The following is a 57,671-nucleotide window of genomic DNA, read 5'->3' as shown; positions in this document are numbered from 1 at the left end:
AACACGGCCAAAAAAAATGAGAGAGCACTTTCCCATGTCATAACTGCACCCGAAATATCTATATCCATGGACAATATTGCGTGCTAGGTCTCACACTGGCAATGCAGCTCTGTGCGTTACCCGACCAATCTGGTGTATTGCGCGCTCACTGGCAGCTTTATAACAACATTAAATAAAGCTGGCCGGCACCGGCCAGCATGCCCAGAATGGCGCCAACTACAATCAGCTTCCATTCATCCTGTTTATAGGCGGGGCGAAGCACCCCTTCAAATTCCTCAGGGCTGAGCACTTCCATTTTTACCCGCAAATCATCGCCGATATTTAACGCGCTATTGGCATATTCATGGGCGTAATGCAGAAACTTATCTGAGTCCTCGAAAATGCGCTTCACCGCCAGTTCCTTCATGCGGAAGTAGTCTTCGCTGCCCACCGCCAGGGCAAAATAAGGCTGTGCCACCGCCACATAACGCTCGATGGCATCATTAACATGCAATTCGATAAGCTCCAGCAACTGCCCTGAGCCTGAACCTTTAAGCACTGCATGGGTAATATTCTGCGAGTTAAGCAGCTTCTTCTCGATGATCTCGGCATATACCCTGGAGACCTCTTTCTGACGTTTTAAGAACATGCCCTGCAGGGTGAAAAAGCCCACTTTGCGTGGCCGCTTGGGCTCAAAGATGATTTTGATGGCAATCCAGTTGGTGGCATAGCCCACCAGCAGACCACCTAAAGGCAAGATCCACCACAGTTGGTAATAAGACCAGATAAACATCGTGGGCAGGCCAAACAGAAAACCGAAATACAAACCGGAGCGTTCAATAAAAGGAAACTCTTTGGCCCCGGCTTTTAGAAAAATCTCATTGATCAGCTCAGGATCTTTAGCCAGTTGCTCCACCACCATTTCACGGATATCAAAGATTTCCGTTACATTCTGCTGAAAATCCCGCACCATCTTGCTGACCACATTGGGAATATCCAGCTCAACCCGGGCATAAACCAGATTCTTACCTTGTACCGGCAAGGCTGCCCATAAGGTCGGCGCAGACTCCTGCATCACATCATTAACGATGCGCCTGAGCACCTGCTTTAGCCGCCTTTCTATGGCTTGAGTCATCTGCTGGGCATCCAGCCGATTGACTATCTCTTCCACACTTAACAGCTTACCCAGCACCAACTCTACTTCAATCTCGGCCATTTTACGCCGCTTAGCCGGGATCAGTCCCTGCCAGCCAAAGATGGGCCGGATACCGACAAATTCCACCGGGTAAAACATCATTTTGACCGCCAGGTAGTTAGTAAACCACCCCACCAGTGCACTGGTAAGCGGGATCAGCAACAGCAGCAGGGTATCGACAGTCCATTCCATAAGCGAAAACGTAGCGCCTGTTGTTATAGGTAGCAGCTGCAAATCAGGCTAACCATTGAAATTAGAATGGTCAATCTAAAAGCAAGTTAGCCATGACATAGCTAGCCAGAGGCTGCTGCGCGGATTCACGCTTTAAAGACAAAAACGGCAGCAAAAACGCGCCACAACTGCACCAAGTGCGCTCCAATAGCAGGTTCAAACAACTGTCGCCTCCCTGCCCTTGCCTACGGCACTTGCTAAAGGCTCGCTGATAGCAATCACACGGGGGTATATAAACCGCCAGATGAGTCGCCATTTCACACCTTTACAGGCCATCAGAGCAAATTCAGCCAGAAGTCATAACAACGTCAGGCCTTTGCTCACGGCTTTGATTAGATTAATCCCCTGCTTATTCAAAACCTAAATAGCCAATTGATTTTAAAGGGGAAGTTATAGTGCGCACTAATTCATATTTGATGCTGTCGTTAGCTATTCTGCTGATGCAAAAGAGCCTGAGTCGCTTGAGTTTAACCAGGTGGGTAATCGTTGGTATAAAACCCTGATGCCAAGCGGCACGCGTAAGCCCGCTTTCTCACCGGATGGTAAAACCCGCTATTTCAGAGGCAACTATCAGGAGCACACGGCTGATGGCTGGTCAGAGCTGAAAAGTCTTGGCCCTGCCTTCGAGGCCATTCGTATTATGGGGCTCACTGCCTCAGCCAAGGGAACCTTGGTACTTGATGAAAATGCCAGAAGCAAAGGCGGAGACGGCATTCTACGTTACTCCCGTCTTATCGAAGGCAAACGCGAAGAGCCCAGGCCACTACCTAAAACAATCAACACTGGCAAATGGAACGCCCATCCGTTTATAGCACCAGACGAGTCTTACATTATGTGGGATGGGGTAAGAGAGAGCGGATATGGTGCCTCTGACATCTATATCAGTTTCCGGCAAAAAGATGGCGCCTGGGGTGAAGCTATTAATCTGGGCGAGCGCGTCAACACCCAAGCCGAAGAAGGTGGCCCGCAAGTTACCCCTGACGGCAAGTACCTGCTGTTCAACAGAATGGTGCCAAATGGCGATGGCAAGTCCGGCTCCCAGTCCGACCTATATTGGATCGATGCACAAATTATTGAGGACCTAAGACCCAAAGAATAACGGCTATGCTTATTGGCGAAGCGTGCCGCTCCGGGGCGGCGCACTTCTTACTGATGCCGCTACCGGCAGTCGCGAGCCACTCATAGCAGTAAATAAGGTCGCTGCCCCTTCGCCAAATAGGCTTTACTCGCCGAGTTCGTTTACCCTTGTTATCTACCAGACAGCAAACAAAGGCCATTTTCCCTTCTCAAGGGACTGTATATCTACATAGAAGCCACCACGCATCCGTATAACAGCAATAGTACGGAACAGTTCCGCCTTTCTCCGGCACCAGCCTGGTGCAACCTAAAAAAACTCATGCTAGGCAAAGACTTATAAGCATGCTAAAAAATAAACATGTAAAAGTAAGGAGCGCATCCGTGCTTAAGCATGAGTCTTTTCTGTCTAATAACATTGTTAAGTGCCAATTCGTAAAGTTCAGATAAGCTAGTTGATTCAGGAGTGAAACATAGTGAAAGTAAACAAAAGCCATGAGCGTTTTCTGGCGTTCCTTCAAGAAAATGAAAGGACTTCAAAAACTTTTACAAAGGCCGAGCTTATTGATGCTACTGGTTGGAAAGAATCGACTTTCAAGACTTACTTAAATAAAGGCCAATTGTCGGATTTTCTAAGCGAAATTTCTTCTGGTATATACGAAGCATCAAATTCATTAAGTCTTTCTTTAATTGAATTTTCCAAAAAATTATCTCAAAGCAAACACAGACGTGGATTAGGGCATAATTGTAAATCGAAGCTGGCAAAAGCTTTGTTGAGGAAGTCGCGTGATAATATGCTACTTGCTTTAGAGTTGTACAACAGGCCGTCACTGGAAAACAGAATGGATGGCTTCGTGATGTGTTTCTGTACAGCTTGGGAGCAACTGCTGAAAGCTATGATTATTGAGCTAAATGGTGAACAAGCAATATTCAGAAAGGAAAAGAAAAATGGCTTGAAAGAGACCATTTCACTTCGTGATTCCATAAACATAATCTTTAATACGGGTAATAAGGTGAGAGCTAACCTAGAAAGAATAGTTTTCTTTAGGGATCAAGCTGTACATTTGTTGATGCCTGAAATCCAAGGAATTGCTTCTCGTTTGTTTCAATCTGGCGTACTTAATTACTCATCTAAATTTGAAGACTTTTCCGAACAGCCATTCTTAAGTACATCACACACTGGCATGATTTCTTTAGTTGGAGATTTTAAATATCCACCTGTGTCAGTTTTACAGACAAACTATGGGGATGTGGCAAATGAAATATTAAATTTAGCTGAAAGTCTGACGGAAGAAGTACAAAACATAGATGATATAGAATTTGCAATACCCTTAAATGTAAAGTTAGTGTTTGCAAAAGATGGTGAAGACGGTCAAGCAATTACATTAGCCAAAGCGGAAGATGGTATGGCGGGACTAAGAAAAGCTCTGATATTACATAAGCCTATAGACAGAGAAAAATCACATCCCTACTTAGAGGGGGCCGCTATAAAAAGAGTAAATCAAAGGCTTGCGGAACAATATTCACCTGAATCACTAGATAAGATTTTAGTTGCTCGTTGCAAAAAAACAAGAAAACCAACCCTAAACCAACACTGTTTTAGAGCCATTATTGATAAGATTAAAGTTAAAAATTCAAACAATGAACATCATCATAAAAACAATAATCCTGAGTTGCATTATTATTCAGAAAACCTTATCGAACTACTGGTTGAAAAGATTGGAAACATTCAAAATTTCGTAGCCAACGCAAAAATTTCTTATAAGCCAAGAAAAAACACAAAACAAGAATAAAACTCAACAAGCAACCTCAGAAAATTAATTTGCACTGCGCCCAAATTCCCCGCCAAAACGGGCATTGTAACCACAAGGAAGCATATTGGAAGTCTCACACAACAAATCATTAATATACAAGGAAATAATCAATCTACTGTTTTGGTTTAGTTTCGGTTTAGTTACTCTTATCATCAACTGGACAAAGGTAGATTTCGCTCTCGATATGAGACCTAAATTCCCAGAACTAGAAAACTTGATACAGACGAAGCAATTCATATTAATGATTATTTCAGGTTTCACATTATACGGTTTTCTTTGTTTTAGTTTTCGTAAGGTCAGGTCAGAAAAAGAAGTTGGCAGAAGCCAGTATTTTCAAAGTTTGGCTCTTCAAGAGTGGTCATCAGTTTTTATAAACTTCGGTTCATTGGTTTTTGTCACGGGCTTCTTAACAGAGAGCTACTGGTACTGGGTAGGTAGCGTTTTGTGTTACGGCTTAGCATATTGGGTTGCGCATGAGTAGCTCTAGCAAACCTATGTAGTCACTCCCTGGAACAATACTCGTGGGCTCAGTCGCATCCTCCAAATTTTAACCCACGTGTTATTGCCCCTAAGCGGGCGCTAGCCTTCCGGAGGTTTTTTGAAATTAGCCATTCTACTTATATTTGTGATTATTGGCGTTTTGGTCTATTTAAAAATGCGATCAAGTCGGATTAACAGCAAAGAGAAGAAGGTCTCGCTTGACGCCAATAAAGAGTATGAATTTGCATGGCTAGCCTCATTTGATACAAAAGCCTCTTCTGAGGCTTGTGCAAATGAAGTTAAAAAGCACGTTGACCTATTTACACAAATTAGCCATTCTCCACTTGAACAGAAATGGATGCTCCAGTGTTCTATTGTATGTAAAGCAAATACGGACTTGGTATCTCAATACGAATCGACCATTAAGTCCTGCTTTACTGCAAAAGGTGGAGAATTTGTACATGCAACAGTTACTACCCCCATTTCACCAGGCATTACTATTGGTTAGTGTATTAGTTAAACACGTGGATTAACTATGCCGAAGGCCAACAGGCAGTTTTGCCATTTCCTTCAACAACTTTAAGTGGCTAAGTGTTTTATGGACCAGTGGCTTGCCACGGCGGTCTTCGCCATGGATACTGAAACTCAGCTTGGCCAAATAAATGCCATAAAAATAGTTGAAATGAGACATGGACAGTTCTCCCCAATACTTGCCTTATAAGCGTCGCATAATCCCGGAAAAGGGTGAGTCCATATCATTCGTTAGGATTAAGGAGAAAGAATGAGGTTTGGCATACTTTTATCGCTACTAATTTCCATATCTGCCTGTACAAGCGTTGAAACCCTAAACATTAAACGGTCGGATATCGGATTGCTGAGCAACTATGATGTATCTACATTTAGTGACTATGGAAATAATGTTTTCTACGACCCAGAAGCGAAGCTACATAGATACGATGTCTATATTGGTGGATATGGGGGATGTGGAGGACACTTATTAATTTATGCAAAACCTAAAATGGATCGTTATTTAGAAGCCAATGATTACTCTGATTACACCGTAACAGATGTTCATCATCAATTGACGCCTCCTTCTAAATGCAAAATTTACATAAAATACAATAAGTAAATAAAAAATATTGAGTAATACAATTGCATTGTCTATTCAACCTACTGACAGCTAGGTGGCCAAAGCGGCGGTGGCTTTTTACACTGATGCACTAACCTAGTGCTGCAGAACAACTGAATTAAAAGGAATTGATAGTATGAAAATGATCTGGGCCTTACTGATATTAGTCACCTCACTCTCTGCCACCGCCGATCCCCGCCAAGACTTTGAAAAGCTCAAGTCGCTGGTTGGGGAGTGGAAAAGAGCAGAAAGTGACAACAATGATTTCTATATCTCATTTGATACCAGCGCTAAGGGCAGTGTGCTGATAGAAAACTGGATTTATAAGGGCGCTTCGCATTCCCTCACTCTGTATCACTTAGATGGCGAAAACTTGCTTGCGACGCACTATTGCCCGCAAGGCAATCAGCCGAGATTGAAGCTAAATAAATCGGCTAATTCGAATAGCGTTTCCTTTGTATTTCAAGACGCCACAAACCTTAAAAGCCTGGCGGATAGTCACCAGCACTCGCTGTCTTTTGAGTTTGTAGATAAGGATAAAATATTAAGAAATGAGAGCTACAGTAAAGATGGCCAGCTAACCCCAACAAGCATGAGTCTAGTAAGAAAGTAATATCAACCAGATAGAGGTATCAAAACTGCGATGGCTAGGCATAAACCTCTTACTATCGTTTTTGCCTTTAGCGTGAGGGCCCGGTTTGTCGTCACTTATTCTGTCAGAATAAGGATCTTGCCTTTCAATACTTGCACCCGGTACTAACCTCCCGTTAGTTACAGCCCATCAGAACTTACAGCACCAGCAAAAGTAGCTTAAATAAAGTTATAACGATAACCTGCTCATGCAGTTACTCAAATACGGAAAAGTGCCCATGGAGCCGGATTACACACAGTATTCACTCGAAGAACTTCACGATGCGCTGCGCAGTGTTGACCAGGAAAACTATCCTGAACGAGCTCAACGCATTGTCGAAGCTATTTCGAATAAAGAGAAAAGCCTGGGTGTGCCTCCTACACCCCAGATTCATGCTGATATAGCAGAACCACCAGCTGACGAAAAATTGCACCCAAACTGGTTTATTCGGTATTGGAAAGGCCAGGTTTCTCTGCCGGTTAGTTACTGGGTGGTGGGTATTGCAACGACATTGTTTGTATTTGGCCTAAGCGCCTTCGTGCAAATGTTAATAGGTGACGCCGATGGGCAATGGCAACTGGGTGTTTATCTATTGCTGCTTTTTACTACCCTAATTCTTCTTGTTGTCTGGCAAAGTGTTGGCGTTTACCGCTCAGCAAGCAAACATCCGCAACGAGGTGGCTCAGAGGTATGGGCAGCCATTGCCAAAATCATGGTTGTTGTGGGCCTCATCAGGTTCGGCGTTGAAATGTATCAACTGGGTATTCCTGCCATAAAGGAAGGTGTATCGCTGATTGTTAGCCAACAAAAATACCCGCCAACCAAGCTGAGATTAAGGAATGCCGGTACCGAACTGGAGCTTTATGGTGGCATTGAAGTTGGCTCGGAAATACTTCTACAAGAGGCATTAACAGCAAATCCAGAGGTTAAACTCTTACATTTACATAGCCAGGGCGGCAGATTGCTTGGTGCTTACCGGTTAGCCGAGTTGGTTAAGGAATATCAGCTTGATACATACGTTAAAGAGTCCTGTAGCTCGGCCTGCACTATCGTGTACCTGGCGGGCACAAGAAGGTTGCTGGCAGAGGATGGAAAACTGAACTTTCACGCTGCCTCGATGGGAGGTGCCTCATTGCACGAGCATGAGGATGTTACTGCTGAAATGGCGGCAGCTTACCGAGAATCAGGTGTCCCCGATTGGTTTATCAAGAAGATTATGTCTACGCCGAGTGAGGAGTTTTGGACGCCATCACCAGATGAGTTACTTCGCGGCAAGGTTGTAGACGAAGTAGTTGACAGTATTTTCTATGGTTTCAGTGGATACGGTGATGATTCAGAGGTAACGGCAGAAGCTGTCGAGTCAGGCCTGTTAACTCATGATTACCTGGTGGCCATGAAGGAATTTGATAACGAGGTTTATCAAGATGTTGTCAGGATCAATGTTGAAGGAATGCGAAGTGGGCTGCCGGTAAAAGACATATCGCAAGAGTTTATGGCCCTGCGAGATAGCCGACTGTATCACTATATCTCTCATGCAGACGATGAAGCCATAATCGGCTACTGGAAAAACATGATAGCGCAGATGGAAGAGCTTAAAATTGACTATCCTCTGACTTGCTCATCCTATACCTATGTCGATGAAGTGCCTCAGGAATACCATATTGGAAACGCCGGAAAATTGTCTGAGGCCGTTCAGCAACAAGAATTCGCTGCACTTGCTGCACTGATCAGAAGTCAGGCTCCTAACAGGGTCGTCTACTCGAGTGACGAAAATACCAGGCTTGTGACATCTATCGTCGAGCAACTGAAAGCTGAGAACGAAGCGTATTTTGACGTAATCAGAGCACCAGAGAACTATATTTCGCAGCCAGACCTGCTGTGCAGGGTGTCTATTGAACTTCAAAAAGGTTTTATCAGCTTTGATGCGAAAACATCTGGCACCTTGTTGAGAACAACCTATTTATCATTGGAGCCCTGAGGGAAATGGGCAATGTCACCATTGCCCATCCTCTAGCCTTTACTGAGAACTCTTTTTATATCGTTCAATCGCCGCGCTTAGCAATCTCGCTTTGGCGGATTGAGGCGGTAGCTCCGCCAGCGTTGATTCATAACGAGCCAGGTTATCTTGATTAAGATAAGGCGTGATACCTTCAGCAATGGTTCTGGACACATAGAAACTGCCAGTTCTGAGGTTCTTTACGAACAGATCGTCAATAGACTCGTTAAGCTCGGGATAACGTGCCAATTCATCCAGAGCGAGCTCCATCACTTTAGTGTCGTAGCTGTCATCCAGTTTACGCAGCAAGGTTTCAGCATTTTGCCTGTTAGGCGCCTGCTGCTGCATCATTTCAACAGCCTGATATTGCGCTCGGCCTAATGGACTGGCTAGATACTCCCCGGTGATAGCGGCAAGTTCATCATCCTCAAACTGCTCGGACGCATACAAGTTTTGTATTGATTGCAGCGCCTCAACTAAACGCTTCTCTTGCTCAAACATACCAGCTCTGGGGTCGTCCTCGGTGGAAACACAATCACCGCTAGTCTGACAATTCTTTGCCGCATCAAGACGTACCAGAAGTTGCTCACGCTTGGCGTAAAATTCGCTACCTGGCTTGGCTACTGGCTTGCCCTTATCGGCCCGACCTTCTGCCTGAACACCGGCGTCTACATCGTTTGGCGCTGATTTTCCGCTATCAGCGCTTTTAGTTACCTCGCCATCAGATCCCGTTGGCACCGATTTATCTGATGACCATGGCTTCCAGAGCAATAGTCCCACAACAACAATAAGCGCTCCCGCTTGTACTAAGCCTTTCATAGATGCCTCTTTCTGACCACATATAACAACAGGAGCAATGCATAGCTCAGCGAACCGCCGCCTGAATCTTGCTGTGCAGGAGGCTCAGTAACAGGTGGCTCGGGTGTTGGGGGTGTTTCGGGTTCTGGCGCTTCAAATGACGTCCAACTGGCCAGGTCTGAACTGGGAAGAAGACTGCCGCTGTAAATAAAGCCTCTTAGTGCAGCGGTACTGACTTCATAATAGATTTCATTATGTTCCCCAATGCTTTGGGTGCTATGTACCTCAAGCGCATCGCCTTTTTCGAACTTGCCTATCTGTACTCCCTGCTCTCCAGCCGCATCCTTAACCGGGATCCCTTGGGCATTAACAACGTAAAGGGTATCGCCCGTCATGGCTATCAGCTTGTCGCTATCCGGCAGGCTTTCATGGCTTGCGGCTGTTGCCCAACTGCTAAAGTCTCGCACTCCACCGGCATAGATATAGCCTTCGGCATCGGTAGCATAGCGAATTCGGTAGTAACGAGATTGATCCGCCGGCGTGCCTGCCACCACATCCAGAATTTGATAAACCTTACCCACAACCGCATCATGCTGCGTGTCTGTACCCGCTGCGGTGTGACGGATATTGGTCGCCTTCTCGGCAACCACGCTTTGCCCAACAGCAAAACTGTTTTCCAGATTCGCAAGACATTGGTGTTTTTCATACACCGTTTTGGGGTAGGCATCACTTTGTGTTTGATCCAGTTTTATGGCTTGGGCTATAGATACCCGGTCGAACATGGCATTCAGGCAAGGCGCGTTTTGTTGCTGCAACACACAATGGAAGCCACCATTTTCAAGCAAGCAGATTTCGCCACTGGTTAGCTCCACGTAATTGTATTGCCAGGGCGTTTCGGGGTTATCAATAGAATGGGCTGGCGGCACATATTCAGGGACACAAAACTCAACGCCTTCCAACATACAAGCAACGTCAACTGGCGCAGTCGCATCAAGATTGGCGATGTAGTTTAGCCAGCTTTTAGCCTGGAACTTGCCCAAAAAACCTTCGTCTTGCCACACTGGATTGTCATGCCAACGACAAATCCGGCTGGGGCCGCCATTATAGGCGGCATAGGCAGCACGCGTGCGCTCAGACCAGTTATCTGGCGCCGATAAACAGCTGGCTTGCGCGGCGTTTTGCCATTCGCTGTAGAAAATTTCCATGGCGTACAGCATGTTTTCAAAGATCTGCCAGCCCTTACCTTCGTTTATGCGTGCAAAGTGCCAGCGGTCGTCCACTTGCATCATGCCATGGCCATGACCCGAGTCGCCTCGCATCATTTTCATTCTGCCATCAACCACGGCGTCACGGTAATGACTCCAAAAGGTTTCCTGATTGGCGACGGCTTTGATGGCTTCCACCCAGGCCTCTCCTTCGGCAGCAGAGGCATCGGGTTTTCTCACCGACAGATAATAGGCCGCCCCATCCCGAATGGTGGCGTTAAGCGTATTCATGTAGCGCGCTCGTTCTTCGGCGGTAGGCTGAGCGGTATTAAAGGCAATCTCGGCTAAATAGGTTCGTACAAACTCGGGATCGCCAAAAGGCTCAATATCACAGTAGGCAGGCGCGGTACCAAAGTTCCAACTGGTGTTGTCTGTTATCTTGTGCGCACACAAATAATAAGCTTCGGTATCATTAGCCGCAGCAATGGCTTCGTTGCCCGCCATAGCGAGGGAAACGAGTATTAACGATTGAGCAATCCTTGACATATTTATTCCTTTTCACACTCACATCCAGGAATAACTTATTTCAGACCAGATACAAAGTCAACCATATGAATTAACAACGCATTTACAGTTTATCTCGCGGCAAAATGCCGTTTGGGGACGAAACATTGTCCTTTTCCCTTGCTATCCTTGTTCCCCGTATACAAAAATTAGGTTGCCGTTTCCAATTTTTTTGCATTTGATCAGAGTATATATGTTGATGTTGGTCGGGGTGGTATATGGCAAACAAAACAGCGCTGAGCAAAGTACAACTGGCTATCGACAATGCAGCCAGTTATGACGAGTTCCTGCAAGCCAGCCTGGAGCACGACCGGCTATCCGGTGCCGATGACTGGAAGCAACAGGATAAATCCAACGATTATGACTTTCGCCTGATCCGCAAACGGGTGGAACGCATGCAAGCGGCCAAAGCCAATAACGACGCGGCCGGTTTGATGTTTATCCTGCACGAAGGGATCCACGGTAATCTGGCTAACATTGCCAACCCTGAACTGAGTAACTATGCCAAGGTAGGCACAAAAGTACTTATCCAGACCTTTCTGGATGAAGTGTGCTCGGCACTGGAATTTATCTTTAATGCCGATGAGCGCGACATCGACTTTCATGAAAAACTGTCGTTTTTTGAAGAAACCACCCACGCCTACGGGCAAAGCTGTTTAATGCTAAGTGGCGGTGCGGGCCTGGGATTTTTCCACTGTGGTGTGGTGCGGTCCTTATTGGAACATGATCTCTTGCCGCCGGTGATTTCCGGTGCCAGCGCTGGCTCTATTGTGGCAGCGCTGCTGGCTACCCGACGCGATGCAGAGTTGATGGACCTACTCAGCCCCGAGGCCATTTATGCCCGTTTTCACAAATGGAGTATCTGGCAAGGGCCAGGCAAAGGCAGTTGGCTGGACAGCACCAATCTGGAAAATGCCCTTATTGAGCTGTTTGATTTAGTGACCTTCGAAGATGCCTACAAGCTCACTGGCAGGCAGGTGACTATTACGGTATCCCCAGCCGACCTGCACCAGTATTCACGTTTACTTAATGCCAAAACCAGCCCTAATGCCATTATCACCCAGGCGGTACGGGCCTCCTGCGCCATTCCCCTGGTGTTTGACCCCGTGCAACTTAAAGCGCGTAATCAGGCTGGTGAGATTGTGCCTTATATCCCCAGCCGCCGTTTTGCCGACGGCTCGCTGATGGCTGATCTGCCCTTTAACCGACTGGCCCGTTTGTACGGGGTTAACCACAGTATTGTCAGCCAGACCAACCCTTTGGCCGTGCCGTTTTTATCCAGGCGTAAACAACATAGCCGCGGTGTACTGGCGCTGACCAAGCGCCATTTGGTCGGCCTTGCCAAAAGCAACAGCATCTATGCCTTTGATATTATGGAAAACCTGGTACCAGGCAAGGCCGCTAAGCTTGGCATTCATAAGCTGCGTTCCATCATTGATCAGCAATATGTAGGGGATATCAACATATTACCGCAGCAAGGGCTTGGCAGCTTAAAGTACCTGTTGGCCAATCCCACCGAGCAGAGCATTACCGAGCTGATAAAAAGTGGCGAGCGGGCCACCTGGCCGCAAATGGATTTGATTCGCCGCAGCACCCAGATCAGCAAGCAGTTCCGCTACTATCTGCAACAACTTAAACAGCGTGAAGCGCAGATCCTGACCAATCTGCCAGGCCCTGCCAGCGAGCCCAAGCAAGCCTTGGGCTAATACTGCATTAAGGTATGGGAATCATTCTAAAATGCTTTTAGAAGGCGGTTTTACAGGTCATCTTCCGACAACATTTGACGACAGTTACGAACTGTTAGCACACGGATCTCATGGCTTAAACTGTAAATAATACGATAGTGTCCAAAGAGGATTTCGCGATAGTTCGTATGCGGCATTTCAGGAACAAAGCGCCCCATCTCAGGCATACCTCTGAGCAATGCCGTTTTATCGAAAACGTCATTTACCCACTTTTTTGCAGCAGTTGGATTATCTAAAGAAATAAACTCAGCTATGTCTCCTAGCTTTTGAAGCGCTAATGGAGACCAAACTACTTTCACTTGCTAATACGCCCCAGAACTTGGGCACGCGCATCTTCATTAGAAACACCAAGTCCTGAAGCCAGCTGAGCTTCTGCTGTGCGCATTTCTTCCAGTAATTCGATTTTCTCTTGCATTGCTTCGTACTCTGCAACATCAAGAACAACTGCAACCCCTTTGCCACGTTGCGTAATGACCAATGGACGACGAGTCTCATTGATTTGTTTGATGTAAGAAGCGACACCTGCGCGAAACTCAGACAATGGTTGAATATCTTGATCAAGACGAATACGACTCATAATGAACCTCTAAGAGTACAAAATAGTGTACAAATAGTAGGACAACTAATCATTATGAGCAAGAAGTTGATATTGCAATACTGCCCGCAGTACGGGCAAATTGTATCGCAGCGGAAATTTTGTCCCAGTGCTTGCGATTGTTATGCATTTTTATGATACATGTGCTCGACCTCGCCACTGCCAAAGTCCTGAAGCACAGCCTCAACGAGATTCATAGCGTCAATTTCGAGGTCTTGATCGAATTGGGTGGATATATACGTGACGACAACCCTTCCAAGTTTTAGCTCTCGATTATCAGGTGTTACGAAATACGATTTTTCAGGAATCAAAGTTTTCTGGTTCTCTACACCGAACCCATCTGACTCTGCTGATATATGGCGATCAAGCCATAAATTAAAAGCACAGGGCTCGTACCCCTCGTCTCTGACAATGATTTCTGTTGAATTGGCGGACATTACCGATGGATCTCTCTGAGCGCTCTCTCTTGTTGCCTGATCATTTCCATCAAACTCTAGCTTGAAATCAAGATAATGGTTTCTGAGAAACTTCATCTGAATATTGACTATTTGGATGCAGCCATCCCAGTCCTCACCGCGTGGTTTTCTTATCAGCTTTAGCCCCATTTCGTAAAAATCCGCATACTCTTTCGCACCGGATTGAAAGCCAACGGTTGTAACTATTATTCCTGTACTATTAGGAATATCCGTTGTAAGCCCATGTATATTTCTAACGTGTAATAAGCTAACTGCATGGCTATAGTGTTTGCACTCTATGAGAACTCTGTGAACTACCCCCGCGTATTTATACTCCCAAAAAACATCTATTTGGTGCTCAACGCCAGACTTACCCTTGATCTTTACATTATGTCTTACATCAATATTCTCAACCCCCTCAAGAGCAAGGATTTCTCCGTAAATTTTCTGAGCCAACTTCTCATAGTCAGTGGATGTTTCAGAGACTTTCACACCTTCCTCCTTGATACATCACGCTTTCTTTACGACACCAGTCCGATTAAGGCCAATAAGTAGCCAATGTCCGTATAACAGCTATACGGCGGGAAAAAGGACAGATGCCGCCTAATATGCCATTGACTAAAGCCGATAACCCGGTCCAATTTATTGATTTATAGACTTTATTTCAGTATCCAATGGTTTGCCAGAAAAATCAGCGAAAGGGTCTTAGTGGCGACAACGTTACTGCCCATCTATGCATACGCGATATGTAATGCACTTATATATTCTGCGGGGAGAAGTTGTTATATAGAAAGACGCTAAGGCGGAAGTTTTACCAGGCATTTTCAGCACGGCGAAGTGCTGATACCCTGCTTTACTCTATATCAGGCAGGGAATGATAAATGTGGCAGGCAGAATCTGATTCAGGGGCGCTTATCGCTGCGCAGATCCAGCGGATTTATCAGCATGAGTCGCGCCGGGTACTGGCCACCCTGATCCGCTTGCTGGGAGATTTTGAGCTGGCAGAAGAAACCTTGCAGGAAGCCTTCAGCGCCGCGTTAAAGCAGTGGCCAAATGACGGCATTCCCGACAATCCCCGTGCCTGGCTGGTGTCGGCCGGACGCTTTAAAGCCATAGATCAGATTCGCCGCGATAAGCGGTTTAGCCATTTGATGGACGAGCTTGGCCATAGCAGTGAGCCCGGCTATGAAGAAGACCATAGCGAGCAGCCGGATATTGAAGATGACCGCTTACGTCTTATCTTCACATGCTGTCACCCTGCCCTGTCCATTGAAGCTCAGTTGGCCCTGACCTTAAGGGAAATCTGCGATCTAAGCACAGATGAAATTGCCCGTGCGTTTCTAACCTCACCTGTGACCCTGGCGCAGCGTATTGTGCGGGCCAAAAATAAGATTCGCGATGCCAAAATTCCCTATGTGGTGCCTGGCGAGCAGGATCTTCCGGAGCGACTGGAGTCCGTGCTGCATGTGATTTACCTGGTGTTCAATGAGGGATATTCAGCAACAGCGGGAGACGACCTGATTCGTCAGGATCTTTGCAGCGAAGCCATCCGTCTCGGCCATCTGCTCAGGCAACTTTTGCCCGATGCCGAAGTCAGCGGCTTGCTGGCACTGATGCTGTTGCAAGATGCCAGACGCATGACCCGACACAACGCTGAGGGCGATCTGATCCAACTGGAATTTCAAGACAGGCGCCAGTGGGATCATGGGCAAATCCGCCAGGGCTTAATGCTGGTTCAGGAAGCCATGCTGGCCGGAGAAATCGGCAGTTTTGCCCTGCAGGCTGCCATAGCCGCTCAACATGCTTTGGCCGTGCGCTTTGCCGATACGGACTGGCAGCGCATTGTGCAGTTGTATGATTTGCTCAGACAGGCTTCCCCCACCGCCGTGGTGGAGCTTAACCGCGCCGCCGCCATTGCCATGCGGGATGGCCCACAAGCAGGTTTACGGGAAATGCAGGGACTGGAAAACAAGCTCGCACAGTATCATCTGTTTCATGCCGCACGGGCCGATATGTACCGACGCTTAGGGCAACAGAGCGAAGCACGACAAGCGTATGCGCAGGCGCTGAGCTTAACCAAACAGGGCCCGGAAATGCGTTTTCTGCAAAAATGCCTGGCCGAACTGGAAAAATAACTCGGCTTTTGTCAAAGAGCGGTTAAGGACGCTTGTCGAAATGGGCTAAGGCGAAACGACAAGCTGGTGAATAAACAAAAAATACAGGAGCCTTACCTATGTCAGACAACACCAAACGAAATACTAAAAAGCCAACGCCTAAGGAAAACAACCCATCACAGCCACGCCCGTTTCGGCGTTTTCTGATGCTGTAAGCATGACCAACAAGGAGCAACAGATGAAATATGTATGCCTGGTTTACTACGATGAGCAGATCATTAAAGACATGACAGAGCAGCAGTGGCTGGATCTGAATAAAGAGTGTAAGAGCTTTGGTGATGGCGTGCGCAGCTCAGGGCATTGTATCGGTGGCAACGCCCTGCAAATGACGGATACCGCCAGCACGGTCAGAATACGTGAAGGCAAGCTGCAGCTAACCGACGGCCCTTTTGCCGAAACCAAAGAGCAGTTGGCCGGCTTTTACCTGATGGAAGCCGCCGATCTGGACGAAGCCATTAAGCTGGCCAGCGGTATTCCGCCGGCCCGTCTTGGCAGCATAGAAATTCGCCCTATCCGCGAACTGCCAGTTTAAGCTGACAGTGGCTGGAATCTCAATTCAGTAGCGCTGAGGATAAGGAAACTGCCCCGCCCTCAGCTTTCTGTGCCTTTAGCGGCCCTTGGTGCACTTTTAGTGGCGCGGCTTGGGCGCGCAGCCGCTGCAGCTTTACTTGCCGTTGGCTTGTTGGCTGCCATGGATTTTTCCGTACTTTTTTCCGCTATGGTTGAATCAGCAGAGGATGTCACAGCCGCTTGGGTTTGTTGTGCTGCCTGACTGGTTTTAGCAGCGTCAGCGGATGACTGTTTTGCCTGACTGGCATCTTGCGCAGTATTGCGAGTTTTCGCTTCTGCCACCTTTTCAGGCTGAGACTCAACTTGCGCCAATTCGCTATCCAGCACGCTCTGCAACTGAGTCATCACCTGATCCAGCCGCTCGATGCTGTCAGCCAAACGCTGCTGTCCGGGGGCCAAATGCGCTTTAATCTGCTGTGCTGGTTTTCTGAACCAGCGCGCTACCAGGTTGTTTTCACCCAATTTGGCCTGCTCTGCTTCACCGCGCTCTACCAGTTGTGCAAATTGTGCTTTGCCACTGGCCTGCAATTTATCCAACTGCGCATCGGCCATCTGGCGACCTTGCTCAAATGCACCAAGCCCGGCTAACCACAGGTTACGATAGCTGTCTTTACCATTGGTTTGCTGTTTCATTTGCCTGTCCTTTTAACGTCTAGTTCCCAAAACAGTATTCCGTCATTTAAATTCGGAATAGCTCTGGGGCTAAACGATGTTGAAACCTGCCCATTAATCCCACATAAAAAAACCGCGCTGCTGCACGGTTTTCATAGTCAGGATTTAGCTTGCTTCTCAGCTAATTTGGCTACCGCTGCCGCCAGTGCGTCAATCTTGGCAGAAAGCTCATCCACTTTTTGCTCCATATCCGGCTTGTCCAAGCCTAACTTCTTACGCACTTCAGCCACCCTGGCTTCAACATTGGTTTTTTCTTTGAGCTTGTCTTTGGTGTCGGCTTCAATCTTGCTGCCTTTTTCCACCAGCTCATCAAACACCTTGGCCGCATCGGCATTTAATTTCTCGTAGCGACCTTGTACTTCATCCAGGCTCTTGCCGTATGCGCCCAACCCGGCCAACCAGATCTTGCGGGCAAAATCTTCGGCGTCATTTACCTTAGTTTTCAGACTGTCTAGTTTGCTCATGATCAGACTCCTTCGCTTGTCTTCAGAATAATGGGAGTTACCTCCTCACCTATGCTCTAGACTAGAGAAAGTTTTTAGAAACCGCATACTAATCACTCGGACCGCCCAAATTAATCGCAAAAATTCTGCTAACCATCTGAAAATAAAAAATTTATTCCGCACAGCATGAGGGTAATAAAGCCTGTAAAATGCCTCTGCATGCCTCCATTTATGCCGCTTTAAACGCTTTTAAACGCGGCAACAAAAGGAATCTAATTCTGTAACATTGTATTTCTGGTTTGGAACCCTATATAGACTTGAGCCTCAAAGACCAGCATCCTGTTGCGTTTTCGCCTTCAGGCAATAGATGCGGCCGCAATGCGGCAGGCACAAGTGAATAGAATCTGACAATTTGAATCCGATGCCCGACAGGGGCAGGAAAAACTACGGAAGTACCATGGCAGCCGAACAATTCAAACAACTGCAAGCCTACCTCGACTCCCAGGTTATCGGGCAGTCCACCTTAACCCGAAATATTCTGATTGCCCTGTTGGCAGATGGTCACTTATTGGTGGAAGGCCCTCCCGGGCTTGCCAAAACCCGCGCAGTCAATGCCCTGGCTAAGGGCATTGAAGGGGATTTTCACCGCGTGCAGTTTACCCCGGACCTACTCCCCGCCGATTTAACCGGCACGGATATTTACCGTCCGGAAGACGGCAGTTTTGTCTTCCAGCGAGGTCCGCTGTTCCATAATTTGGTACTGGCCGATGAAATCAACCGGGCCCCGGCTAAAGTGCAGTCGGCTTTGCTGGAAGCCATGGCGGAGCGGCAGATTACCGTGGGTAATAAAACCTACCAGTTGCCCGAGCTGTTTTTAGTTATGGCGACCCAAAACCCCATTGAGCAGGAAGGCACATATCCCCTGCCGGAAGCCCAGTTAGACCGCTTCCTGATGCATCTGGAAATCGATTATCCCGGCGCCGACACTGAGCTGGAGATTTTGCGTCTGACCCGTAACGAGGCCCTGCACCAGGCTAAGGTTAATGCGCCAAACTTAACCCAGCAGGATATTTTTACCGCACGCGAGGCGGTGCTGAAAATCCACCTGGCCGAGTCACTGGAAAAATACCTGGTGCAACTGATTATGGCCACCCGCACCCCAGACGCTCTGGATTCGGCCCTGGCTGGCTGGATTGAATTTGGCGCCAGCCCCCGTGCCACTATTGCCCTGGATCGCTGCGCCCGTGCCCATGCCTGGTTGCAAGGCCGGGACTTTGTTGGCCCGGACGATATTCAGGCGGTGTTCCACAATGTATTACGTCACCGTTTATTGCTGTCCTATGATGCCGAAGCCGAAGGCATCACCACCAATCAGGTGCTGGACAGAATTCTGGAACTGGTTCCGGTACCCTGATGGTGATGAGGGAGCAGCACGTGGTCGACACCTCGTCCCCGCAAGACGCACAACATTGGTTACAGCAACATCACAGCGACGGTATTAATTTGTCGATTCGTGAGTTGTTGTATTACCAAAGTAAAACCAGCTTGCTGGACTTAACCCCCAGAAAGACCATTCAGGCCAAGCTGGCCGGGACTTACCTGGCCAAAACCAAAGGCCGGGGGATGGAATTTGATGAAGCCAGGCATTATCAGCCCGGTGATGATATTCGTGCCATTGACTGGCGAGTCACGGCCCGCACTGGGAAAACCCATACCAAGCTGTATCGGGAAGAAAAAGAGCGGCCGATTTTTATCCTCACCGATCTGTCTGCCAGCATGCATTTTGGTACCCGCTTTTTGTTTAAGTCGGTGCAGGCCGCTCACCTGACGGCGCTGATCGCCTGGTCGGCGCGCAAACGGGGCGACCGTATCGGTGGCTTGCTGTACAACCAGGACCAGCATCTGGAGTACAAGCCACTGACCCGGCAAAAAGCCGTAATGTCGCTGATGAGTGGCCTAATGCAGTTGCATCAGCCGCATCAGAATAAGCCGCAACAACTGAGCTTCAGTGATGCCTGCGCAAGACTACGCCGCCTGGCCCGCCCCGGCAGTTTGATCTTTTTGATCAGCGATTTTAGCCAGTTAAATGATACGGCCAAGCAGCATTTGCATCGTTTGGGCCGTCACTGCGAACTGGTGGCCTACCCCATCAGCGATCCATTTGAACATGCCTTGCCGTCGGTCAAAGTGCCACAGCTAGTCAGCGTCACTGACGGCAGCGAGCAGCGTACATTGCTGCTTGGGGAAAAACAGGCTGCCGAGCAGTATTTTCAAACTCATCAGCAACAAACCGATGCCATGATTCGTTTGCTTAAACAATGCCGTTGTCAGGTACTGCCGGTATCCTGCGCATTGCCGTTGGAGCTGCAATTGGGGACCAAAGCATGAACGCCAATCCCCTCGCAGAACTGAAAGACATTCATCTACCCGACCCGGTCAGTGCCTGGCCACCTGCTTATGGGTGGTGGCTACTGGCAGCGGTGATTTTAGCGCTGCTGATTTTCACCGTCAGAACCCTTGTGGCTGCCCGGCGCAAAAAGCTGGCAATTAGACAGGCGCAGGCCGAATTGGCCAGCTTGGATCTGACTCAGCCTCACTGGCCGGATAGCCTTAACAGCCTGCTTAAACGTTTAACCTTGACCTATTTACCCCGCGAAGCCAGTGCCAGTTTGCACCAGCAAGCCTGGTTAAACCTACTGGCCGGTTTGCTGCCACAAAAACGTCGGGAGGCATTTGTCCGCGACTATCAGCCGCTGCTGGATAATCTCTATCGGGCCGATGCCAAGCTGGAGAATGCCGAGCACTACCGGGGTCTCGCCAAGCAGTGGATAAACCAAGCATTGCCACCGTCGAAAAAACGCTTACGGGAGGCAGGCCATGTTTGAGTTTGCCTGGCTGTGGGCCCTGTTGGCACTGCCACTGCCGTTTTTATTTCGTTTATTGCCAGAGCGGCATAAGGGCCAAAGCGCCGCGCTACGGGTACCGCATCTGGACGCCAGCTTTGTCGGCACCTCACGCAAAACCGGCAGTAGCCGTAGTCGTTTGGTGATGGCGACGCTTGCCTGGTTATGTCTGGTGCTGGCGGCCGCCCGTCCGCAGTGGCTGGGCGAGCCGGTTAATGTACCTGCCGAGGGACGGGATCTGATGATTGCCGTAGACTTGTCCGGCTCCATGAAAGTGGAAGATATGCAGGTCAATGGCCGCACCGTTGACCGTCTGGTAATGATCAAACATGTATTGGGTGAATTTATTCAGCGCCGGGTGGGTGACCGTTTGGGCCTGATTCTGTTTGCCGATACCGCCTATTTGCAAGCGCCTTTGACCTATGACCGGGAAACCGTGCATCAACTGCTGGATGAAGCCGTAATTGGCCTGGTGGGTGAACAAACCGCCATTGGCGATGCGGTGGGCCTGGCGGTAAAACGTTTTGAGGCGCGCAAAGAGTCTAACCGGGTATTGATTCTGCTAACCGACGGCCAGAATACCGCCGGTAATATTACCCCAAGGCAAGCAAATGACCTGGCCATTCAGCACAATATCACTGTGTATACCATTGGCGTGGGCGCTGACAGCATGCTGGTACAAAGCTTCTTTGGCACCCGTCAGGTTAATCCTTCGCAGGAATTGGACGAGAAGATGCTGACCGAACTGGCGCAAAGCACCGGCGGACAGTATTTCCGCGCCCGCGATACCCAAGGTTTGGAAGCCATTTATGCCAGACTGGATGAGCTGGAACCCGTGGCCCGGGAAAGCCGGCAAATGCGGCCGCAAACCGCGCTGTTCCATTATCCTCTGGCCCTGGGGCTGGTGCTCACTGTATTACTCAGCCTCAGCCCAGTTGGTCGCTGGTTGATGAATCTGCCCAGGAGGAGCGCATGATAGACGTCAGTCAGTTTCATTTTCTGCGCCCAGGCTGGTTACTGGCACTGCTGCCGCTGCTGGCACTACTGTTGTCGCTGCGCTATCTGGGGCGTCACCAGTCAGGATGGCAAGGCGTTCTGGCCGGGCATTTATACCGGCATCTGGTTACCGATGCGGCGACCAACAAAAAGCGCCCACCGCTCAGTCTGTTAGCGCTGGGCTGGCTTTTGGCCACCATTGCTCTGGCAGGCCCCACTTGGGAAAGATTGCCGCAGCCGGTATTTCAGTTGCACACAGGTAAAGTGGTGGTGATGGATATGTCATTGTCTATGCGCGCCACCGACGTCAGCCCTGACCGATTGACCCGCGCCCGTTACAAGGCCATGGATTTAGTCAATGCCATTGGCGAGGGCGAAACCGGTTTGGTGGCCTATGCCGGAGAGGCCTTTACCATCAGTCCGTTAAGCTCGGATGCGCAAACGCTTAATACGCTAATTCCCAGCCTGGCACCGGAGATTATGCCGGTGCCAGGTAGCGAACCAACCGAAGGGCTGCGTCAGGCCATTGAACTGTTGAGTAATGCCGGATACCAGCAAGGCGAAATATTTTGGATAACCGATGGTGTCGAGCCCAGCCAGGTAGCGCCTATTACCCATTTAATTGGTGATACACCATTCAGATTGTCGATTCTGGCGGTAGGCAGCGATGAAGGCGCACCGATTAAACTCACCAATGGTGAACTGCTTAAGCAAAGTGATGGCAGTATCGTCATTCCGCGCCTGGATGAGAGTAATCTGAAGCTGCTGGCCGACAAAGGTAACGGCCGCTATGCCCGTCTGCAAGCCAATGACAGAGATATCGAATACCTTACCAGTCAGGAACTGCTATCGCGTGAAACCAGTGAAGACCAGCAACAGCAAGCCGGTGACCAATGGCAGGAAGCCGGGCCTTACCTGTTATTGCTGTTATTGCCCATTGCCGCGTATGGCTTTCGCCGTGGGATCTTAAGCATTTTTGCGCTAAGCCTGCTGATTAGCCCGCTGTTGAGCAAGCCCGTATATGCGAGCGTGTGGGACGATTTATGGCAACGTGGCGATCAGCAAGGCGCAGCGGCTTTTGCCAACAAAGACTACGAGCAAGCCGCCAAGCAATTCAGTGACCCCATGTGGCAGGGTAGCAGCTTGTATAAAAGCGGCGACTTCCAGGGCGCCCTTGATGCCTTTGCCAAAGTTGACAGCCCACAAGCCTGGTACAACCAAGGCAACGCTTTGGCCCACCTGGGCGAGTTCGACCAAGCCATTGCCGCTTATGACAAAGTATTGGCAAACGAGCCGGATAACGAAGATGCCAAAGCCAATAAAGCCTTGCTGGAGCAGATGAAAAAGCAGCAGGAGCAGCAACAACAGCAGTCTTCTAACAGTCAGCCACAGCAGGATCAGCAAGGCGATAAACAGGAACAACAACAAGACCAGCAGCAACAGCAGGGCCAGCAAGATGGTCAGCAGCAGTCTGAGCAGGACCAGCAACAGGACGGCCAGCAGCAACAGTCCGAGCAGGACCAGCAAGATCAAAAGGCCCAAGAGCAGGAAAAGCAGCAACCTTCCGAACAACAACAGGATGGTGAGGAACAGCAGCAGGCTCAGGCGCAAGCCGAGGAGGCCCAGTCCGATGAGGAAGCACGCGAAGAGCAGCAGCGCCTGCAAAATCTATTGCGTAAGGTGCCGGATGATCCCGCTTACCTGTTAAAAAGAAAGATGTTGCTGGAAAACCAGCAGCGCCGTCGTCATAGCCTGCCTAACCGAATTCAAAGGAATTGGTGATGCAATCAGTGTTCGTTAAAACCACGTTTTCCGTTTTCTTAGTTGTATTGGTCAGCCTGATGCTGAGCCAAACGGCCCGTGCCGATGTCACCGAAGTACATGCCTCGGTAGACAAAAATCCGGCTATGGTAGATGAAGGTATCGTCCTTGAAGTGACCGCCAACGATTCGGTGGACAGCAATAAGTTTGATCCCTCTCCTTTGCTTAAAGACTTTGTGGTGGGCAGAACCTCGGTCAGCAGCCAAACCCAGATCGTTAACTTTGATATGACCCGCACCACCAAGTGGACCACTCATTTGATTCCGCGAGAGGCAGGACGTTTCCAGATCCCGGCCTTTGAAATTGATGGCGTGCGCAGCCAGCCGATTAATCTGATGGTATTGCCCGCCAGCTCAGCGACACGGGGCCAGGCACGGGATATTTTTATTGATACTAAGGCCGACCTCAGCCAGGTGTATCTGCAGCAACAAATTCACTACACAGTAAAACTCTATCTGGCCAGAGATCTTCAAAGAGGCAGTTTGTCCGCCCCCAAACTGCAAGGGGCAGACATACGTCAGATTGGCAAGGACAAGGAATACAGTGAAATCGAAAACGGCCAGCGCTACCGGGTGATTGAGCGTCGTTTTGCGATTATTCCGCAAACCAGCGGCAAATTTACTATTGAGGGCCCGCTGTTTGACGGTGAAGTGGTTGAACGGAACAGTCAGTCATTTGGCTTTTTCAATCAGACTAAAACCATCACCAGAGTCGGCCCCTCCATCGAGGTGGAAGTTCTGCCCATCCCGGCAGCTTACCCTTATCACTGGCTGCCCAGTGAATATGTAGAATTACATGAAGAATGGCAAGGTAGTAGTCAGGAATACCGGGTTGGCGAGCCTATCACCCGCACTGTCACCTTAACGGCGTTAGGCGTGGTGGAAGAACAATTACCTGCAGTAGAAAGCCAATACCCTGATTCGGTTAAAACCTACCCCGACCAGGCCAACAGCGCAACGGTGGAAAAAGACGACACCCTGGTTGCTCAGCGTACCGAGACAGTGGCCATTATTCCGTCCAAAGCAGGTGAGCTGCTGTTACCAGAAATTCGTATCCCCTGGTTTAACATTGTCACGCGCCAGACTGAGTTCGCCACCTTGCCAGCCAAGACCATCCAAATTGAGCCGGCCGCACCAGGCAGTACCAATGCCATTCCTCAGCAGCCAGAAATGAATCAGGCGCCCGCACCTGATCAGCAAGCCGAGCCGATGGATATCCATCCGCCGGTCAGCTTCCAAACCCATGATGGTTGGTGGTCTGTCAGCAGTACGGTGCTACTGGTCTTATGGTTATTGACCTTACTGCTATGGTGGTGGCAGAGTCAAAAACAGCCTAAACGCCCTGTTGCAACGGTTAAAAATGAGGCCGAAGATCAGGCTTGGCAAAACTTAATGTTAGCCCTGAAAAACCGAGACAGTCAGCAAACCGTTCAGGCGCTGACCCACTGGTTAAACCTGCATTTTGGCATAAAGGGTAGCCTGGCTCAGTGTCGCCAACGTATTACCGACACAGGGCTAAACACCGCCATAGAACAATTACTTGCCAGTCGCTATGCACCCACAGGTGCCGATTGGGATGCCAATGGATTGAAGGCATCGTTGATAACCCTGCGCAAGGAGCAAAAAAGGCGTAAGCAGCGGCCTGGTGAAGGCTTGGTCAGCTTGAATATCGCCTGATTATAACTAAAACGACAATCTGGAGACGCTCATGCAACCTCAACGATTATTCCAGGCCAGCCTGATTGCGCTGGCTATTAGTGCCTGTAGCCCAGCCGAGCCACCAAAGCAAAACACCACGGCAACGGCCAGCACCGAGGTTAGCCAACAGAGCGAATCCGAGCGCCTATCGGCTTTCTTCGCCCAGAGCTATAAAGAGGATCTGCAACGTTCTCCCATGACACAAAGCTATCGTGGACTGAAATGGGATTACGATAAATGGGACGATGTTTCCGAGCAGGCTGCGGAGCGTGAAGCCGCTTTATATAACCAGCGTCTCAGTCAGGCAGCCCAGTTCGACATGGGCAAGCTGGATGCACAGGAACAGCTCAGTCTGACGCTGTATCGCCTGGATTTGGAGCGCAAACTGGCCAATGACAAATTCCGTCATCATAGCTATATCATGGACCAGTTCAGTGCCTGGCATACCCAGGTACCCAGCTTCCTGATCAATATCCACCGAATTACCGACAGCAGTGATGCCAATGCCTATGTTGCCCGCTTAAATGGCGTTAAAAACTTGTTTGATCAGGTGATTGAGCAATTAAAGATCAGAGAAAAACTCGGCGTTTTCCCGCCTAAATGGTCTTATGATCAGATGGTTGCTGCATCACAAAACGTGATCAGTGGCGCGCCGTTTGACGATACGGGTAAAGATTCCACCATTTGGCATGACTTTACAACCAAGCTGGCGGCGCTAAACCTGCCAGAGGCAGAACAGCAAAGTTTGCGTGAGGCCGCCCAGCAAGCACTGCTGTCTAGCGTTAAGCCAGCCTACGAGCAGATGATTGCCGAACTAAAACATCAGCGCGAGCTATCACCTGAAGGTGATGGTGTATGGCGTTTACCAGACGGCGAAAGCTGGTATAGCAACCGTCTGAGCTGGTTCACCACCACTGACCTCAATGCTGAAGAAGTACACCAACTTGGTTTGGATAACGTCGCACGCATCCACCAGCAAATGCGTCAGATCATGGCTAAAGTCGGATTTGAGGGTGACTTGCCGGCATTCTTTGAATTTATGCGTACCGACGCACAATTCTATTACCCCAATACCGATGAAGGCCGTGCTCAATACCTGAGTGAAGCCAAGGAGCTGATCGACATTATGCGCGAGCAGTTGCCCGCGTACTTCGGTCTGATTCCGCAAGCCGACATGGTAGTTAAACGGGTAGAAGCATTCAGGGAAAAATCCGCTGGCAAAGCCTTCTATCAAAGCCCGGCACTAGATGGCAGTCGTCCCGGAACCTATTACGCCAACTTGTATGACATGAACAATATGCCCATCTACCAGATGGAAGCACTGGCTTACCATGAAGGTATTCCGGGTCACCATATGCAACGTGCCATTACCCAGGAACTTAAGGGTATTCCCGACTTTCAGAAATATGCCTCGTTCACGGCTTACACCGAAGGTTGGGGACTGTATACCGAAGAACTGGCCAAAGACATGGGCTTCTATGCCGACCCCTACTCAGATTTTGGTCGTTTAGCCATGGAGCTGTGGCGCGCTTGTCGACTGGTGGTCGATACCGGCATGCACAGCAAAAAATGGAGCCGTGAACAGGCCATACAATATCTGCTGGACAATACCCCCAACCCACAAGGGGATGTGGTCAAGGCCATTGAGCGTTATATCGCTATGCCCGGACAAGCCACCGCCTATATGGTGGGTAAGCTGAAAATTATGCAACTGCGTCAATATGCCATGGACGAACTGGGTGAAGATTTTGACTTTCGTGGTTTCCATGACGAAGTGCTCAAGTACGGGCCCTTGCCGCTGAATCTGCTGGAAAGCAAAATCAAGGCCTGGGTAGCTGCGCAGAAAGCCTGATAAACCAAGAAAAGTCCGGCCACACCGGACTTTTCTATTTCTGCCTCTCCTATACACTTAGCCTTAGCCCGGCCTGGAAAACAGATAATTATGTTTTTTCGAAAGCAAAGTCCGCCTGCCTCGGTCAATGCAGACATGATAACGAAACAGCAACGTTATGAAGCGCTGGTGCAGGCGCTGCATGCCGATATATACAGATATGCATACTGGTTGGTGGGGGATAAAGCCGTCGCCGAGGACATAGTGCAGGAAACGTTCCTGCGCGCCTGGAAGTCATTGGATTCCTTATTGGATGAAAAGGCCGCCAAGTCCTGGTTGATCACGATCCTTCGTCGTGAAAACGCCCGTCGTTTTGAGCGTAAACAGTTTGATTTGGTTGATATGGATGACTATAGCCTGGCGGATGACGGCCCGGATCATGATACGCAACTGCAACAACGGGAAATTCATCAACTTATCGGGTCACTGGCAGAGGAATATCGTGAGCCTCTTATGTTGCAGGTCATCTTCGGCTACAGCGGAGATGAAATAGCCGAACAACTGGATCTCAACAAGAATACCGTAATGACCCGCTTATTCCGGGCCAGAAACCAGATAAAAGATGCCCTTGAACAGGCATCAGAACGCCGAGGACGTAAAAATGGATGATTTAGAATTTCGCCGCACCATTTATGCTGATCCTCACAGTCGTGACGAGCGGCTTAAACAAGCCATTGCGCAGGATCCAGCTAAAGCACAGGCTTGGCAGGAAGCCCGTCAGCTTGATGACAAGCTGAAACAAGCCGCTAAAGTACCGGTGCCGGATGGATTAGCCCAGCGACTGCTGCTGCGCCAGTCCATGCAGGCGCATCGCAAACAACAACAGCAGCGCAACTGGTTTTTAGGGCTGGCCGCGTCCACCGTGTTGGTGGTAGGACTGACTTTTACGCTATGGCAGCCTGGTCAGGTTGACTTGGCAGAAAATGCCCTGGCCCATGTTTACCACGAACATAAAGCCCTGGTGGTGGATGAAAACCTGAGCTTAGAGCAAGTTAACGCCAAGCTGGCCAGTTTCGGTGGCGAATTTGTTGATGATATTGGCAAGATTTATTACGCCAATTTTTGTGACTTCCAGCGAATCAAAAGCCTGCATATGGTGGTTGGCAGCCCGCAAGGTAAGATCACCGTGTTTATTGTGCCCAGTAGTGAAAGCATGAAGTTCTCTGAATACTTCAGTGATCAGGAATACCAAGGCAAAGCGCTGAATATGCAACAAGCCAGCCTGATTCTGGTAGGCAGTAAACAACAAATACTGACACCTCTGGAAGAAAAGCTGAAAGCCAAGCTGCGTTTCTCAGCATAAAAGACATAAAATTGGGGGCAACTGAGCCCCCAATTTCTTGTCATTACATTTATTCACAAAGATTTCATATCTGCCGGTTGACAGTATCTATGGCTGTTGGCAAAGTAACCCCTTGACCCTCAGATCGGAGAAGGCCCATGAACAAGTCAGCGTCCTCTAAGCAGATGATCCTCTGCGTTGCTGATATTGCATGTAGGCTCCCGGTCTTGTTCCTCACAGGTCGAATTCGTCGAATTATTCGATAGCGAATTTGATCGGGAGCCACCCCGCCACATTGCTTGGCATTGATTAACTAAAACCGGGCTTATGCCCACCAGAATTTGCTCGCTTAGGCATTGATCCGCCTGCGACAACTGCGCTTGTGTTCTTGCAGGCCGGTGGTCGCTTGGCGTTTATTGTCGCTTTTTATTTGGAACAGTTATGACGGAACAAACTCAACGTCCATCACTTTATCAGCTGTTTAAACAGGCCCTGAGGGGGGATGTGCAGCATGATTTTACTAAAGGCTCTATCGGTATCGCAGCGTTCCTGCTAGCCGTACCAATGGTGCTGGAAATGGCCATGGAATCCATCTTTGCCATTGTCGATATCTTTTTCGTTGCCTCACTCGGTTTTGAGGCCGTTGCAGTAGTTGGTCTCACCGAAGCGGTGCTGACTATTCTGTACGCCGTGGCCATTGGCCTGAGTATGGGTATCACCGCCTTGATTGCCCGGCGCATCGGCGAAGGAAATCCGAAAAAAGCCAATCAGGTGGCTGGGCAAGCCCTGTGGGTCGGCATGCTGGTGTCCATGCTGGTTGCCTTTGTCGGCCTGATCTATTCCCAGGATATCCTGAGATTAATGGGCGCTGACGAAAAGGTACTGGCTGTGGGGGCAGACTACACCCTGGTTATGCTGTGTGGCTCAATCACGATTTTGTACTTGTTTTTGATCAACGCCATATTCAGGGGAGCCGGTGACGCTTCCGTGGCCATGCGCTCATTATGGCTGGCCAACGGTTTAAACATCGTGCTCGATCCATTGCTCATCTACGGTATTGGTCCTTTTCCAGAAATGGGTGTAACCGGCGCTGCGGTGGCCACCACTATAGGTCGTGGTGTAGGGGTGCTGTATCAGCTTTATCACCTGCGTGGCCACGCCAGTCGTATCAAAGTGGGACTGGCTGAACTCAAGCCGCAACTAGAGGTGATGCTAGGCCTGATAAAAGTCAGTATAGGCGGGATCCTCCAGTTCTTGATTGCTACCGCCAGTTGGGTTGCTCTGGTACGTATCGTCTCCACCTACGGCAGTGCGGCGGTGGCGGGCTATACCATCGCTATCCGTGTGGTGATCTTTACCATACTGCCAGCCTGGGGAATGAGTAACGCAGTGGCCACTCTGGTGGGACAAAACCTGGGAGCGGGAAAGCCCGACCGTGCCGAGCAATCCGTTTGGCGAATCGCCAGATACAACCTGTACTTTATGCTGAGTGTGGCGGTGGTATTTATTCTGTTTGCTGAATTTATCATCGGCTTGTTTAGCACCGACCCAGCGGTTATTCGTGACGGCGTAAATTGCTTACGCTTTGTGGCCTATGGCTACGGGTTCTACGGCATAGGTATGATAGTGGTGCAGGCATTCAATGGTGCAGGAGATACTATGACGCCAACCCGTATTAACTTTCTGTGCTACTGGATGCTGCAGATACCACTGGCTTACAGCCTGGCTAAATATGCGGGACTAGGCACCAATGGGGTCTTTATGGCGATTACCATTGCGGAGTCTTTGCTGGCGGTTGTCGGCATCTGGTATTTCCGCCGAGGCCATTGGAAAACCAAAACCGTATAAACCTATAAGCCCTGAATTTCAGGGCTTTTTTATTGATGATAGAGGAATACGCCATCTGCCGTTTATCGCCGATTATTGCCAACTAACCTGATCAGTACATTTTAGTAGTTCGAATTATCGGCGCCGGGGTGTATGGTCGACAAGGCAACACCCTTCGTTATCCAATGGAACAAAAAAATGAAAAAAATCTCACTCCTCTGGCTGGTAGGCCTGGTGGTATGGACGAGTATTAGCAGTAACGTCTATGCCGATGACAAAAAGGCCGAACAAGCACGGGCGGATTATATTCGCTCACACTACGCCAAATATGAATATCAGATCCCTATGCGTGACGGCACGAAGTTGTTCACTTCTGTGTATGTGCCTTACGACAAATCACAAAAGTACCCCATTTTGATGCAGCGCACCCCATACCGGGTCGCACCTTATGGTGCCAGCGACTACAAAAAAGCCCTGGGGCCCAGTGAAATATTTGAGAAGGAAGGCTTTATTTTCGTCTTCCAGGATGTCCGCGGTAAATTTATGTCAGAAGGCGAGTACGTCAATATGCGCCCGCAGGATGCCTACAAGCGGGGTAATAAAGCCACCGATGATGCAACCGACACATACGACACCGTTGATTGGCTGGTGAAAAACCTGCCAAACAACAACGGTAATGTGGGCATGTGGGGGGTATCTTATCCCGGTTACTATACCTCTGTAAGTGCCATTAACAGCCACAAAGCCTTAAAGGCCATCTCTCCGCAAGCGCCGATTGCAGACTGGTTTTTTGATGATTTTCATCGCAATGGTGCCTTTGTGACGCCCATGGCCTTTTTGTTCTTCGATAGCTTTGACAAGCCTCGTGATGGCCTGCACTACGCCTGGCCAGAGAAAATGAAGGAACAAACGCCGGATGGTTATGACTTTTTCCTGAAACTGGGCCCACTGAGTAACGTCAACAAGCACTATTTTAAAGGCGAGCGTCCATTCTGGAATGAAGTGATTCAGCACCCCAACTACGATGAGTATTGGCAAGCCCGCGACGTGCTGCAGCATTTGAATAAAGTGAAACCGGCAACCTTAGTGGTCGGCGGTTGGTATGATACCGAAGATCTGTATGGGCCCTTGGCCACCTATCAAACCATGTCGAAGGCCAATTCTCAGGATAACGTTAAGCTGATTATGGGCCCCTGGTTCCATGGCCAGTGGAACCGTGGCAAAGGCGATAGCATGGGCGAAGCTCAGTTTGGTTTTGATACCAGTGAATGGTTCCAGCAACAAGTGCTGCTGCCGTTTTTCAAACAGCATCTAAAAGAGGGAAAATCAGCAGGCTTAGCCCGCGCCACTATGTTTGAAACCGGTGCCAACCGCTGGCGTGAATTTGCCCAGTGGCCACCTAAAGAGGGTAAGGATACCACCTTGTACTTCGGTGCCGACCAGCGCCTGCTGACACAGCCAGAGAGCAAAGGCGGCTATGCAGACTACATCAGTGATCCTAAGAAGCCTGTACCACACTCGGCTAAAGTTAGCCGCGGCTGGGATCGCCCATATATGGCGGAAGATCAGCGCTTCGCCGCCCGCCGCACCGATGTGCTGGTATTTGAAACCGAGGTGGCTGAGCAGGATATGACCCTGGCCGGGCCCATTGATCTGAATTTATGGGTATCCACCTCACAGGGCGATGCCGATTTTGTAGTTAAGCTGGTTGATGTCTTCCCTGGTAAACTTGCCGATGACGATAAGGTTGACAGTGCCACAGGTAACCGTCATGAGCTAGTGCGTTGGGGGGTAATGCGAGGCCGTTTTCGTGACAGCATGAGCACCCCTAAGCCGTTTGAAGCAAATAAACCCACTCAGGTAGCCTTTAAATTAGAGGACGTACTGCACACCATCAAACGTGGCCACAAGCTGCAAATTCAGGTGCAAAGCAGCATGTTCCCCTTTATTGATATGAACCCACAAAAGTATGTGGAAAATATCTTTGAAGCCAAGGAAAGCGATTTTGTTAAAGCCGAGCATAAGCTTTATCACAGTGCGGAATATCCCAGTTCCATCCGCTTTAAGGTGCTGAACTAAATATATTAACGCCACCTTAGGGTGGCGTTTTTGTTGGTTTAGGGTAACGTCAACGGCCTGTGCATATCCCGATGCAGTATGCCACCGTCGTCGTATTCCTGCCCTACCCCAATAAATCCCCATTTCCCATAAAAGCCCTGCAGATGACTTTGGGCACTGAGTTTAAGCGTTGAAAACTCAGCACCTTGGGTAGCTTTATCCAGTAACTGCTGCATCAACATATCACCTAATCCACAGCCCCTGGCTTCTGGAGCAAGAACGATTCGCTCAAATTTGTAACAGCCTGACGGCCTATCCCCTCTTAATCTCGCATAGGCAAGCAACTGTCCTCCCGAGTCTTCGCCGAGCAGATGCCAGCTATCGGCATCCAAACCATCAATGTCAGTGTAAATACTTTGCTGCTCAATAATAAAAACCTGCTGTCGTAAGGCAAACACAGCCTGTAACTCCAACAACTGTAATTGCTTGAATTTACACCAGCGAAATTTGACTTTCATAAGCCCTCTGGAGAAAAGATTAACGACTTGTTAGCATGATAATGCAATTGACTGAATTATATTATTTTCCTGTCCGACCCTGGTCGGACAATTTTTTGTTTGCTCCTCGAAAACAAGGAGCCTCAGCGGGCCGTCAGGGTAAAACCGACGTCAGGAATAGCAGTTGGCCATTCCCTGCCCTTCGGTGAGAATAACAACACAGGAGACCTTAGTGGAAACCGGCACCTTAATATCACTCGCCCTTTATTTTATCGCCATGCTCGGCATTGGCCTTTATGCCTATCGCACCTCTACCGACGACGTTTCCGGTTACATGCTGGGAGGCAGACGTTTAGGCCCCGGCATAACGGCACTTTCTGCCGGGGCCTCTGATATGAGTGGCTGGATGCTGATGGGCTTACCCGGTGCCATGTATGTGGCGGGTATTTCGCAAATCTGGATTGCGGTCGGTCTGGTAATAGGTGCGTTTTTAAACTATCTGATCCTGGCACCACGCCTGCGGGTTTACACCGAGGTGGCCAATGACTCTATTACTATTCCGGATTACTTTGCCAACCGCTTTGAAGACAAATCCAAGGTGTTAAGGATCCTGTCTTCGTTGGTGATTATCGTGTTTTTCACCCTGTATACCTCGGCCAGTCTGGTGGCTGGCGGCAAGTTATTCGACAGCTCCTTTGGTATGGATTACAGCACCGGTTTGTTTGTAACTGCCGGGGTAGTCGCAGCCTACACCCTGTTTGGTGGTTTTCTGGCGGTCAGCATGACCGACTTCGTTCAGGGCTGCATTATGTTCTTGTCGCTGGTGTTAGTGCCTGTGGTTGCCTTTAACCATCTTGGCGGTATCGGGCAGGTTACCACCGATGTTAGTCATATCAACAGCGCAATGCTGGATCTCTTTACCAATGCGCAAACCGGTCAGGCATTAAGTGCCCTGGGGATTATTTCGTTGTTGGCCTGGGGACTGGGTTACTTCGGTCAGCCCCATATCATTGTGCGTTTTATGGCAATTAATTCGGTTAAGGCGATTCCAACCGCCCGCCGCATTGGCATGAGCTGGATGATTGTCTCCATTATTGGTGCCCTGGCCACGGGCTTTGTCGGTGTGGCATATGTAGTCCAAACCAAAATGACGCTGGATGACCCCGAAACCATCTTTGTGGTGTTTTCACAATTCCTGTTTCACCCGTTAATTGGCGGTTTTCTGCTGGCAGCCATTCTGGCTGCTATTATGAGTACCATTTCCTCACAGCTGCTGGTTACGTCCAGCTCGCTGACCGGTGATTTCTATCAGGCTTTCCTGCGCAAAGACGCCAGCCAAAGCGAACTGGTGTTGGTTGGTCGTATCTCCGTGCTATTGGTCTCTATTGTGGCCATCGCCCTGGCCTGGGATCCACAAAACACCATCCTGAATCTGGTCAGTAATGCCTGGGCCGGTTTTGGCGCAGCTTTTGGACCTGTGATCATTATTAGTCTGTTCTGGAAGCGCATGACACGAGCCGCCGCCTTGGCCGGTATGTTAGTCGGTGCAGGAACCGTGTTGTTCTGGATCTATGCCCCAGTCACCATCAACGGCCAGTCATTAAGCAGTTGGATGTATGAAATCGTGCCCGGCTTTATCTTGTGTACACTGACCATACTGGTTGTCAGTTTATTTACCCGTCCGCCCAGCCAGGCGATGCAAGACACATTCACTAAGATGGAAAATAAACTCCAGGCAGATCAAGCCTGACAATTGACCCGGCCTCTGCCGGGTTAATTTTTTATTACTCACAATAAACATCTTATGTGATAAGTTAATACGGATCGATTCAACAGGATAGTAGAACCAAGATGGCGTTTTTTGCGGCAAGGCAACCCATTCTCGATAAAGATAAAAAACTGGTTGCCTATGAGTTGTTGTTCAGGGAAAGCCTGAAAAATGTGTTTCCGGATATCGGTGAGGATATCGCCACCTCAAAAATCATTGAAGGCCTGCAATTTAACCTCGGCCTGGATACCCTGACGGAAAACAAATTAGCCTTTATCAACTTTACCCAGGAAACCCTGCTGCAGCGTTACCCGCTGATGCTGCCCAAAGAACAATTGGTGGTTGAGATACTGGAGTCTGTGCCACCAACACGTCAGTTGCTGGAAGTCTGTAAGGAATTTAAGGAAAAAGGCTACCAAATCGCCCTGGACGATTATGTGCATAAGAATGTCTGGCTGCACTTTTTCCCATACGTAGACATTATTAAAGTTGACCTGCGAGACAGTACCCCCGAACAAGTTGAAGAAATAAGAAAGGCAGCCGCCCCCTTCCCCTCCATCAAATTACTGGCCGAGAAGGTAGAAACCCACGAAGAGTTTCACCAGGCCATTGAAATGGGCTTTAGCTATTTCCAGGGATACTTTTTCAGCAAACCTGAAGTGATGCGCAGCCGCACATTGGATCCATCACAGCTGACCATCGCGCAGTTGATGACCGAACTGGCCAGTGATGAACCTGATACTCAAGCCATCAGCAAAGTGTTTGAAACCGATGTTAACCTATCGTTTAAATTGCTGCGTTATGCTCAGTCACCACTGTTCAAACGCCGTAACGACATCGTTAACATCAAGCAAGCCATTATTGCCCTTGGCCTGCAGGAACTGAGGCGTTTTGTCTCCTTACTTTTCACCGCACAATTTTCTGACCGAAAACCAGCCGCACTGACCGTCATGTCGTTGGTACGCGCCAGATTCTGCGAACATTTGTCCGCCCAGCCAGGACAACATAGCAGTGAAGCAGGTGCCTTTCTTACCGGCATGCTGTCGTTACTGGACGGTTTGCTGGACGCCTCTTTACCTGAATTACTGGATAAGCTTCCCCTTAGCCCGCCAATCAAGGCTGCCCTTATTGAAGGGGAAGGTAGATTAGCGGATTATCTGTTGATGGCTAAAGCCTTCGAGGCCGCAGATTGGCCAAGCGCACAGCAGTTATGTAAACAGCTCGAGCTCAGTATCGATAAGGTTACCCGCTTGTATGTAGACTCAGTTCGCTGGGCAACCGTCAGAGAAAATATGGGTTGATCGCAAGGCAAATTTGACAGGTAAGTCTCAGTTAACGAACATACCCGCATTGAGTTGCTAGTATTAGCGCAATATCTAAGCAATTAACTCTGTACAATCAGTATTACTTATAGCTATCTCGCATAGGCTGCAGTTATTTCTTTATGATAATGTTCTAAGCAGATACTTAATTTAAGATTGCCACTTAGCTACTGGACACGACATGGTCGCCATTCCCAATGTTACTCATTTAAAACAGCTGGAAGCCGAAAGCATCCATATTTTCCGCGAAGTTGCCGCCGAGTTTGAAAACCCGGTGATGCTATACAGCGTAGGTAAGGATTCTTCCGTGCTGTTGCACCTGGCTCGCAAGGCTTTTGCTCCCGGGCGTATCCCCTTCCCTTTATTGCATGTGGATACCACCTGGAAGTTCCGTGAAATGATTGAGTTTCGCGATCGTATGGCTGCCGAGCATCAACTGGACCTCATCGTCTACAAGAATCAGGAAGGGCTGGATATGAATATCAGTCCTTTTGTGCACGGCAGCGCCAAGCACACTGACATAATGAAAACCCAGGCATTAAAAAAGGCCCTGGACAAATATCAGTTTGATGCCGCCTTTGGTGGTGCCCGTCGCGATGAAGAGAAGTCACGCGCCAAAGAGCGGGTGTATTCGTTCCGCGATCAGAACCACCGCTGGGATCCAAAAAACCAGCGCCCTGAGCTATGGAATATCTATAACTCTAAGGTCAATAAAGGCGAAAGTATCCGGGTATTCCCGCTGTCCAACTGGACCGAACTGGATATCTGGCAATACATCTACCTGGAAAATATTCAGATCCCAGAGCTGTATCTGGCTAAACCGCGTCCTGTGGTTGAGCGTGACGGTGTATTGATCATGGTTGACGATGAGCGTATGCCACTTAAAGACGGCGAAGTTCCCCAGCAAGAATGGGTACGTTTTCGCACCTTGGGCTGCTACCCCCTGACCGGTGCTGTGCGTTCAAACGCTGCCAACTTGCCGGATGTGATCCAGGAAATGCTGTTGACCAAAACCTCTGAGCGCCAAGGTCGGGTTATTGACCATGACAGCGCTGGCTCCATGGAAAAGAAAAAGATGGAGGGTTACTTCTGATGGCAAGCAATATCGTCTGGCACCAACATAAAGTCGGCAAAGCAGAGCGCAGTGCGCAGAAACAGCAAAAGCCGCTGGTAATCTGGCTGACCGGTCTGTCCGGCTCTGGCAAATCCACTATTGCCAATTTACTTGAGCAGAAATTGGGTGCGGCGGATAAACATACTTACTTGCTTGATGGCGATAATATCCGTCATGGCCTCTGTGGTGATTTGGGCTTTTCCGATAAGGATAGGGTGGAAAATATCCGTCGCATCAGCGAAGTAGCAAAATTGTTTGTGGATGCCGGGTTGATTGTGATCACCGCCTTTATTTCCCCTTTCCGTGCAGACCGAGATTTTTGCCGCCACTTGTTGGATGACCAGGAGTTTGTTGAAGTCTATGTCGACACACCACTAAGTGTCTGCGAAGAGCGCGACCCCAAAGGTCTGTATCAAAAGGCCAGGGCAGGTGACATTAAAGATTTTACCGGTATAGATTCAGTCTACGAGGCGCCGCAAGCGCCGGAGATCCATCTTGAATATCAGGACGGACAAACTGCCGAGCAATCCGCTGAACAATTGATTGTCGCCCTTAAAGCGAAAGGATACCTGGCATGAGTGACACATTAGCGCTGGCTGAACAGGTTAGCCGTATTGCCCGCGCCGCAGGTAGTGCCATTCTGACTATCTATCAGCAGGATTTCGCTATTTACGACAAAGCAGATAAAAGTCCGTTGACCGAAGCCGATCTCGCTGCGCACCACATCATAGTGGCAGGCCTAAAAGAGATAAGCGATTTACCTATACTCTCTGAAGAATCAGCCACTATAGCCTGGGCTGAGCGCCGCGACTGGCAGCGCTACTGGTTGGTTGACCCTCTGGATGGCACCAAGGAATTTATCAAGAAAAACGGTGAGTTTACCGTCAATATTGCACTGATTGAAAACGGCCATCCTGTGCTGGGTGTAGTATACGCCCCGGTGTTGGATACTTTGTATGTCGGCGTAGTCGGCGAGCAGGCCTACAAGGAAAATCAAGGACAGCGCACAGCCCTCAAGCCGGCTTTCCACCAGCCAGGTGACGAATGGAAAATTGTCGGCAGTCGCTCTCACCAAAGTCCTGAGATTGAGGCCTTTCTGGCACAGTTGGACGGTGATAAAGAACTGCTGGCCATGGGCAGTTCGCTTAAGCTGTGCCTGGTTGCCGAAGGACGAGCCCATTTATATCCAAGGTTAGGCCCCACCAGCGAGTGGGATACCGCAGCGGCCCATGCCGTGGTGCTGGCCGCCGGTGGCAATGTCACTGAATTAGCCGTTGGTCAGCGCATCCATGAAGCAACCAAGCCGCTGGTCTACAACCAAAAAGAATCCTTGTTAAACCCGTTTTTTCTGGTCAGCGCCCACGCGTCTGGTCAATGAGTAAAGTCAGCCATGAACAATCAAAACGAACTTCTCGAGCAGGATATTCTTCAGTATCTGGAGCAACACGAGCGTAAGGATCTATTACGCTTTTTAACCTGTGGCAGTGTAGATGACGGTAAAAGCACCCTGATTGGTCGTTTACTGCATGACTCCAAAATGATCTATGAAGATCAGCTGGCCGCCATCAGCAAAGACAGCAAAAAAGTCGGCACCACAGGTGACGAAGTGGACCTGGCCTTATTGGTTGATGGTCTGCAATCCGAGCGTGAACAAGGTATCACCATTGATGTGGCGTACCGGTATTTCTCTACCGATCAGCGTAAATTCATCATTGCCGATACCCCGGGGCATGAGCAATATACCCGTAACATGGTAACCGGTGCCTCTACCTGTGATTTGGCCATAATCCTTATCGATGCTCGCGGTGGGGTTAAAACCCAGACCCGTCGTCACTCCTTTTTAGTCTCACTGTTGGGCATCAAACACGTGGTGGTTGCCATCAATAAAATGGATCTGATGGGTTTTGACCAGGATGTGTTCAACAAGATCCGTGAAGATTATCTGCAACTGGCTAAACAATTAGCCATACCCGATATTCACTTTGTGCCTATGTCGGCCTTAAAAGGCGACAACGTAGTCAACCGCTCAGACAAGATGCCCTGGTATCAGGGACAAACCCTGATGCAGTTGCTGGAAAGCATTGAGATTGCCAAGGATGTCAACCAAACCGACTTCCGCCTCCCGGTGCAGTATGTTAACCGTCCGGATCTGAATTTCCGTGGCTTTGCCGGTACCGTGGTATCAGGCCAGATAAAGCCTGGTGATGAAGTCACCGCTCTGCCCTCGGGTAAAACCTCCAGGATCAAAGACATCGTTACCTTTGACGGTAACTTAGCCGAGGCCTATGCACCGCTGGCCGTAACCCTGACACTGGAAGATGAAATCGATATTTCCCGTGGCGATATGATCGTTAAGTCCGACAATCTGCCGCTGCAATCCACGGCCTACCGTACTCATTTGGTGTGGATGGCGGAAGAGCCGTTGATGCCCAACAAGCAATACGAGTTCAAGTTTGCGACTAAATCTGTCAGCGGCTCGGTCAAAGAGCTGGATTACCAGATTGATGTAAACAGCATGGCGCACAAAGATGCAGTGCATTTGCATCTGAATGAAATTGCCGTCGGTGAGATCAAGCTGACCCAACCGGTTGCTTGCGACCCTTACCAGCAAAACCGTAAAACCGGGGCCTTTATCATTATCGACCGTCTGACCAATGGTACAGTCGGTGCTGGTATGATTATCGAGGCACTGCAAGGCAAATCTCAGGAGTCGCACAAATACTCAGAATTTGAACTGGAGTTCAATGCCTTGGTGCGTAAGCACTTCCCTCACTGGCAGGCGCTGGATATCAGCAAACTCTGAGTCGACGAATATGGACATAAACCAGCTCCTGGTTGGCGGAACATTTTTTGCCACCATTGCCGCTCTGGCCCTGACCGACAAACGCCCGTCGGCCATCTTTGCCATGGCGGTACTGGTCTTACTGGCAACCGGTCAGCTTAGTCTGGCCCAGGTCAGTCATGGCCTGACCAACCAGGGGCTGCTGACCTTAGTCCTGCTGCTTTTGGTCAGTAATGCCATCGACAAAACCTCGTTGATTAAACGGCTGGGACGAAAACTGATAACCAGCCGCTACCGGCAAAGTTACTGGCGACTATTTGGCGTCACCTTTGCGTCCTCAGCCTTGCTGAACAACACCGCTATTGTCGCCAGCCTGATAGGCCCGGTGAAACAAAACCAGTTTCATCCACCTTCGCGCTTGTTAATTCCCCTGTCCTACGCGGCTATTTTGGGTGGTACAGTGACATTAATTGGCACCTCCACCAACCTGATAGTAGACAGTTTTCTGATAGAACAAGGCCACAGCGGCTTTGCCTTTCTGGATTTCACCTTATATGGCCTGACTGCCGGGCTGGCCTGCGGTTTGCTGATGTTTCTAATCTCGCCCTTACTGCCTGCCATTGCAGTAACCCAAGCCGATTACAAGCAGTACTTTATCGAAGCCAAGGTAGATGCCAGCTCTTCGTTGGTAGGGAAAACCGTCGAAGAAAACCACTTGCGTAACCTACCTGAGCTGTTTTTGGTGGAAATCGTCAGAAGCGGCCATTTGATAAGCCCGGTGACACCGGAAATGCTCATTGAAGCTAACGACAAGCTGATCTTCTCGGGCAATGTAAAACGGGTAGACAGCCTTAGTCATATTGACGGTTTAAACCTGTTCGCTGAGTCCAACGGTTTGCTGCGGGAAAACCTCACCGAAGTGGTGATCTCCAACCGTGCCCAACTGATAGATAAAACCCTTAAACAAATAGGCTTTCGCGCTATGTTTGACGCGGCCGTGGTAGCCATACGTCGTGACGGTGAAAACCTGTCGGGCAAGTTAGGGGAAATAAAGTTACAAGCCGGTGATAACCTGCTGCTGGCTACAGGGCCAGATTTCGCCAGTCGCAATAACCTGTCCAAAAACTTCTTTATCCTTACCGAACATACACTGGCGCGTAAGCTCACGCCGCTGCAGGAAAAGCTCACATTGGGTGGCTTCCTGCTGACGGTCATACTCAGTGCCACTTCGGTACTGCCACTGGCTGTGGGTTTGGTGTTCTTCCTGGCGCTGCTGGTTTTCTCTGGGATAAGTTCAGGCAATGAGATTAAACGTAATATTCCGCTAAATCTGATGATGGTGATTGTTGGGTCGCTGGCCATGGCTACCGCCTTACAACAATCTGGCGTCATTGATAGCCTCAACCAAGGGTTACTGCCCTATCTGCAGGGTAGCAGCCCCTTTGTGGCGCTGGTGGTGATTTATCTGCTCACCCTGCTCCTGACTGAACTTGTCACTAACAATGCCGCCGCGGCACTGATGTTTCCTTTCGCTTGGGGCCTGGTGCAGCTGTTAGATGCACCGGTATTGCCTTTTGCCCTGGCGGTTGCCTTTGCCGCCAGCGCCAGCTTTATCTCGCCCTGGGGCTATCAAACCAACTTGTTAGTGTTTAGTGCCGCGAATTATAAGTTCAGCCACTTTGCCAAATTTGGTTTGCCCATCTCGATAATGTATTCGAGTATCGTATTAATCATGCTCAAACTTAGTTTTGGCCTTTGATGGCAGACAACTGCATTTAGATAACCGCAGGTCGTTTAATCCCAAACTCCTGCCACATGAATAGAAAAGGCCGGCATAACGCCGGCCTTTTACATAAAACCAGTGATGGTTAAGCCTTACGCCAGGTGGTGCCCTGCGGGCCATCTTCGAGCACCACGCCCATCTCGGTCAGGGCATTACGAGCCACATCCGCAGCCGCCCAATCTTTGGCAGCTCTGGCATCAGCTCGGGCCTGGATCAAACGCTCAATTTCAGCCACATCAACACCTTCATCCATGCCGGATTGCAGGAAAGCATGGGCATCACCCTGCAGCAAACCTAATACGGCGGCCAGCTTAAGCAGCACACCGGCCAGTTTTGCCGCTTCCGCAGGCTTGTCTTTGTGTTTGTTAATGTCGCGGGCTAACTCAAACAGCACGGAGAACGCCTCAGGGGTATTAAAGTCATCGTCCATGGCCGCGTTAAAGCGCACCATATAACCACCATAGGCGATATCAACACTTTGGTCCGCGTCAACGTCTCGAAGTGCCGTATACAAACGCTCCAAGGCCGCCCTGGATTGCTTAATATTGTCCTCTGAGTAATTAAGCTGGCTGCGGTAATGGGCACTTAACAGGAAATAACGCAGAGTTTCTGCATCATATTCCTTAAGCACATCACGCAGGGTAAAGAAATTACCCAGAGACTTACTCATTTTCTCCTGATTCACCTGCACCATACCGGAATGAACCCAATAGTTGGCAAATGGCTGGCTGGAAGCACAGCAGGATTGTGCAATCTCGTTTTCATGGTGAGGGAATATCAGATCAGAGCCGCCACCATGGATATCAAAATGACTGCCCAAGTGTTTTTCACTCATGGCCGAACATTCAATATGCCAGCCAGGACGCCCAGCGCCCCAGGGGGATTGCCAGCTCACCTCACCAGGCTTAGCCGACTTCCACAGTACAAAATCCAGTGGGTCGTCTTTGTCTTCGTTGACCTCGACCCTGGCACCAGCCTGCAACTGTTCCAGATCCTGACGACTGAGTTTGCCGTATTCCTTAAAGGTACTGACATCAAACAGCACATCACCGCTTGGCGCTACGTAGGCGTGGCCTTTCTCCACTAAGGTTTGGGTGATGGCTATAATCTCGTCCATATGGGTGGTGACACGAGGCTCTACGTCTGCCGGCAACAAATTAATCGCGGCAAAGTCCTCGTGCATCATGGCAATAGTGCGTTCCGTCAGCTGTGCCGGGGTTTCCCCATTCTCGGCTGCGCGGCGGATAATCTTATCGTCCACATCGGTAATATTGCGCACATAATTGACCTTGTACCCTAAATGGCGCAGATAACGCACCATGGTATCAAAGCTCAGGTAGGTACGGGCATGGCCCATATGACAGAGGTCATAGACAGTAATACCACACACATATAACCCAACTTCACCTTGTTTGAGAGGTGTAAACAGCTCTTTTTGGCGGGTTAGGGTATTGAAAATGTGCAGCATCTACTGGTTCCTGTCTAAGTGAAGATTCAGGGCGGAGTGTACCCGATTGATAAACAAAAATCCCGCCACAAAGGCAGGATTCACCGGTGAATTTGGTCCCGCTTTATACCTTTTAGTCGCCAGCCTGTGAGCACTGTTAAAAACAGCCAGAAGCCGCATCCTTTATCCGGCAATAGGATTTGTCAGTTCTCCTGGGCTGTGCTTTTAGGTAAACTTAGCGCCAATATTAAGCTAATGAGATAAAGCCACTATGAGTAAAGTTACCCTGAACACCAACTTTGGTGCTATCGAACTGACCATGTTGTCTGACAAAGCACCTAAGACGGTTGAGAACTTCCTGTCTTATGCCAAAGAAGGTTTCTACGACAACACCATTTTCCACCGTGTTATTGACGGCTTTATGATCCAGGGCGGCGGCATGGAACCTGGCATGCAGCAAAAATCCACCAAGGACCCTATTAAGAACGAAGCCAACAACGGTGTAGCTAACAACCGTGGTACCGTAGCCATGGCGCGTACTAATGATCCACATTCAGCAACCTGTCAGTTCTTTATCAACGTAGCGGACAACAGTTTCTTAAACTTCCGTAGCGAAGATATGCAAGGTTGGGGTTATTGCGTGTTTGCAGAAGTGTCTAACGGCATGGACGTAGTGGATAAAATCCGTAAAGTGGATACAGGTCGCCACGGCTACCACGATGATGTACCCAATGAAGATGTGGTTGTTCAATCCGTTGAGGTGAGTGAATAAGCCATTGATGCAGCCAACGCTATTTATAGCCGATTTGCATCTTAGCGAAGACAGGCCTGATATTACTCAGGCCTTTCTGCGTTTTATGCGCCAGCAAGCCACCGAGGCGCAGGCACTTTATGTATTGGGTGATCTGTTTGAAGCCTGGATTGGGGATGATGACCAAAGCCCGTTTAACCAAGAGGTTAAACAAGCATTCAGGCAACTGGTTGATAGCGGTGTACCGGTATTTTTTATCCACGGTAACCGGGATTTTCTGATTGGCCGCCGTTTTGCCAGAGAAACCGGCATCACCCTCTTGCCCGAACAACAAGTCATCGAACTTCACGGCGAGAAAGTGCTGATTATGCACGGTGATAGTTTATGTACCCGTGATGAGGTGTTTATGGCCTTTCGCAAGAAATCCCGGGGTTGGTGGTGGCCTCGCCTGATGCTGAGCATGCCGTTGTGGTATCGCCGCCGGGTGGCGCGAAATGCCAGGGCCAGAAGCAAACAGCACAATGCCAACAAACCCGAATACATTATGGACGTTACGCCCAGCGAGGTGGAGCGTGTAATGCGCGAAGCAGGCGTATTCACCCTGATCCACGGCCATACTCACCGGCCCGCCACGCATCAGTTTATGCTGGATGGCCAGAATGCTACACGCATAGTGTTAGGTGATTGGTACAACCAAAGCAGTTGTCTGACGGCAGACACTAGCGGCATGTCGTTGTCCAGCACGCCGCTCTAGCGGCGTATTCTTGCTATTTAAACAAGCAAACTATCGACTTTTACGCCACATCCCATCGCCAAAGGCGTCACAAATCCATCACGCAAACTTCATAAAACTGCAAGTTCAGTGTCAAACAGACTTGCTACTTTCTCTTAGATTTCTCAATCCAACTTGATGATTTTCATATTGTTTTGGCAGGACTGCCAGACAGGGAAAGTCACAACAACAACAAACCAGAATAAGAGAGAGGACCCGCTTTATGTTTAATCAGTCGAAACTTGCCGTGAGCATTCGCGCACTACTGATTGGTATCCCCATGATCACCCTGGTCGCCTGTGGCGATGATGGCAACGACGGCAACAATGGTGTTGACGGCAGCGATGGCCTGACCAGCTTGACCAAAGTTGTAGATATGCCAGCCAGCACTGAATGTCCGCACGGTGCTACTAAAATGCAAGCGGGTCTGGATAAAAACAATAACCAACAGTTAGATGATGACGAAGTACAAAGTGAGTCCGTGGTATGTTCTGCCGCAGCCGGCGCTCAGCCATTGGCCGCCACAGCTCGCATTCAGTTTGACAGCGTTGCCGCCCCCGCAACTAACTATGAAAAACGCCAAATTCTGGTAGGCCAGGCCAAAGCCGTAGATGGCAATGAAACCCGTATGCTGGATGTGGGCTACCATATCCTGGCTCGCTCTGGTGACGAGTATGGCGATGTGGCCTTTGGTCAGTTGATCGATAGCAGCGGCCAGCCGCTATTCTCCGAAGACGGCGCACGTAAAATTTCCGACTCCAACGAGTTCACTTCCTTGTTGCCCATCGGCGACCGTTTGTTCTCTGTATCACAAATTGAATCACGCCCTGGCGCCATGTTTATGATGGAACTGGACCAGGACAAGAGCAACGGCGAATTGAGTGTGAAGAAGCTGTGGCAACTGGATATGTCCAACATCAACGGTGGTTGGGTGCATTGTGCCGGCTCAGTTACCCCGTGGAATACCCATTTTGCGTCGGAAGAATATGAGCCGGATGCCCGCTATCTGGTAACAGGACAAGACGCGCTGGATGACGGCTATTCCGCGCCTTTTATGGAATACCATAACAATGACGTCACTAAGTGGAACCCTTACCAGTTGGGTTGGCCTATCGAGATAGAAGTCGATGCCAGCCAGGCCACACCGGCAGCAGAGCTGAGCAAGCACTACTCGTTCGGTCGTCTTGCCTACGAGCTGGCGTATGTTATGCCTGATCAAAAAACCGTGTATATGACCGATGACGGTACCAACGTCGGTCTGTATATGTATATCGCCGATGTGGCGGGCGATCTGACCGCGGGCACCTTGTATGCCATGAAATGGCAACAAACCAGCGCCGACGGTATGGGTGCTGCCAACCTGAGCTGGATTGAGTTGGGCCACGCCACTGACGAAGAAATCCGACCTTATGTTGACGGCAACACGCAGCTTAAGTTTGCTGACATCTTTGATACGGTCGACCCGGTTGATGGCAGCTGCGCCGCTGGTTACACCTCAGTCAACCAAAATGGCATTGGCCAGGAATGTCTGAAGCTGAAAGCCGGTATGGAAAAAGTCGCCTCCCGCCTGGAAACCCGCCGCTATGCTGCCATGCAGGGCGCCACCACCGAACTGCGTAAGGAAGAGGGCATTACTTACGACCCAATCCGTAACAAGCTGTACCTGGCCATGTCTGAAATTGGTCGTGGTATGGAAGACTTCGGTAAAAACGGCAGTGCCAGCAGCTCTTACGACAAAGGCGGCAACAACGACATCAAGATTGGCTACAACCAATGTGGTGGTGTGTATCAGTTGGATGTGTCCGCCGATAACGGTATCGGCTCTGACTATGTGGCAAAAAATATCAGCGGTTTGATTCAGGGTATTCCTGCCGTGGCAGGCATGGCTAACACCGCCGCAGTGAAAGCGAATCCGGCAGAATTCACTAACGGTATGAATGACTGTCATATCGACGGTATCGCCAACCCGGACAACGTCACCTACATGACCGGCCATGACACCCTGATCATCGGGGAAGATACCGGTAGCGGTCACCAGAATGACGTGATTTGGGCCCTTGATCTGCAAACCCAGAAACTGTCGCGTATTCAAACCACACCTTACGGTTCAGAAACCACCTCGCCTTACTGGTATCCAAATATTAATGGCTGGGCCTACCTGACCAGCGTGATCCAGCACCCTTACGGTGAATCAGATGGTGACAAGGACACAGGTACAGGTGAAAACCGCGCCTATACCGGCTATGTCGGTCCGTTCCCGGCCAAGTCTGAATAAGACTTTGGCGTGCTGATATCGACTGGGGGCGCATGCCCCCTTTTTGTGTATTGATAAAGAGATTGACTATGCCCCGCCGTAAATTTTACCCCTTGGTTGCGCTGACATTCTTTGCTGTTATTTGTAATTCCGCTTTGGCCAGCTCAGCGCAGTATGTTAACAAACTCAGCCATGCCACCCCATATATCCCGCCGCAGTGTTATACAGACCCGGTGGTCGACAGCACGCGCACCACCAACCCCTGCTATGCCTGTCACACCAACAGTAAGCGCCCTAATTTGCTAAACGATACCGATGTACAACAAGAATACAGCTTTCCGGAAAAGGCCCTGCTAAATCCCTGGCTGAATATGTACAAGGACAGACAGGCACAGATTGCCGCTATCGCCGATGAGGCCATACTGGCTTATGTGCGAGAGGATAACTATCTGGATGACAAAGGCGAGATCAAGCTCGCGCAGCGGTTAACCAAACAAGCGCTGGCTTTTGATCAAAATGACAATGGCAGATGGGATGGCTATCTGCCGGACAGTTATTTTAACTTCGACCAGCAGGGCTTTGATCGCAGCCCCGCTGGCGATTATACCGGCTGGCGCAGCTATGCCTATTACCCTGTTCCGGGCAGCTTTATGCCCACCAATGGTTCGACCGATGATGTCAGCATTCGTCTGGCCGAGGTTCTGCGCCAGAACGAGCAAGGTCAATTTGACCTGACCGTATACAAAACCAATTTAGCCATAGTTGAGGCTTTGATCCGTGAGCAGGACGTGCCTATCGATCCGGTGGACGAACAAGTATTGGCCGTGGATTTAGACAAAGACGGTCAGCTTGGTGTTGCCAGAAAAATCAAATACGACTGGGCCCCCTTAGAAAAACGCTGGATGAGCTACGTGGGTAAAGCCAGACTGGCACAAAAGAACGGGGATTTACACTTAGCCGCCAAGCTCTTCCCTGAAGGCACTGAATTTTTGCATTCTGTACGCTACCTGGATATCAACGGGCAGCAACAAATAGCCATGGCACCACGTATGAAAGAGCTGCGTTACGCCCGCAAAGACCAGTGGCTGACTTACTATCAATTGGAAGTGATAGTGGCCGATGAGATCAAAGAGCGCCATGATTTCCCCAGTCGCACTAAGTTGCTGCGCGGTGACGCCGAACGCGGTGTGCAGATTGCCCAAGGCTGGACTTACCAAGGCTTTATTGAAGACAAGCAAGGCGAACTGCGCCCACAAACCTTCGAAGAGCATGGTACCTGCGCCGGTTGCCACAGCGGCATGGGAACCCTGGTAGACACCACGTTATCTTTTTATCGAAAACTGCCAGCGGATAACTTCCAGCAAGGCTGGTATCACTGGCAGCAAAAATCCCTGGCAGGATTGCCCGAACCCAGGCGTGAAAGCGACGGTGAATACGAATACAGCTATTACCTCAAGCAAAACCCCACAGGCGATGAATTTCGCGCCAATCAGGAAGTGCAGGAAAAGTTCTTTGATAGCCAAGGCCGCCCTAAAGCGGCGATGTTTGCTCGCTTAAATCAGGATATTTCCACTTTGCTGATGCCCAGCATTGAAAGGGCCCTGGCACTTAATAAGGCCTATAAACTGATTGTCGAAGAACAAAGCTTCCATCAGGGACGCGATGCGGTTCTCACACCGCTGGATAAGGTGCTACATAAGCAGGTTGAGGCTAATCAGCCTACGGGTATCAGTGAAATCCTCAGCGCCTTTTAATCAACGCAGGGCTGTCTTAACGGGCAGCCCGATAACTACCCACAGGGTTAATCGATGGTCAAAAAACATTCAAATAACAGTAGCTTGAATTAAATAAAAAAGTCATCAACAGCTGTTGTGATCTGTGGCTCTTAACCTTCAGGAACAACAACATGCCGATGGCAACTAAAACCAACCCATTTATCCGTCCGCTACTTTGCGGTCTTATGGCCGCCCTGCTGAGCGCCTGTGGCGGCTCAGACTACGATACCCCAGCACCACCTGTCGGCCAAACGCCGGATCCCGTTCCCACGCCCGAGCCCACGCCCCCGACTCAATTTGTATTGGGTTTATTACCCGATACCCAAGGTGGCACCGATGCCCAAGGTCAGGCACATGTGGCCATGCATCCGATGCGCGAAGTGCTCAAGCACCAAGCCGAGAACGGCGTGAATATGGTCATCGCCCTGGGCGACCTCACCGATAATGGCAGCAAAGTAGAATTTGATGAGTGGATATCTGTGGCCCGCCAGTATCGGCAGCAAGGCATTGAATTTTTGCCTGTGATGGGTAACCACGAAACCAGTTACGCCTATACAGTGCAGTGGATAGACAATATGCGTGAGTTTATTCCGGAGGATGCCGTGCATATGCCCGGTTATGAGTGGGTAAACTACTACGTGGTACGCGACAATGTGCTGATTGTTGGCTTGGCTTATTACAATCTGCCCATCGCCTTTCAGTGGATAAAAGACACTGTGCTTAGTCTTGACGATCAGATTGAGCATATTGTAGTAGCCAGCCATGACGGACTAATTGGCGCTAAGTATGGGCAAACCTTGGAGCAAATTGTTGACGGCACCAAGGATGATGGTTGGGTATACGATGTGCAGCCGCAGATTCGCCAGTTCTTTGCCGAGCATGATGTTATCTATGTGCAAGGCCATGAACACCAATACCAGCGTTCATTGATCACCGCCAAAACTACCCTCAGCACCCTGCCTTCCGGCTCAACCCCTACAGGTGGCAACTATAAGATGGGTGCCTATACCCAGATTATGGCCGGTAATGCCTCTTATAAGGGCTACGAATACCGCTTCGGCGAGCGCGAACTGGTGCAGATGGTGGTGGCGCAAAAAAATGCCACCTATGACAAAGGCTCAGAACATTTTGATGTTAATTCCAGCCTGCTCACCTTCACAGGCCCCAGGGTGGATTACCAAAGCTATGCCGCGCCTCATACCGCCAAAAGCAACAACGCCGATCAGCAATTTAGCGCCGACTGGTATCTGATGGACAAATTCTCACGCAGCAACAATCGCTGTGAAACTATGATTTACCCCAACTCCATTCACCATGACACCCGCCCGGTATTAGTCTTCCAAACCCAATACCTGACTACGGACTGTTATGCTGAGGATGGCACTGTTGCCCGCTTAATTGGCGGCAGCAATGATACCTTCAACCGCACCGATACCCGCACTCGCAGCATGTCCTATACGCCAGGGATCAGCCGCGCTGAAAGCCTAATGGACTTGACCCGCTTAGCCTATCAGTGGCTGTTTATTGCCCACGAGTCCTGGACACCCAATCTTAACAGCCCAATGCGGGTAATCCCCGATGAAGCAGAAGATGAATTGCTGATCCCTGAAACCACTGTAGACCTGAAAGAACATGTCACGCTGAGCTGGCTGGATAAAACCGCGGATACCATCACAGATCGTTTGATAATCAGTGGTACCCAGAACCAAGCCGGGCTTTATCAAAGTGCATATGGTGCGGCCAAAGATATTCAGAGCGAAAGCGGATTGCCCATGTCACAAACCGATGGTAGCCATAAGTCTCCTGTTACCTTACCCGACTCGGCAAAGGGCAGTTGGGATATCAGCAATGCCAAAGCCGACAGCTATGTAGTGCAATTTACCGGCCCGGATAGCCTGGAAGCTGACAAGCTGCTGCTGGCAAGCTTGCAAGATGGTCAATGGCAGGCACTGGCCAGCGCCGATTGCCTGATTGAACAAAGCTGGAATGAAGACTGGCTGACCAATATGCCAACCCGCGCTGCGACCTGCCAAAACCAACCATTGGTTGGTATTGATAAAACCTTCGGCAATCGCTGGTGGGCCGTGCTTAACGCAGATATTGAACTGGCGCTGATTAACCGCTAATCAAATAGATAGGGTAAGGGACTACCCTATTGTTCTACAAAGCTGCCGCTGTGAAAACGCAGTTCAGCATCCGGGCTGCTGATAAGTCCGGCCTCTAGAGTACCGAAGTGCTGGACACGGGCACTGATATCTTCACCGGCAATCTTATCCGCCAGAGACAGGTAATCCTGAAAGTGCCGCGCTTCACTGCGAAGCAGCGAAACATAAAAATCCCCTAGCTCTTTATCCATATAAGGTGCCAGCGCGGCAAAACGCTCACACGAACGGGCTTCAATATAAGCGCCGCAAATCAGCTTATCTACCAGTCGCGCCGGTTCATGATTACGTACCTGTTGCATCAACCCTTTGGCATAACGACCGGCACTTAAGTTTTCATAAGCAATACCGCGCTGGTCAAGAAATTCCATAACCTGTTGAAAGTGATGCAACTCTTCTTTGATAAGCAGCACCATTTTATCGATGAGCTCATCACCAAAGGCGAAGTCAGTTTTACTGATCAGCTTTTTAGATAGCCCTGACTGATAACCGCTAAAGTCGCCATTACCAATACGTCGATACACATAGTCTTCATATGGCTTTAGCCATGCTAACAACGCATCACCGCTGTCCTTTTCCACCGCATAAGTGCGAATCAACCACATGGCAGTTTGGGCGGCCTTCAGTTCACAATTAGCATGGTCAATAAGCAAGACAGGTAAATTCTGCGGCTTGGCTGCTTCATCTAACCAGGCTTGGGGGGTCGTGTTGTGCAAAAAGGCATGAATGGGTTCTAACAGACTATTCAACATATATATCAACATCCGGGATCCGACCCCGGCATTTTAACCGCTTTTTTACTGCGGGGCAGAAAAAAACCGGGCTTGCTATTAAGCAACAAAGTGAAAATCTGCAATTTTGTTCGACCTGCTATGAGAGTTGCTTACTCACATAAACAAATGCGTACATTTTTTAATCGATTTAGAAATTACATTCCCCCTACTCAACTTGAGTTCAAAAAGTAACCAACTGAAAAATAGAGAGTTATTTTGTACATAAAATAAACTATTGACGAATCCAATAAGGTCACAGAAACTAATGTTAAATTAATGTTAAGCACATTAATTCATTCCCCGCCCTAAGTCGGGACCAACGTAGCAAACGCCAATGCGCTAAGTGAGGTAGATTATGATCCTGAACCATTTATGGGGTCTTTATGCTCACCCCAGGGAAGAATGGCAGACAATCGAAAAACGTCATGAAAGTCTAACATACAGCCTGACCCACATTTTAATCGTAGCCTTAATTCCAGCTATTACCGCTTACTACTCTGCCGCCCATTTAGGCTGGAGCATAGGAGTAGGCGATGTTATTAAACTAACCGAACAAAGTGCCATGATGATGAGCATCGGCATGTATCTGGCTTTGGTTGCCGGTGTACTAGGCCTGGCTTATCTTGTCCACTGGATGGCACAAACCTTTGATGCCAAACCATCTTTTACCCAGTCACTGGAACTGGCCGCCTACACCGCCACGCCATTATTTATGGTGGGCTTTGCTGCGCTCTATCCAGTATTGTGGTTTGTGATGATGATTGGCTTAGCCGGACTAACCTATTCGGTTTATCTGCTGTATTCCGGGGTTCCAATCATCATGAAGATCCCGGAAGAGAAAGGCTTTATTTATGCCAGCTCGGTGGTGACTTGTGGCCTGGTACTATTAGTTATTATTATGGCTGCCTCAGTTATCCTCTGGAGTATGGGATTTGGGCCTGAATACATGGCCTGAAACTGACCAATAGTAAAAAGCCACCTGTTGCAGGTGGCTTTTTTCTTGGATGAACTGCAACGATGTTCAAATGCCGGTGATTAAGCTTCGCCGTCCAGGTTATGAATTTCCAGATTACACAATTCCATCTGACCTTTTTTATGCTTGGCCTTGTCATTGCGTAACAGATCCAGGCGGTTCAGGTAATCCTGATCCACATCACCGGTAATATATTCGCCGTCAAATACTGAGGTCTCAAAAGACTGGATTTCCGGGTTCTCTTCACGCACGGCTTCTACCAGGTCTTCAATATCCTGGAAGATCAAACCGTCAGCCTTGATCAGCTCACAAATCTCATCAATCTCACGACCATGAGCAATCAGCTCATTGGCTGAGGGCATATCGATACCGTACACGTTAGGGAAGCGAATTTCCGGTGCCGCAGACGCAAAATACACCTTCTTCGCACCTGATTCGCGAGCCATAGTAATAATCTGCTCGGACGTTGTACCACGCACAATAGAATCATCTACCAGCAACACGTTCTTACCGGCAAACTCGGAAGAAATGGCATTGAGCTTGCGACGAACCGATTTCTTACGCTGAGTCTGGCCAGGCATGATAAAGGTACGACCGATATAGCGGTTCTTCACATAGCCCTGACGATAAGGCAGGCCTAGTTCCTGCGCAATTTGCAGCGCGATATCATTGGACGTTTCTGGAATAGGAATAACTACATCAATATCCAGGTCAGCCCATTCGCGCGCAATCTTTTGTCCCAGCTTACGGCCCATATTCACCCGTGATGCATACACGGAGATACCGTCGATAAAGGAGTCCGGACGAGCAAAATACACGAATTCAAAAATACAGGGAGAATGGCTGGGGTGATCGGCACATTGCTGAGTAAACAGCTGACCGTCTTCCGTAACATAAATCGCTTCGCCAGGCGCAACGTCACGAATAAAGGTAAAGCCGACGACATCCAGCGCAACGCTTTCAGAGGCCACCATGTACTCGTCACCAAATTCCGTTTCGCGCTTACCCAGCGCCAGAGGGCGGATACCGTGGGGGTCACGAAATGCCACCATACCGTTGCCGATAATGGCCGCCACTACGGCATAAGCCCCTTTGATTTTGCGATGCACACGGCTGACGGCATTGAACACATCTTGTGGCTCGAGGGTAAGGCCTGAGCCTTCCTGCAACTCGTGAGCAAAAATGTTCAACAGCAACTCAGAATCAGAATTCGTGTTGATATGGCGACGGGCAATACGGAACACTTCTTCTTCCAACTCGTGGGCGTTGGTCAGGTTGCCGTTGTGGGCAAAGGCAATCCCAAAAGGAGAATTCACATAAAAAGGCTGGGCTTCTGCAGAGCTCGATGAGCCGGCAGTCGGGTAACGGGCATGGCCGATACCCAAATTCCCCGTCAAACGCTGCATATGACGGCTATGGAATACATCACGAACCAATCCATTGGCCTTACGCAAGTTGAACATGCCATCGTCGACTGTGACGATACCAGCAGCATCCTGCCCACGGTGCTGCAATACGGTCAATCCATCATATAAAGCCTGATTGACCGGGCCTTTACCCACGATACCTACGATACCACACATGCAAGTTACCTATATTTTCCAGCGCATCATGCCATCAGGCGTCGATGCTCAAGGGTTTAAGAAACTGGAATGGTTCTGCAGGTATTCGAAGAACCATTCGATGACAATACTGAATTCCGGGATCAGGACAGATTGCTGCCACCACTGTGCTTGTGCGAAGCCGGTGAATGCGTCCATAAAAAACAGTAGTGCACTAACCACCAGCGCACCACGAAGCAAGCCAAATACCGCACCTAAAGCACGATCAGTACCGGATAGACCGGTGTATTGGACCATCTGGCCGATAAGATAGTTTAACAACCCACCTAAAATCAGTGTGGCAACAAATAATATGGCGATAGCAGCACCGTTGCGCAGTACCTGATCGGATATGTTATCCAGATAGACAGCTAAATCGGCATAAAACTGACTGGAAATAAAAAATGCGGCGAACCAAACGGCGAGAGAGACAGCCTCTTTAACAAAGCCCCGAACCAGGCTAATCAGAGTAGAAAGCAGGATGATGCCGATAATGCAGTAGTCGATCCAGTTCATGCCGTATGTCGATGGAAAAATGCCGCGCGCATTCTAGCAGAAGCCAGTTTGAAAATCTCCTTTATTCCTAGCTTCAACTGCCAAAGGCGCAGTGCAAAAAATACAAAGGGCTGAATCATTCAGCCCTAAACTCGGTAATTTTACCCTGCAATGCCGTCAGCTCTTTAAGATGTGGCAAGGCTTTCTCTAATTTGTCCCGTTGCAGATCCGGCCCAACAAAGACTTTGGTCAGCTCCCCTGCACTGGTTTTAATCTTACGGCTGAAAGTGCGATACCCGGCCGCCTCCAGTTTGTCGGTAAGCTCCTTAACATTTTTCTGATGGCGGAAGCTACCTAACTGCACAACCCAACCCGCGCTCACCACCTCAGGTTTACTCTCGGCAGGTCGCTCAACTTGCTCTGCGGGCTGTGTTGCAACCTGCACAGGAGGGGCTTCTTCAGTTGCAGCCTCGACAGGATCATCTTCGGCCACGTCCTCCACCACCTCAACCGTTCGGCTGACCCGCTCACGCACTTCATCCAAAGGGAAGGATTGTGTTTTTGACACAGGCTCCTGAGCAGGACGTGGCGGCACAGGCAAAAAGGTATCTTTGTGCGATACCTTTTCACCATCAAGCAGGTCAGGCAGAAAAATTACCGCCAGCGCCACCAGGATGATGGTACCTACCAGACGATTCTGGAATGCTGAAGACAAAACGACCTCCCGGATTTGGCTGTTATCTGAGTTTACTGAACGCTGGGTTCCAGTACCTCAGCCACCGTGAAAAATGAACCAAATACTACCACCAGATCCTCCGCCTGTGCATTTTGCAGAGCTTGTTGGTATGCATGCTTAACTGATTGGCATTCTAGCACTTTTTGTCCCTTTGGCAGCAAGTCAGCCAACATCTTTGAGCTGGCACCGCGAGGGCCACCCAGTGGCGCCAGATACCAGTTCGGTGACAACGCTGTAAAAGGCAACAGACAGGCTTGAATATCTTTGTCTTTGAGCATACCGACCACCAGATGCACCTGCTTGGCACTAAAGCCTTGGACTTGCTCCAGCAAGTAACCGGCAGATTGTGGATTGTGGGCCACATCAACCAACACGCTGGGATGTTCGCCAACCATCTGGCAACGTCCAACCACTTTTACTTCGCTAAGCAGTCGCTCTACATCTAACGACGGTAGCTTTCCCAGACGTTCCAGCACACAAAGCGCGGTAGATACGTTGGCCGCGGGAATGGCGGGTCTCGGACCACAAAGACTGATACCAGCATGGCTCTGCCAGTAAAAACGCCCATCCTCCAGACGGTAAGAAAATTCCTTACCCTGCCAACTGGCATCCAGATTCAGTTTACTGACAATCTCCGGCAAATTCGCCGGTGGCTGAGCATCACCTATTACGGCTACGCCATTTTGACGGAAAATACCGGCCTTTTCGGCCGCCACTAACTCTCGGGTATTCCCCAGCCAATCCTGATGGTCAAGGTCAATAGTGGTGATCACTCCGATATCCGCATCCAGTATATTCACCGCATCTAATCGCCCACCCAGGCCCACTTCTAAAATAGCAAAATCGGGCTGACGCTCTGCAATCAAGACCAACGCAGCTAAGGTGCCAAACTCAAAATAGGTCAGACTAATCTCACCACGGGCCTGCTCGACTCTGGCAAATGCCTGGCAATGCGCGGCTTCACTAAGCATCTGTGTGTCACATCGCAAGCGTTCGCGGTAATCCAGTATATGCGGCGAGCTGTATACACAAGTGCTGTGTCCTAGTTGCGTAAGCGCCTGCTCAAGGAAAGTACAGGTGGTACCTTTGCCGTTTGTACCGGCTACGGTGATAACTGTAATCTGACTGAAATCCAGCTTCAGACGCGCAAAAACGTCCTGCGTCCTGGCCAGGCCCATATCGATGGTAGAGGGATGAATAGATTCTAAGTATTGCAACCAGCCTTCCAAACTGGAAGGCTGGTTAAAAGATGGGTGAGACATAAATCAGTTGGAGTGATGCAGTTTGTCGAGCAGACCAAAGAGTCGGTCACGCATTTCGCGGCGGTCAACGATCATATCGATGGCGCCTTTTTCCAGCAAAAACTCACTGCGCTGGAAGCCCGGTGGCAATTTCTCACGTACGGTTTGTTCAATAACCCGAGGACCGGCAAAGCCAATCAGCGCCTTCGGCTCGGCAACATTAACGTCACCCAGCATAGCTAAACTGGCGGACACACCACCCATAGTCGGGTCGGTCAGCACCGAGATATAGGGCAGGCCTTTTTCGCTCATTTTCGCCAGTGCGGCACTGGTTTTTGCCATTTGCATCAGCGACAGCAAGGCTTCTTGCATACGCGCGCCGCCGCTGGTTGAAAAACACACCAAAGGGCAATTGTGTTCCAAACAGGCTTCAACAGCCTTAACAAAGCGGGCTCCGACCACAGAAGCCATAGAACCGCCCATAAAGGCAAATTCAAAGGCGGCCACCACCACGGGTTTGCCGTGCAGTTTACCCTTCATCACCACTAACGCATCTTTCTCGTTAGTGGCTTTTTGTGCCGCCACGATACGATCTTTATACTTTTTGGAGTCTTTGAATTTAAGAATATCCTGCGGCTCTAAATCACCGCCCAGCTCCACACGTTCACCCTGGTCAAGAAAACTGTCAATACGCGCCCTGGCACTGATGCGCATATGGTTGTCGCACTTAGGGCAAACTTCCAACTGACGTTCCAGCTCCTGCTTGTACAGGGTTGCGTTACACTCTGAACATTTAGTCCATACCCCTTCAGGCACATTAGCCTTAGCGGAAGATGACTGTTGAGTACGGGGAAGTATTTTCTGAATCCAGCTCATGAAACCGTTATTCCTGCTGTTATGCAACGCCCTGCGCTGCCTGATAATTTGGTGGCCGACACGCTTGCCGCCTGGTCACACGCCCTAATCAAGGGGCATGTTACCTATAAATTTGCGCTATTAGAGCATAAATCCTGGTTCGACCAAAAATATTAACTGGTCTTAGAAGTTAAGCACCCTGCTTATCCAAGCTGAACAGGCAAGAACAATGGACCTGGTACGACAGCAGGCAACTGATACTCATCTGGATAACTCACATCCACTAAGTATAGCCCGTTCGGCTTGGCCGTTGCTGCAGCCTGGCTACGGTCTTTGCCAACCAGC

Annotated in this window: 52 protein-coding genes (2 of these 52 only partly in view); 33 read left to right on the top strand and 19 right to left on the bottom strand. The window is 49.5% G+C overall.

Annotation, left to right across the window (positions count from 1 at the left end; all coding sequences use genetic code 11):
* A protein-coding gene (locus J0A65_RS04000; protein ID WP_206592828.1) for a LysE family translocator crosses the window boundary here: on the bottom strand, positions 1–41 show its start. 577 nt of this gene lie to the left of the window's left edge; 41 of the gene's 618 nt are visible here — the first part of the coding sequence; its start codon is at positions 39–41; its stop codon lies beyond the left edge, outside the window.
* A 116-nt stretch (positions 42–157) separates the two neighbouring features.
* Positions 158–1,366, bottom strand: coding sequence for a DUF445 domain-containing protein (locus tag J0A65_RS03995; protein ID WP_206592827.1), 1,209 nt, complete (start codon positions 1,364–1,366; stop codon positions 158–160).
* A gap of 514 nt (positions 1,367–1,880) precedes the next feature.
* Between J0A65_RS03995 and J0A65_RS03990 the strand changes: the two genes are divergently transcribed.
* The 3 genes from J0A65_RS03990 (at position 1,881) to J0A65_RS03980 (ending at position 5,281) form a co-directional block, all read left to right on the top strand.
* Positions 1,881–2,504, top strand: coding sequence for a TolB-like translocation protein (locus J0A65_RS03990; RefSeq protein ID WP_232849714.1), 624 nt, complete (start codon positions 1,881–1,883; stop codon positions 2,502–2,504).
* Positions 2,505–2,955: 451 nt separating this feature from the next.
* A complete protein-coding gene (locus J0A65_RS03985; RefSeq protein WP_206592826.1) occupies positions 2,956–4,272 on the top strand; it encodes a DUF3644 domain-containing protein in 1,317 nt (438 codons plus the stop codon).
* A gap of 619 nt (positions 4,273–4,891) precedes the next feature.
* Positions 4,892–5,281: a hypothetical protein gene (locus tag J0A65_RS03980; RefSeq protein ID WP_206592825.1), complete on the top strand. Its 390-nt coding sequence runs from the start codon at positions 4,892–4,894 to the stop codon at positions 5,279–5,281.
* Between the two features lie 21 nt (positions 5,282–5,302).
* On the opposite strand, the gene J0A65_RS03975 is transcribed toward J0A65_RS03980, so the two are convergent.
* Positions 5,303–5,464, bottom strand: a complete 162-nt coding sequence (locus J0A65_RS03975) for a hypothetical protein (RefSeq protein WP_188698011.1) — start codon at positions 5,462–5,464, stop codon at positions 5,303–5,305.
* Positions 5,465–5,554: 90 nt separating this feature from the next.
* Here J0A65_RS03975 and J0A65_RS03970 point away from each other — a divergent pair, with 90 nt between their 5' ends.
* The 3 genes from J0A65_RS03970 to J0A65_RS03960 all read left to right on the top strand — a co-directional run bounded on the left by J0A65_RS03970 (position 5,555) and on the right by J0A65_RS03960 (position 8,511).
* Positions 5,555–5,902 carry a hypothetical protein gene (locus tag J0A65_RS03970; protein ID WP_206592824.1) on the top strand — a complete coding sequence of 116 codons (348 nt, stop codon included), beginning with the start codon at positions 5,555–5,557 and terminating at the stop codon, positions 5,900–5,902.
* Positions 5,903–6,038: 136 nt separating this feature from the next.
* A complete protein-coding gene (locus tag J0A65_RS03965) occupies positions 6,039–6,515 on the top strand; it encodes a hypothetical protein (protein ID WP_206592823.1) in 477 nt (158 codons plus the stop codon).
* A gap of 256 nt (positions 6,516–6,771) precedes the next feature.
* Entirely contained in the window at positions 6,772–8,511 is a 1,740-nt protein-coding gene (locus J0A65_RS03960) for a COG3904 family protein (RefSeq protein ID WP_206592822.1), read from the top strand.
* 39 nt (positions 8,512–8,550) lie between these two features.
* Here the strand turns inward: J0A65_RS03960 and J0A65_RS03955 are convergent, their stop codons facing one another.
* Positions 8,551–9,348, bottom strand: coding sequence for a hypothetical protein (locus J0A65_RS03955; protein ID WP_206592821.1), 798 nt, complete (start codon positions 9,346–9,348; stop codon positions 8,551–8,553).
* Entirely contained in the window at positions 9,345–11,078 is a 1,734-nt protein-coding gene (locus J0A65_RS03950; RefSeq protein ID WP_206592820.1) for a lysozyme family protein, read from the bottom strand. The genes J0A65_RS03955 and J0A65_RS03950 overlap by 4 nt, the downstream gene beginning before the upstream one ends.
* Before the next feature lie 236 nt (positions 11,079–11,314).
* Here J0A65_RS03950 and J0A65_RS03945 point away from each other — a divergent pair, with 236 nt between their 5' ends.
* The gene (locus J0A65_RS03945) at positions 11,315–12,802 is read left to right on the top strand and encodes a DUF3336 domain-containing protein (protein WP_206592819.1); all 1,488 of its coding nucleotides are present in this window, start codon (positions 11,315–11,317) and stop codon (positions 12,800–12,802) included.
* A gap of 50 nt (positions 12,803–12,852) precedes the next feature.
* On the opposite strand, the gene J0A65_RS03940 is transcribed toward J0A65_RS03945, so the two are convergent.
* From J0A65_RS03940 to J0A65_RS03930, 3 genes are all read right to left on the bottom strand, one after another.
* The gene (locus J0A65_RS03940) at positions 12,853–13,140 is read right to left on the bottom strand and encodes a type II toxin-antitoxin system RelE/ParE family toxin (RefSeq protein ID WP_206592818.1); all 288 of its coding nucleotides are present in this window, start codon (positions 13,138–13,140) and stop codon (positions 12,853–12,855) included.
* Complete coding sequence (locus J0A65_RS03935; RefSeq protein ID WP_206592817.1) at positions 13,137–13,418, bottom strand: type II toxin-antitoxin system Phd/YefM family antitoxin; 282 nt, start codon at positions 13,416–13,418, stop codon at positions 13,137–13,139. Before J0A65_RS03935 ends, J0A65_RS03940 begins: the two co-directional genes overlap by 4 nt.
* A gap of 140 nt (positions 13,419–13,558) precedes the next feature.
* Entirely contained in the window at positions 13,559–14,383 is an 825-nt protein-coding gene (locus J0A65_RS03930) for a restriction endonuclease (protein WP_206592816.1), read from the bottom strand.
* 389 nt (positions 14,384–14,772) lie between these two features.
* Between J0A65_RS03930 and J0A65_RS03925 the strand changes: the two genes are divergently transcribed.
* Both J0A65_RS03925 and J0A65_RS03920 read left to right on the top strand, forming a co-directional pair.
* Positions 14,773–16,026 (top strand): RNA polymerase sigma factor, encoded by a 1,254-nt coding sequence (locus J0A65_RS03925; protein WP_206592815.1) that lies wholly within the window; start codon positions 14,773–14,775, stop codon positions 16,024–16,026.
* A gap of 217 nt (positions 16,027–16,243) precedes the next feature.
* Entirely contained in the window at positions 16,244–16,597 is a 354-nt protein-coding gene (locus J0A65_RS03920; protein ID WP_206592814.1) for a YciI family protein, read from the top strand.
* Positions 16,598–16,656: 59 nt separating this feature from the next.
* Here J0A65_RS03920 and J0A65_RS03915 read toward each other — a convergent pair whose 3' ends face one another.
* Together J0A65_RS03915 and J0A65_RS03910 are read right to left on the bottom strand one after the other, a co-directional pair.
* The gene (locus J0A65_RS03915; protein WP_206592813.1) at positions 16,657–17,268 is read right to left on the bottom strand and encodes a hypothetical protein; all 612 of its coding nucleotides are present in this window, start codon (positions 17,266–17,268) and stop codon (positions 16,657–16,659) included.
* 137 nt (positions 17,269–17,405) lie between these two features.
* Complete coding sequence (locus J0A65_RS03910; protein WP_188698038.1) at positions 17,406–17,771, bottom strand: phasin family protein; 366 nt, start codon at positions 17,769–17,771, stop codon at positions 17,406–17,408.
* Positions 17,772–18,207: 436 nt separating this feature from the next.
* On the opposite strand from J0A65_RS03910, the gene J0A65_RS03905 reads away from it, so the two are divergent.
* The 11 genes from J0A65_RS03905 (at position 18,208) to J0A65_RS03855 (ending at position 32,246) form a co-directional block, all read left to right on the top strand.
* Positions 18,208–19,164: an AAA family ATPase gene (locus J0A65_RS03905; protein ID WP_206592812.1), complete on the top strand. Its 957-nt coding sequence runs from the start codon at positions 18,208–18,210 to the stop codon at positions 19,162–19,164.
* A 20-nt stretch (positions 19,165–19,184) separates the two neighbouring features.
* Entirely contained in the window at positions 19,185–20,138 is a 954-nt protein-coding gene (locus J0A65_RS03900) for a DUF58 domain-containing protein (RefSeq protein ID WP_332874291.1), read from the top strand.
* On the top strand, positions 20,135–20,635 hold the full coding sequence (locus J0A65_RS03895) for a DUF4381 domain-containing protein (RefSeq protein ID WP_206592811.1): 501 nt from the start codon (positions 20,135–20,137) through the stop codon (positions 20,633–20,635). Before J0A65_RS03900 ends, J0A65_RS03895 begins: the two co-directional genes overlap by 4 nt.
* Positions 20,628–21,629 (top strand): vWA domain-containing protein, encoded by a 1,002-nt coding sequence (locus J0A65_RS03890; protein WP_206592810.1) that lies wholly within the window; start codon positions 20,628–20,630, stop codon positions 21,627–21,629. Before J0A65_RS03895 ends, J0A65_RS03890 begins: the two co-directional genes overlap by 8 nt.
* Entirely contained in the window at positions 21,626–23,431 is a 1,806-nt protein-coding gene (locus tag J0A65_RS03885) for a vWA domain-containing protein (protein WP_206592809.1), read from the top strand. Before J0A65_RS03890 ends, J0A65_RS03885 begins: the two co-directional genes overlap by 4 nt.
* On the top strand, positions 23,431–25,146 hold the full coding sequence (locus J0A65_RS03880; RefSeq protein ID WP_206592808.1) for a BatD family protein: 1,716 nt from the start codon (positions 23,431–23,433) through the stop codon (positions 25,144–25,146). The genes J0A65_RS03885 and J0A65_RS03880 overlap by 1 nt, the downstream gene beginning before the upstream one ends.
* Positions 25,147–25,177: 31 nt before the next feature.
* The gene (locus J0A65_RS03875; protein WP_206592807.1) at positions 25,178–27,019 is read left to right on the top strand and encodes a DUF885 domain-containing protein; all 1,842 of its coding nucleotides are present in this window, start codon (positions 25,178–25,180) and stop codon (positions 27,017–27,019) included.
* 90 nt (positions 27,020–27,109) lie between these two features.
* Positions 27,110–27,667: a sigma-70 family RNA polymerase sigma factor gene (locus J0A65_RS03870; RefSeq protein ID WP_206592806.1), complete on the top strand. Its 558-nt coding sequence runs from the start codon at positions 27,110–27,112 to the stop codon at positions 27,665–27,667.
* Positions 27,660–28,361 (top strand): DUF3379 domain-containing protein, encoded by a 702-nt coding sequence (locus J0A65_RS03865; RefSeq protein ID WP_206592805.1) that lies wholly within the window; start codon positions 27,660–27,662, stop codon positions 28,359–28,361. Before J0A65_RS03870 ends, J0A65_RS03865 begins: the two co-directional genes overlap by 8 nt.
* 420 nt (positions 28,362–28,781) lie before the next feature.
* Positions 28,782–30,188 (top strand): MATE family efflux transporter, encoded by a 1,407-nt coding sequence (locus tag J0A65_RS03860; protein WP_206592804.1) that lies wholly within the window; start codon positions 28,782–28,784, stop codon positions 30,186–30,188.
* 177 nt (positions 30,189–30,365) lie between these two features.
* Positions 30,366–32,246 carry a CocE/NonD family hydrolase gene (locus J0A65_RS03855; protein ID WP_206592803.1) on the top strand — a complete coding sequence of 627 codons (1,881 nt, stop codon included), beginning with the start codon at positions 30,366–30,368 and terminating at the stop codon, positions 32,244–32,246.
* 38 nt (positions 32,247–32,284) lie between these two features.
* Here J0A65_RS03855 and J0A65_RS03850 read toward each other — a convergent pair whose 3' ends face one another.
* A complete protein-coding gene (locus J0A65_RS03850; protein WP_206592802.1) occupies positions 32,285–32,743 on the bottom strand; it encodes a GNAT family N-acetyltransferase in 459 nt (152 codons plus the stop codon).
* Positions 32,744–32,954: 211 nt separating this feature from the next.
* Here J0A65_RS03850 and putP point away from each other — a divergent pair, with 211 nt between their 5' ends.
* The 7 genes from putP to J0A65_RS03815 all read left to right on the top strand — a co-directional run bounded on the left by putP (position 32,955) and on the right by J0A65_RS03815 (position 41,467).
* Positions 32,955–34,472, top strand: a complete 1,518-nt coding sequence (putP, locus tag J0A65_RS03845; protein ID WP_206592801.1) for a sodium/proline symporter PutP — start codon at positions 32,955–32,957, stop codon at positions 34,470–34,472.
* A 101-nt stretch (positions 34,473–34,573) separates the two neighbouring features.
* Entirely contained in the window at positions 34,574–35,791 is a 1,218-nt protein-coding gene (locus J0A65_RS03840) for an EAL and HDOD domain-containing protein (protein ID WP_206592800.1), read from the top strand.
* Positions 35,792–35,993: 202 nt separating this feature from the next.
* Positions 35,994–36,905 (top strand): sulfate adenylyltransferase subunit CysD, encoded by a 912-nt coding sequence (cysD, locus tag J0A65_RS03835; RefSeq protein WP_206592799.1) that lies wholly within the window; start codon positions 35,994–35,996, stop codon positions 36,903–36,905.
* Positions 36,905–37,504, top strand: coding sequence for an adenylyl-sulfate kinase (gene cysC, locus J0A65_RS03830; protein ID WP_206592798.1), 600 nt, complete (start codon positions 36,905–36,907; stop codon positions 37,502–37,504). The genes cysD and cysC overlap by 1 nt, the downstream gene beginning before the upstream one ends.
* Positions 37,501–38,304: a 3'(2'),5'-bisphosphate nucleotidase CysQ gene (gene cysQ, locus J0A65_RS03825; RefSeq protein ID WP_206592797.1), complete on the top strand. Its 804-nt coding sequence runs from the start codon at positions 37,501–37,503 to the stop codon at positions 38,302–38,304. Before cysC ends, cysQ begins: the two co-directional genes overlap by 4 nt.
* 12 nt (positions 38,305–38,316) lie before the next feature.
* Positions 38,317–39,729, top strand: a complete 1,413-nt coding sequence (cysN, locus tag J0A65_RS03820; protein ID WP_206592796.1) for a sulfate adenylyltransferase subunit CysN — start codon at positions 38,317–38,319, stop codon at positions 39,727–39,729.
* Between the two features lie 10 nt (positions 39,730–39,739).
* The gene (locus J0A65_RS03815; protein WP_206592795.1) at positions 39,740–41,467 is read left to right on the top strand and encodes an SLC13 family permease; all 1,728 of its coding nucleotides are present in this window, start codon (positions 39,740–39,742) and stop codon (positions 41,465–41,467) included.
* Positions 41,468–41,576: 109 nt separating this feature from the next.
* Here J0A65_RS03815 and cysS read toward each other — a convergent pair whose 3' ends face one another.
* Positions 41,577–42,959 (bottom strand): cysteine--tRNA ligase, encoded by a 1,383-nt coding sequence (cysS, locus tag J0A65_RS03810; protein WP_206592794.1) that lies wholly within the window; start codon positions 42,957–42,959, stop codon positions 41,577–41,579.
* Between the two features lie 250 nt (positions 42,960–43,209).
* Between cysS and J0A65_RS03805 the strand changes: the two genes are divergently transcribed.
* The 5 genes from J0A65_RS03805 (at position 43,210) to J0A65_RS03785 (ending at position 50,616) form a co-directional block, all read left to right on the top strand.
* Complete coding sequence (locus J0A65_RS03805) at positions 43,210–43,710, top strand: peptidylprolyl isomerase (RefSeq protein WP_206592793.1); 501 nt, start codon at positions 43,210–43,212, stop codon at positions 43,708–43,710.
* 7 nt (positions 43,711–43,717) lie between these two features.
* Positions 43,718–44,443, top strand: coding sequence for a UDP-2,3-diacylglucosamine diphosphatase (gene lpxH, locus J0A65_RS03800; RefSeq protein WP_206592923.1), 726 nt, complete (start codon positions 43,718–43,720; stop codon positions 44,441–44,443).
* Positions 44,444–44,684: 241 nt separating this feature from the next.
* A complete protein-coding gene (locus J0A65_RS03795; RefSeq protein ID WP_206592792.1) occupies positions 44,685–46,736 on the top strand; it encodes an alkaline phosphatase PhoX in 2,052 nt (683 codons plus the stop codon).
* Between the two features lie 68 nt (positions 46,737–46,804).
* Complete coding sequence (locus tag J0A65_RS03790; protein ID WP_206592791.1) at positions 46,805–48,469, top strand: hypothetical protein; 1,665 nt, start codon at positions 46,805–46,807, stop codon at positions 48,467–48,469.
* Positions 48,470–48,621: 152 nt separating this feature from the next.
* Positions 48,622–50,616: a metallophosphoesterase family protein gene (locus J0A65_RS03785; RefSeq protein ID WP_232849713.1), complete on the top strand. Its 1,995-nt coding sequence runs from the start codon at positions 48,622–48,624 to the stop codon at positions 50,614–50,616.
* 26 nt (positions 50,617–50,642) lie between these two features.
* Here J0A65_RS03785 and miaE read toward each other — a convergent pair whose 3' ends face one another.
* Positions 50,643–51,416 (bottom strand): tRNA isopentenyl-2-thiomethyl-A-37 hydroxylase MiaE, encoded by a 774-nt coding sequence (gene miaE, locus J0A65_RS03780; RefSeq protein ID WP_206592790.1) that lies wholly within the window; start codon positions 51,414–51,416, stop codon positions 50,643–50,645.
* Positions 51,417–51,780: 364 nt separating this feature from the next.
* On the opposite strand from miaE, the gene J0A65_RS03775 reads away from it, so the two are divergent.
* Positions 51,781–52,380 carry a Yip1 family protein gene (locus J0A65_RS03775; protein ID WP_206592789.1) on the top strand — a complete coding sequence of 200 codons (600 nt, stop codon included), beginning with the start codon at positions 51,781–51,783 and terminating at the stop codon, positions 52,378–52,380.
* 80 nt (positions 52,381–52,460) lie between these two features.
* Here J0A65_RS03775 and purF read toward each other — a convergent pair whose 3' ends face one another.
* From purF to truA, 6 genes are all read right to left on the bottom strand, one after another.
* Positions 52,461–53,981, bottom strand: a complete 1,521-nt coding sequence (purF, locus tag J0A65_RS03770) for an amidophosphoribosyltransferase (protein ID WP_206592788.1) — start codon at positions 53,979–53,981, stop codon at positions 52,461–52,463.
* 48 nt (positions 53,982–54,029) lie between these two features.
* Positions 54,030–54,515, bottom strand: coding sequence for a CvpA family protein (locus J0A65_RS03765; protein WP_206592787.1), 486 nt, complete (start codon positions 54,513–54,515; stop codon positions 54,030–54,032).
* Between the two features lie 115 nt (positions 54,516–54,630).
* A complete protein-coding gene (locus J0A65_RS03760) occupies positions 54,631–55,209 on the bottom strand; it encodes an SPOR domain-containing protein (RefSeq protein WP_206592786.1) in 579 nt (192 codons plus the stop codon).
* A gap of 32 nt (positions 55,210–55,241) precedes the next feature.
* Positions 55,242–56,492: a bifunctional tetrahydrofolate synthase/dihydrofolate synthase gene (folC, locus tag J0A65_RS03755; RefSeq protein WP_206592785.1), complete on the bottom strand. Its 1,251-nt coding sequence runs from the start codon at positions 56,490–56,492 to the stop codon at positions 55,242–55,244.
* Between the two features lie 3 nt (positions 56,493–56,495).
* Positions 56,496–57,347, bottom strand: a complete 852-nt coding sequence (gene accD / locus J0A65_RS03750; protein ID WP_206592784.1) for an acetyl-CoA carboxylase, carboxyltransferase subunit beta — start codon at positions 57,345–57,347, stop codon at positions 56,496–56,498.
* A 182-nt stretch (positions 57,348–57,529) separates the two neighbouring features.
* A protein-coding gene (gene truA / locus J0A65_RS03745; protein WP_206592783.1) for a tRNA pseudouridine(38-40) synthase TruA crosses the window boundary here: on the bottom strand, positions 57,530–57,671 show its 3' portion. 653 nt of this gene lie beyond the right edge of the window; 142 of the gene's 795 nt are visible here — the last part of the coding sequence; its start codon lies beyond the right edge, outside the window — the gene reads right to left on this strand; its stop codon occupies positions 57,530–57,532.

The organism is Bowmanella yangjiangensis (assembly GCF_017255015.1).
GTDB classification, from domain to species: domain Bacteria; phylum Pseudomonadota; class Gammaproteobacteria; order Enterobacterales; family Alteromonadaceae; genus Bowmanella; species Bowmanella yangjiangensis.
Note: the sequence above shows the minus strand (reverse complement) of the source record. Positions and strands in the feature narration are given on the sequence as shown.

What these genes read in the sequence shown, in the direction of transcription:
- J0A65_RS03920 (WP_206592814.1), top strand. Translation starts at nt 16,244, where the DNA reads ATGAAATATGTATGCCTGGTTTACTACGATGAGCAGATCATTAAAGAC.
- purF (WP_206592788.1), bottom strand. Translation starts at nt 53,981, where the DNA reads ATGTGTGGTATCGTAGGTATCGTGGGTAAAGGCCCGGTCAATCAGGCT.
- J0A65_RS03815 (WP_206592795.1), top strand. Translation starts at nt 39,740, where the DNA reads ATGGACATAAACCAGCTCCTGGTTGGCGGAACATTTTTTGCCACCATT.
- cysN (WP_206592796.1), top strand. Translation starts at nt 38,317, where the DNA reads ATGAACAATCAAAACGAACTTCTCGAGCAGGATATTCTTCAGTATCTG.
- J0A65_RS03975 (WP_188698011.1), bottom strand. Translation starts at nt 5,464, where the DNA reads ATGTCTCATTTCAACTATTTTTATGGCATTTATTTGGCCAAGCTGAGT.
- miaE (WP_206592790.1), bottom strand. Translation starts at nt 51,416, where the DNA reads ATGTTGATATATATGTTGAATAGTCTGTTAGAACCCATTCATGCCTTT.
- cysQ (WP_206592797.1), top strand. Translation starts at nt 37,501, where the DNA reads ATGAGTGACACATTAGCGCTGGCTGAACAGGTTAGCCGTATTGCCCGC.
- J0A65_RS03890 (WP_206592810.1), top strand. Translation starts at nt 20,628, where the DNA reads ATGTTTGAGTTTGCCTGGCTGTGGGCCCTGTTGGCACTGCCACTGCCG.
- cysS (WP_206592794.1), bottom strand. Translation starts at nt 42,959, where the DNA reads ATGCTGCACATTTTCAATACCCTAACCCGCCAAAAAGAGCTGTTTACA.
- J0A65_RS03970 (WP_206592824.1), top strand. Translation starts at nt 5,555, where the DNA reads ATGAGGTTTGGCATACTTTTATCGCTACTAATTTCCATATCTGCCTGT.
- J0A65_RS03870 (WP_206592806.1), top strand. Translation starts at nt 27,110, where the DNA reads ATGTTTTTTCGAAAGCAAAGTCCGCCTGCCTCGGTCAATGCAGACATG.
- J0A65_RS03950 (WP_206592820.1), bottom strand. Translation starts at nt 11,078, where the DNA reads ATGTCAAGGATTGCTCAATCGTTAATACTCGTTTCCCTCGCTATGGCG.
- cysC (WP_206592798.1), top strand. Translation starts at nt 36,905, where the DNA reads ATGGCAAGCAATATCGTCTGGCACCAACATAAAGTCGGCAAAGCAGAG.
- J0A65_RS03795 (WP_206592792.1), top strand. Translation starts at nt 44,685, where the DNA reads ATGTTTAATCAGTCGAAACTTGCCGTGAGCATTCGCGCACTACTGATT.
- J0A65_RS03775 (WP_206592789.1), top strand. Translation starts at nt 51,781, where the DNA reads ATGATCCTGAACCATTTATGGGGTCTTTATGCTCACCCCAGGGAAGAA.
- J0A65_RS03880 (WP_206592808.1), top strand. Translation starts at nt 23,431, where the DNA reads ATGCAATCAGTGTTCGTTAAAACCACGTTTTCCGTTTTCTTAGTTGTA.
- J0A65_RS03860 (WP_206592804.1), top strand. Translation starts at nt 28,782, where the DNA reads ATGACGGAACAAACTCAACGTCCATCACTTTATCAGCTGTTTAAACAG.
- J0A65_RS03910 (WP_188698038.1), bottom strand. Translation starts at nt 17,771, where the DNA reads ATGAGCAAACTAGACAGTCTGAAAACTAAGGTAAATGACGCCGAAGAT.
- lpxH (WP_206592923.1), top strand. Translation starts at nt 43,718, where the DNA reads ATGCAGCCAACGCTATTTATAGCCGATTTGCATCTTAGCGAAGACAGG.
- folC (WP_206592785.1), bottom strand. Translation starts at nt 56,492, where the DNA reads ATGTCTCACCCATCTTTTAACCAGCCTTCCAGTTTGGAAGGCTGGTTG.
- J0A65_RS03840 (WP_206592800.1), top strand. Translation starts at nt 34,574, where the DNA reads ATGGCGTTTTTTGCGGCAAGGCAACCCATTCTCGATAAAGATAAAAAA.
- cysD (WP_206592799.1), top strand. Translation starts at nt 35,994, where the DNA reads ATGGTCGCCATTCCCAATGTTACTCATTTAAAACAGCTGGAAGCCGAA.
- J0A65_RS03805 (WP_206592793.1), top strand. Translation starts at nt 43,210, where the DNA reads ATGAGTAAAGTTACCCTGAACACCAACTTTGGTGCTATCGAACTGACC.
- J0A65_RS03885 (WP_206592809.1), top strand. Translation starts at nt 21,626, where the DNA reads ATGATAGACGTCAGTCAGTTTCATTTTCTGCGCCCAGGCTGGTTACTG.
- J0A65_RS03850 (WP_206592802.1), bottom strand. Translation starts at nt 32,743, where the DNA reads ATGAAAGTCAAATTTCGCTGGTGTAAATTCAAGCAATTACAGTTGTTG.
- J0A65_RS03915 (WP_206592813.1), bottom strand. Translation starts at nt 17,268, where the DNA reads ATGAAACAGCAAACCAATGGTAAAGACAGCTATCGTAACCTGTGGTTA.
- J0A65_RS03785 (WP_232849713.1), top strand. Translation starts at nt 48,622, where the DNA reads ATGCCGATGGCAACTAAAACCAACCCATTTATCCGTCCGCTACTTTGC.
- J0A65_RS03855 (WP_206592803.1), top strand. Translation starts at nt 30,366, where the DNA reads ATGAAAAAAATCTCACTCCTCTGGCTGGTAGGCCTGGTGGTATGGACG.
- J0A65_RS03965 (WP_206592823.1), top strand. Translation starts at nt 6,039, where the DNA reads ATGAAAATGATCTGGGCCTTACTGATATTAGTCACCTCACTCTCTGCC.
- J0A65_RS03995 (WP_206592827.1), bottom strand. Translation starts at nt 1,366, where the DNA reads ATGGAATGGACTGTCGATACCCTGCTGCTGTTGCTGATCCCGCTTACC.
- J0A65_RS03960 (WP_206592822.1), top strand. Translation starts at nt 6,772, where the DNA reads ATGGAGCCGGATTACACACAGTATTCACTCGAAGAACTTCACGATGCG.
- J0A65_RS03895 (WP_206592811.1), top strand. Translation starts at nt 20,135, where the DNA reads ATGAACGCCAATCCCCTCGCAGAACTGAAAGACATTCATCTACCCGAC.
- J0A65_RS03865 (WP_206592805.1), top strand. Translation starts at nt 27,660, where the DNA reads ATGGATGATTTAGAATTTCGCCGCACCATTTATGCTGATCCTCACAGT.
- J0A65_RS03765 (WP_206592787.1), bottom strand. Translation starts at nt 54,515, where the DNA reads ATGAACTGGATCGACTACTGCATTATCGGCATCATCCTGCTTTCTACT.
- J0A65_RS03935 (WP_206592817.1), bottom strand. Translation starts at nt 13,418, where the DNA reads ATGAGTCGTATTCGTCTTGATCAAGATATTCAACCATTGTCTGAGTTT.
- J0A65_RS03875 (WP_206592807.1), top strand. Translation starts at nt 25,178, where the DNA reads ATGCAACCTCAACGATTATTCCAGGCCAGCCTGATTGCGCTGGCTATT.
- J0A65_RS03905 (WP_206592812.1), top strand. Translation starts at nt 18,208, where the DNA reads ATGGCAGCCGAACAATTCAAACAACTGCAAGCCTACCTCGACTCCCAG.
- J0A65_RS03955 (WP_206592821.1), bottom strand. Translation starts at nt 9,348, where the DNA reads ATGAAAGGCTTAGTACAAGCGGGAGCGCTTATTGTTGTTGTGGGACTA.
- J0A65_RS03925 (WP_206592815.1), top strand. Translation starts at nt 14,773, where the DNA reads ATGTGGCAGGCAGAATCTGATTCAGGGGCGCTTATCGCTGCGCAGATC.
- accD (WP_206592784.1), bottom strand. Translation starts at nt 57,347, where the DNA reads ATGAGCTGGATTCAGAAAATACTTCCCCGTACTCAACAGTCATCTTCC.
- J0A65_RS03790 (WP_206592791.1), top strand. Translation starts at nt 46,805, where the DNA reads ATGCCCCGCCGTAAATTTTACCCCTTGGTTGCGCTGACATTCTTTGCT.
- J0A65_RS03945 (WP_206592819.1), top strand. Translation starts at nt 11,315, where the DNA reads ATGGCAAACAAAACAGCGCTGAGCAAAGTACAACTGGCTATCGACAAT.